Origin of the sequence: Nostoc sp. 'Peltigera membranacea cyanobiont' 210A, from assembly GCF_002246015.1 — a bacterium.
Classification (GTDB): Bacteria; Cyanobacteriota; Cyanobacteriia; order Cyanobacteriales; family Nostocaceae; genus Nostoc.
The window spans coordinates 317,173-359,482 of the sequence record NZ_NOLJ01000007.1 but is presented as its reverse complement, the minus strand read 5'-3'; the positions used below and the strand labels follow the sequence as shown (position 1 = coordinate 359,482).

Annotated in this window: 36 protein-coding genes; 24 read left to right on the top strand and 12 right to left on the bottom strand. The window is 41.9% G+C overall.

Going from position 1 to position 42,310, the window contains the following annotated elements:
- Window positions 1–60: 60 nt before the first annotated feature.
- Window positions 61–780 (bottom strand): response regulator, encoded by a 720-nt coding sequence (locus CDG76_RS23605; RefSeq protein ID WP_094351335.1) that lies wholly within the window; start codon window positions 778–780, stop codon window positions 61–63.
- Between the two features lie 592 nt (window positions 781–1,372).
- Here CDG76_RS23605 and CDG76_RS23600 point away from each other — a divergent pair.
- The 4 genes from CDG76_RS23600 (at window position 1,373) to CDG76_RS23585 (ending at window position 7,776) form a co-directional block, all read left to right on the top strand.
- Window positions 1,373–2,485: an IS630 family transposase gene (locus CDG76_RS23600; protein WP_094347467.1), complete on the top strand. Its 1,113-nt coding sequence runs from the start codon at window positions 1,373–1,375 to the stop codon at window positions 2,483–2,485.
- 213 nt (window positions 2,486–2,698) lie between these two features.
- On the top strand, window positions 2,699–3,793 hold the full coding sequence (locus CDG76_RS23595; protein WP_094351334.1) for a hybrid sensor histidine kinase/response regulator: 1,095 nt from the start codon (window positions 2,699–2,701) through the stop codon (window positions 3,791–3,793).
- A 442-nt stretch (window positions 3,794–4,235) separates the two neighbouring features.
- Entirely contained in the window at window positions 4,236–6,590 is a 2,355-nt protein-coding gene (locus CDG76_RS23590) for an NACHT domain-containing protein (protein ID WP_094351333.1), read from the top strand.
- A gap of 145 nt (window positions 6,591–6,735) precedes the next feature.
- A complete protein-coding gene (locus CDG76_RS23585) occupies window positions 6,736–7,776 on the top strand; it encodes a chemotaxis protein CheB (protein ID WP_094351332.1) in 1,041 nt (346 codons plus the stop codon).
- Between the two features lie 53 nt (window positions 7,777–7,829).
- Here CDG76_RS23585 and cruF read toward each other — a convergent pair whose 3' ends face one another.
- From cruF to CDG76_RS23565, 3 genes are all read right to left on the bottom strand, one after another.
- Window positions 7,830–8,750: a gamma-carotene 1'-hydroxylase CruF gene (gene cruF / locus CDG76_RS23580; protein ID WP_094351331.1), complete on the bottom strand. Its 921-nt coding sequence runs from the start codon at window positions 8,748–8,750 to the stop codon at window positions 7,830–7,832.
- Window positions 8,751–9,293: 543 nt separating this feature from the next.
- On the bottom strand, window positions 9,294–13,526 hold the full coding sequence (locus CDG76_RS23575; RefSeq protein WP_094351330.1) for a chemotaxis protein CheB: 4,233 nt from the start codon (window positions 13,524–13,526) through the stop codon (window positions 9,294–9,296).
- Window positions 13,527–14,050: 524 nt separating this feature from the next.
- The gene (locus CDG76_RS23565) at window positions 14,051–14,491 is read right to left on the bottom strand and encodes a response regulator (protein WP_094351328.1); all 441 of its coding nucleotides are present in this window, start codon (window positions 14,489–14,491) and stop codon (window positions 14,051–14,053) included.
- Between the two features lie 828 nt (window positions 14,492–15,319).
- On the opposite strand from CDG76_RS23565, the gene CDG76_RS23560 reads away from it, so the two are divergent.
- Entirely contained in the window at window positions 15,320–15,595 is a 276-nt protein-coding gene (locus CDG76_RS23560; RefSeq protein WP_094351327.1) for a hypothetical protein, read from the top strand.
- Window positions 15,596–15,692: 97 nt separating this feature from the next.
- Here the strand turns inward: CDG76_RS23560 and CDG76_RS23555 are convergent, their stop codons facing one another.
- Complete coding sequence (locus CDG76_RS23555; protein ID WP_094351326.1) at window positions 15,693–15,875, bottom strand: CsbD family protein; 183 nt, start codon at window positions 15,873–15,875, stop codon at window positions 15,693–15,695.
- Window positions 15,876–16,842: 967 nt separating this feature from the next.
- On the opposite strand from CDG76_RS23555, the gene CDG76_RS23550 reads away from it, so the two are divergent.
- From CDG76_RS23550 to CDG76_RS23505, 9 genes are all read left to right on the top strand, one after another.
- Window positions 16,843–17,076 carry a hypothetical protein gene (locus CDG76_RS23550; RefSeq protein WP_094351325.1) on the top strand — a complete coding sequence of 78 codons (234 nt, stop codon included), beginning with the start codon at window positions 16,843–16,845 and terminating at the stop codon, window positions 17,074–17,076.
- Window positions 17,077–17,078: 2 nt separating this feature from the next.
- Window positions 17,079–18,758, top strand: coding sequence for a tetratricopeptide repeat protein (locus CDG76_RS23545; RefSeq protein WP_094351324.1), 1,680 nt, complete (start codon window positions 17,079–17,081; stop codon window positions 18,756–18,758).
- Between the two features lie 1,052 nt (window positions 18,759–19,810).
- Window positions 19,811–20,143 carry an RNA recognition motif domain-containing protein gene (locus tag CDG76_RS23535; protein ID WP_094351322.1) on the top strand — a complete coding sequence of 111 codons (333 nt, stop codon included), beginning with the start codon at window positions 19,811–19,813 and terminating at the stop codon, window positions 20,141–20,143.
- Window positions 20,144–20,259: 116 nt separating this feature from the next.
- Window positions 20,260–20,448 (top strand): 30S ribosomal protein S21, encoded by a 189-nt coding sequence (gene rpsU, locus CDG76_RS23530; RefSeq protein WP_012407716.1) that lies wholly within the window; start codon window positions 20,260–20,262, stop codon window positions 20,446–20,448.
- A gap of 256 nt (window positions 20,449–20,704) precedes the next feature.
- Window positions 20,705–22,465 carry a serine/threonine protein kinase gene (locus tag CDG76_RS23525; protein WP_190240957.1) on the top strand — a complete coding sequence of 587 codons (1,761 nt, stop codon included), beginning with the start codon at window positions 20,705–20,707 and terminating at the stop codon, window positions 22,463–22,465.
- Window positions 22,466–22,582: 117 nt separating this feature from the next.
- On the top strand, window positions 22,583–22,831 hold the full coding sequence (locus CDG76_RS23520; RefSeq protein ID WP_094351321.1) for a prevent-host-death family protein: 249 nt from the start codon (window positions 22,583–22,585) through the stop codon (window positions 22,829–22,831).
- Window positions 22,828–23,145, top strand: a complete 318-nt coding sequence (locus CDG76_RS23515) for a type II toxin-antitoxin system RelE/ParE family toxin (RefSeq protein ID WP_094351320.1) — start codon at window positions 22,828–22,830, stop codon at window positions 23,143–23,145. Before CDG76_RS23520 ends, CDG76_RS23515 begins: the two co-directional genes overlap by 4 nt.
- Window positions 23,146–23,563: 418 nt before the next feature.
- On the top strand, window positions 23,564–24,127 hold the full coding sequence (locus CDG76_RS23510) for a pentapeptide repeat-containing protein (RefSeq protein ID WP_094351319.1): 564 nt from the start codon (window positions 23,564–23,566) through the stop codon (window positions 24,125–24,127).
- Between the two features lie 177 nt (window positions 24,128–24,304).
- Window positions 24,305–25,489, top strand: a complete 1,185-nt coding sequence (locus CDG76_RS23505) for a M20 family metallopeptidase (RefSeq protein WP_094351318.1) — start codon at window positions 24,305–24,307, stop codon at window positions 25,487–25,489.
- A gap of 81 nt (window positions 25,490–25,570) precedes the next feature.
- On the opposite strand, the gene CDG76_RS23500 is transcribed toward CDG76_RS23505, so the two are convergent.
- From CDG76_RS23500 to CDG76_RS23490, 4 genes are all read right to left on the bottom strand, one after another.
- Complete coding sequence (locus CDG76_RS23500) at window positions 25,571–26,623, bottom strand: hemerythrin domain-containing protein (RefSeq protein WP_094351317.1); 1,053 nt, start codon at window positions 26,621–26,623, stop codon at window positions 25,571–25,573.
- Window positions 26,624–26,656: 33 nt separating this feature from the next.
- The gene (locus CDG76_RS37605; RefSeq protein WP_190240956.1) at window positions 26,657–26,794 is read right to left on the bottom strand and encodes a hypothetical protein; all 138 of its coding nucleotides are present in this window, start codon (window positions 26,792–26,794) and stop codon (window positions 26,657–26,659) included.
- A 94-nt stretch (window positions 26,795–26,888) separates the two neighbouring features.
- Complete coding sequence (locus CDG76_RS23495) at window positions 26,889–28,352, bottom strand: ABC transporter substrate-binding protein (protein WP_094351316.1); 1,464 nt, start codon at window positions 28,350–28,352, stop codon at window positions 26,889–26,891.
- A gap of 72 nt (window positions 28,353–28,424) precedes the next feature.
- On the bottom strand, window positions 28,425–29,795 hold the full coding sequence (locus CDG76_RS23490) for a serine/threonine-protein kinase (protein ID WP_094351315.1): 1,371 nt from the start codon (window positions 29,793–29,795) through the stop codon (window positions 28,425–28,427).
- Window positions 29,796–30,407: 612 nt separating this feature from the next.
- On the opposite strand from CDG76_RS23490, the gene typA reads away from it, so the two are divergent.
- The 3 genes from typA to CDG76_RS23475 all read left to right on the top strand — a co-directional run bounded on the left by typA (window position 30,408) and on the right by CDG76_RS23475 (window position 34,056).
- Window positions 30,408–32,198: a translational GTPase TypA gene (gene typA, locus CDG76_RS23485; RefSeq protein WP_094351314.1), complete on the top strand. Its 1,791-nt coding sequence runs from the start codon at window positions 30,408–30,410 to the stop codon at window positions 32,196–32,198.
- A 273-nt stretch (window positions 32,199–32,471) separates the two neighbouring features.
- A complete protein-coding gene (locus tag CDG76_RS23480; protein WP_094351313.1) occupies window positions 32,472–32,846 on the top strand; it encodes a hypothetical protein in 375 nt (124 codons plus the stop codon).
- A gap of 10 nt (window positions 32,847–32,856) precedes the next feature.
- The gene (locus CDG76_RS23475; RefSeq protein WP_094351312.1) at window positions 32,857–34,056 is read left to right on the top strand and encodes a caspase family protein; all 1,200 of its coding nucleotides are present in this window, start codon (window positions 32,857–32,859) and stop codon (window positions 34,054–34,056) included.
- 303 nt (window positions 34,057–34,359) lie between these two features.
- Here the strand turns inward: CDG76_RS23475 and CDG76_RS23470 are convergent, their stop codons facing one another.
- Window positions 34,360–34,803, bottom strand: coding sequence for a DUF29 domain-containing protein (locus CDG76_RS23470; protein WP_094351311.1), 444 nt, complete (start codon window positions 34,801–34,803; stop codon window positions 34,360–34,362).
- A gap of 123 nt (window positions 34,804–34,926) precedes the next feature.
- Here CDG76_RS23470 and CDG76_RS23465 point away from each other — a divergent pair, with 123 nt between their 5' ends.
- Window positions 34,927–35,514 carry a Uma2 family endonuclease gene (locus CDG76_RS23465; protein WP_094351310.1) on the top strand — a complete coding sequence of 196 codons (588 nt, stop codon included), beginning with the start codon at window positions 34,927–34,929 and terminating at the stop codon, window positions 35,512–35,514.
- 186 nt (window positions 35,515–35,700) lie between these two features.
- On the opposite strand, the gene CDG76_RS23460 is transcribed toward CDG76_RS23465, so the two are convergent.
- Window positions 35,701–36,036 (bottom strand): DUF5615 family PIN-like protein, encoded by a 336-nt coding sequence (locus CDG76_RS23460; protein WP_094351309.1) that lies wholly within the window; start codon window positions 36,034–36,036, stop codon window positions 35,701–35,703.
- Window positions 36,029–36,340: a DUF433 domain-containing protein gene (locus CDG76_RS23455; RefSeq protein ID WP_094351308.1), complete on the bottom strand. Its 312-nt coding sequence runs from the start codon at window positions 36,338–36,340 to the stop codon at window positions 36,029–36,031. The genes CDG76_RS23460 and CDG76_RS23455 overlap by 8 nt, the downstream gene beginning before the upstream one ends.
- Window positions 36,341–36,443: 103 nt before the next feature.
- Between CDG76_RS23455 and CDG76_RS23450 the strand changes: the two genes are divergently transcribed.
- From CDG76_RS23450 to CDG76_RS23425, 6 genes are all read left to right on the top strand, one after another.
- Window positions 36,444–37,604: a DUF58 domain-containing protein gene (locus CDG76_RS23450; RefSeq protein WP_094351307.1), complete on the top strand. Its 1,161-nt coding sequence runs from the start codon at window positions 36,444–36,446 to the stop codon at window positions 37,602–37,604.
- Window positions 37,605–37,810: 206 nt separating this feature from the next.
- A complete protein-coding gene (locus tag CDG76_RS23445) occupies window positions 37,811–38,176 on the top strand; it encodes a ferredoxin thioredoxin reductase catalytic beta subunit (RefSeq protein ID WP_094351306.1) in 366 nt (121 codons plus the stop codon).
- Window positions 38,173–38,565 carry a DUF309 domain-containing protein gene (locus tag CDG76_RS23440; RefSeq protein WP_094351305.1) on the top strand — a complete coding sequence of 131 codons (393 nt, stop codon included), beginning with the start codon at window positions 38,173–38,175 and terminating at the stop codon, window positions 38,563–38,565. The genes CDG76_RS23445 and CDG76_RS23440 overlap by 4 nt, the downstream gene beginning before the upstream one ends.
- Window positions 38,566–39,511: 946 nt before the next feature.
- Window positions 39,512–40,009, top strand: coding sequence for an LptA/OstA family protein (locus CDG76_RS23435; RefSeq protein WP_094351304.1), 498 nt, complete (start codon window positions 39,512–39,514; stop codon window positions 40,007–40,009).
- A 30-nt stretch (window positions 40,010–40,039) separates the two neighbouring features.
- Complete coding sequence (gene lptB / locus CDG76_RS23430) at window positions 40,040–40,768, top strand: LPS export ABC transporter ATP-binding protein (RefSeq protein ID WP_094351303.1); 729 nt, start codon at window positions 40,040–40,042, stop codon at window positions 40,766–40,768.
- A 227-nt stretch (window positions 40,769–40,995) separates the two neighbouring features.
- Window positions 40,996–42,111 carry an LptF/LptG family permease gene (locus CDG76_RS23425; RefSeq protein WP_094351302.1) on the top strand — a complete coding sequence of 372 codons (1,116 nt, stop codon included), beginning with the start codon at window positions 40,996–40,998 and terminating at the stop codon, window positions 42,109–42,111.
- The last annotated feature ends 199 nt before the right edge of the window (window positions 42,112–42,310 follow it).

Genomic DNA, 42,310 nt, shown 5'->3' with positions numbered 1-42,310 from the left:
GATTTTTATTTATTTGTTAAGTGTTCTTGTGTAAGCAGTTGATAATGGTTATTTACTTGCTTACGGTACTAATCCCGCGCGCAACGCACGGACAGCAGCTTGTGTCCGGTCAGCGACACAGAGTTTATTGAGAATACCTCGAACATGAGTTTTGACAGTACCGACTGTTAAATAGAGCCTTTTAGCAATTTCTGCATTGTCACAGCCAGCAACAATCAACTCTAAAACATCCATCTCTCTGTGAGTTAAAGGATAACTGACTATACTTTTCTCTGTATCTGCGTCAATACCTTCAATCAAAACTCTTTTTCCAGATGCGCCTCTGCTGCCATCGGGGAAATCTTGACGTATTTGTTGTAGTACAAGGTCTGCGATCGCTGGATCGATCCATGAGCTACCTGCATAAGTTGTTTGCACAGCCTCTATTAGTTTCTCTGTTTCTATATCCTTCATGCAATAAGAATCTGCACCTGCTGCAAATGCTGCTAAAACTGCTTGTTCGCTATTTTGCATCGTTAAAATTAGCAGCTTTGTTGTGTAGTCCTCATTCTCTGCCTGATGTTGCCTAAATGTGCGTGTTAGCTCAATACCATCCATGTCAGGCAAACCAATGTCAATAGTAGCAACATCCGGCTTGAGAGTTTTCAGAAGCTTGATGCCGTCGGCTGCATTGGCTGCTTCACCAACAATGTTAAACTCTGGCTGAGTTTGTAAGGCAGACCGCAAGCCGATTCTTGTCAGGTTGTGATCTTCAATCACAAGGATCTTGATTTCACTCATAGTTACTTAACTTTACTGTTATTTATCTAAAGTACAGATTAAAATAATCTCGTTCTTCTATTCGGGATCTTATACAAAAAGCAATGCGTTTGGTATTATTCCCTGAACTTCATCTACCATTAGACATAAATAACCTTATCTCGTAAGCTTTTCTAAGGCAAGAGTTTCGATATGACAATATAATTCAATCAAAAAATATTTTTATACATTAACCTAACGCTCGATGTTTTATGCTAAACAATTTTTCATGAAAAATTTGGTAGCAAGCAAAAGTAGGTGATTAACGCGGTGTGCAACTTTCTCTCAGACCTAACCCCCAACCCCTTCCCTACTAGCGTTGGGGAGCAAGAATCAAAGCCTCTCAGGAGTGGGGGAGAGGAATGGTAGTGGGGTTCTAAGGATAAGTTGCACATCGCGTTGATTATTAAGTAGTTACCCTTACTTTGAGCGGTATTATGTACAGAAAAAGGACTAAATAACTCTCTCTAGCACCCAAACACTCATATTAATTGGATTGTTCAGGTGACTAAGCTGTTCCACATTTAAATTGCATAAATGGTAAAATAGATATATCCGTGTCTATAGCGTTATCATGCCTGCTAAAGGGTTTCTAGCTCAATCTCAAAAAGACAATTTACAAAAAGCTTTAAAAGATAGCGATCGCTCTCAATTTATACAGAGAATATTGATGTTACTTCTGATGAATGATGGAAAAACTTATCAGGAGATAAGTGAATTTTTAGGCTGTTCATGTAGAAGTGTAGCATATTGGTGTGTTCATGGTGATCCAGACAATTTAGAAAGTCTAAAAGATGGCAGGAGAAAAGGAAATTACCAGAAAGCAACAAATGAATATATTGAATTATTAATGGAAGTTATTGACAAAGAACCAAGTGAATTAGGCTATGAATTTGGACGATGGACAACAGCAAGATTAGCTACATATTTAGACAAAAGAACTGATATTAAGTTAAGCGGAGAACAAGTCAGGAGAATATTAAAGCAAAAAAAGTATGCTTACCTTTGGGCAAAATACAGTCTAGAGGATAAGCAAGATCCGATAAAAAGAGAGGTCTTTAAAGAAAAACTGCTTGGATATCTAGAAGCTTCAAAGTCTTGCCCTGAAAGGTTACAAGTCTGGTTTTGGGATGAGAGTGGTTTTAGTCTCAGGGTAATTAGACGTAAAAATTGGAGCAAAAAAGGTTCGAGTAAAAAAGTAACAGGTCAGAGGAGTCGCGGGCGTGTAAATATAATGGGAGGAGTAAGATATCACGACAGCAAGAGAATGTGTTATTTCATTGAGAAAGGGAATGGTGAAATTTTTTATGCGCAGTTAAAAAAATTAAATGAATTTGTGAAAAAAGAATGGGTTTTAGCAGGAAATCTAGAATCTAATTTTTCCGAGAATGGCCCAGTAATTTTAATTATTCTGGATAACGCTAGTTACCATAAAAAGAAAGTAATTATAGAGGCAATTGAGAAAGAGTTGCCAAACATTCAACTATATTTTCTGCCGGCATATAGCCCAGATATGAATTTAGTAGAATTGGTATGGCATTCAGCTAAAGAATATGTAGCCCACAGGTTATTTAAATCAGTCGATGAACTAAAAAATTTACTTGATAAGCTGTTAAATCAAGGAGAATTAATTATTAAATGGGGAAGAAAAATTAAGAATAAGGGTAATATTACTATTGCAACTTAAATGTGGAATAGCTTAATATACTTGTAAAAATAATATTTTATTAAGTAAATAGCACATTAAATAAATAAAAAATCAGTTAAATTACGTAGAAAGCAGGTATTGAACTGAGGAAACTCTAAAAGAAAATGTTAATCGTTAATAATCTCAGCGCTGGTGAAGTAAGCTATTACTAGATTTGCTAGGGATAGCCAAGCACTTCTTTTTTATTTAGCCATGCCTTTACCTAAAACTGTCAAAAAAGATAAAATTCTCGTTGTCGATGATGTTTTTGATAATCTACTGGTCTTAGAAGCAGTCCTAGAAGATGAGGACTATGAAATTAGCTTGGTAGAAGATAGTAAGATTGCTCTGGCTATGGTTGAAGAGTCACCGCCAGACATAATTCTCTTAGATGTGATGATGCCGGAGCTAGATGGCTATGAATTTACTCGGCGCATCCGACAGAATCAGGCGTTACCATTTATCCCGATTCTGCTGCTTACGGCTCACTATAAGTCTAGCGTTGTTGAAGGACTTGACGCTGGTGCAGATGACTTCATTCGCAAACCATTCGATCCCGATGAACTACATGCAAGGGTGCGATCGCTCCTGCGCCTCAAGCATAGTATCGACGAACGAGATCAGATGGCGAACCTGCGTGCAGATTTTGTCTCGCGTTTTACTCACGATTTACGCATACCCCTAGTAGCCTCCAACCGCGTATTAAAATTATTGCTGGAAGGCAGATTTTGCGATGTTTCGCCACAATTGCAAGAAATAATTGATACCATGATTGGCAGCAATCAAGACCTGCTGGAAATGGTAAATACCTTGTTAGAAGTTTATCGTCATGAAGCGGGCTGTAAAACCTTAAAAATTTCTCCCTGCAATATTCAGGAATTAGTTAATGAAGTTTCCCAAGAATTAACTCCTTTAGCTGAAGAAAAAGGATTAGCTGTAAACATCGATCGAGGTGAAACTGCAAGCACCATTATGGGCGATCGCTTAGAACTGCGGCGAGTTTTGACAAATCTCATCGGCAATGCCATCAAATTTACAGACAAAGGCTCTGTAAATATTCACTGCTATCTGACTCCGGTAGCTGTGAATATTGATATCCAAGATACAGGGCCAGGAATTTCTAAACCAGATCAGGCAATATTATTCGAGCGATTTCGTCAAGGGAAACACCAACGTTCTGGTAGTGGCTTGGGACTATATCTTTCTCGCTGTATTATCGAAGCACATCAAGGCACAATCGATGTGAAATCTGAACCAGGACAGGGTAGTACATTTACTATACGTCTACCTGTGACTGGCGAAAACTAAAAGTAGGCAGACAAAATAATTATTACTATTGTACATACATCGTTGGCACTACCACGCATAAATACAAATTCGACGTTATGGATGGAAGAAACAAGTCAAATCCTCTTCCCTCCTGCCTTCTGCCTTGTTTCTTAAAAGTGGTACAATAATTGTGATTATTCAATCGTACATAAACTTTGGACTTGCCGCAGGACAAAGCTACTAGATATAGAAAAACTTTCCATAACACCAAATACAAAGTTATAAAATATACTTTAAAAAGTTAATTTATACTGCTAATAATCCAAATACATGATTTTGGCTGAAGATGGTTGAAATAAATCATCAACATTTAAAAATAGCCAAAATAGTTCACTTAGTTTCTAAGTAGTTCCGAAACTGTATGTTGCAATAATGTCTAATGTCAACTTGAAGAATTTTTATTTGATGTGTGTAAGCTTCTATGGTCAAGCGATCGCTCGAAGCATCAGTTACCGGGATTGAACAAGCCAAAAAAGCGTTCGCTCATAAAGGGTGGACACAAGACAATTTAGCTTTTGAAGTCAACTTAAAGACTCGCCAACCAATTTGGCGGTTTTTTACTGGGCGTTCGGTTGACCGTCATATCTTTATAGAAATTTGTTCTGTGTTGTCATTGAATTGGCGGGAGATTGCGGCTAATCCTCCAGAAAAATTTTCTGAATCAAAAGAACTTGGTGCTGCTGAATTTTTAGATATTGATGCTCTAGTACAATTTGTGCGATCGCAACGCTTCGACAAAATTCAAGACCAGTGCGGCACTTTGCAGTTATTAGATGTTAGTCGCCCCGTTAGAATCGACGACATTTACATAGATGTCAACATTTTGGAGGAGATTGCCAGCCTTCAGTGGTTAGACTTTGCTGACTTGCAAAAGTTTACATCACAAGAATTCGATCGCTTTGGTTTAGGTGAAGTATCCCAAACACAAATCGCGGGGATCGCGGCAGTTCAAACTTATTCAAAGCTGCGGGTGTTGGGTAAACCGGGAGCAGGTAAAACCACTTTTTTACAACATCTGGCGATTCAATGCAACCGAGGGAGATTTGCTGCAAATCGGGTTGCCATTTTTGTCACCTTAAGAGATTTTGCCGACGAATCTAAAGAAGCAGGAGAGTTCAATTTACTGAACTATATTTGCAAAGAATTCCTCACCTGTGGAATTTCAGATCCATCTGTGCTGGAAACTTTATTGTTAGAGGGCAGAGTGTTGCTGTTGCTGGATGGATTAGATGAAGTGCTTCATCAAGAAAGGAAGGGTGTCGCCAATGAGATTCGCAGATTCTCTGAAAAGTATCAAAAGAATATATTTGTCGTCACCTGCCGCACGGCGGCTAAAGCTTTCAACCTTAGACGCTTTACAGATGTTGAAATTGCCCCATTTAGTCAAGACCAAATTGTTGCTTTTGCTCAGAAATGGTTTACAGCACTTACAAAAACGAACATCCAGAATAAACAAGAACAGGCAATTGATTTTATTAAGAAACTAGATTTACCCGAAAACTTACAATTCCGTAGACTTGCCACCTCCCCCTTGTTTTTACATCTCGTCTGCGGCGTTTTTCATCAACAGAATAAATTTCCAAACCAAAAAATTGCGTTTTATAAGCAATGTTTAGACCTTCTCCTGGGCAAATGGGATGAAACTAAAGCAATTGAACGGGATGAAGTGTACGAAGGTTTCTTATTATCACAAAATTTGAAGTTGCTGAGTCAGGTTGCTAGCGCGACATTTGACCAGGGTAATTACTTTTTTGAACAACGCATTGTTGAACAATACATTAGCGATTATATCTGTGATTTACCGAATGCTTCGACGGAACCAGAGGAATTGCAATTAGATAGTGAAGGGGTACTTCAGGCGATAGAATTACAACATGGATTACTAGCAGAACGAGTGCGGGGAATTTTCTCCTTCTCTTATTTGACGTTTCAAGAATACCTAACTGCTCGAAAAATCGTTGCCAGTTATAATTTACAAGCATTAGAACGACCGTTAGAACGTCTGGTGAGTCATATTACTGAACCCAGGTGGCGCGAAATCTTTTTGTTAACCGCTGCCATGCTGCGGAGTGCAGATTTCTTAGTACTGTTGATGAAGCAAGAAGTTGATGCGCTAGTTGCTCAAGATCCATATTTGCAAAAATTTCTAACTTGGGCAAGTCAGCCCCTTCCCTACGGGACGCTGCGCGAATGGGGAAGTCAAAAGTCAAAAGTCAAAAGTCAAAAGTCTTTTGCTGCTCCTGAGTCTGCTGCAATTTGGGCGTTTTATTTTGCCCTGGCTAGGACTCCTCACCTTACTGCGTACTTTGCCCTGGTCTGCATCTTCGATCAGGGTATTTTTTTGGATGCGGCATTAGATAACCTAGTAATGGAATGCAAATCTAATTTTGCCGATGCCCATGCCTGCGATGATGCTTTGAGTTATGCTTTAGCGATCGCTCAAGATGCTGGCTTACATCAAGCTTTACAACAACTTCAAGACCTACTGCCCGATCCAGAACAAAGTAGAGAAAGCATTCAGACATGGTGGCAAACAAGTTATCCTGCTTGGATGGAACAGTTAAAAACTGCGATCGCCAAGCATCGAAACATTGAGCATCACTGGCACTTCAGCCCACAGCAACAGCAAGTATTGCAACAATATTACAATGCCAATCAGTTGCTTATCGATTGCCTTAATAGCAACTGTGAGATCACAGACGTTGTGCGCCAGGAGATTGAAGCCGGTTTATTGCCGATAGAAGAACTCTCCAAGCGAGAATGGCAGGGATTGTGATCGGGCAAGGGAGCAGGGAGCAGGGAGCAGGGGGAGGGAAAGTGGTCACTGAGCGACGCTGAAGTGTCGTTTTGAAAGAGTGAAATTGGATAATTTATTTTTTGGAGTTTCCTAAAACGCTTTTATTCACTAAGAAAAGGAATCTATGCTTGGACACGACATTATTGTTATTGGTACTTCGGCAGGCGGACTCAAAGCGCTGGGCGCAATCTTAGGCGCTCTGCCTGCTGAGATTGATGCTGTCTTCTTTATTGTTCAGCACCTTGCAGCAGATAAGCCCAGCATTCTCCCCCAAATTCTTGCAGATGTAGGCTCTCTCCCAGCATCTCACGCGGTAGATGGAGAGTCAATTCAAACCGGGCGCATCTATGTCGCACCGCCCGATTATCACCTGTTGGTCAATCAAGGCTCGATGCGTGTCGTGCGCGGCCCTCAAGAAAACCGCTTTCGCCCCGCGATCGATGCGTTATTTCGTTCAGCCGCCCGCGCTTATGGTACAAGGGTGGTAGGTGTGGTACTCACTGGCTATCTTGATGATGGCACGGTGGGGTTGCAGGCAATCAAGAAACGGGGCGGAGTAGCGATCGTTCAAGACCCAAACGAAGCAGAATACCCCAGCATGGCCAAGAGCGCCTTGCGGTATGTGAATGTCGATTACTGCCTGCCGCTTGCAGAAATCCCAGACCTACTAGTGGAGTTATCAAAGGAACCCGCCGCCCAGGAGGAGGCATATCCCGTGACCCAAGAGATCGAAATTGAATCCAAGATTGCTGAACAGCAGATGAATACCCAGGAGTTTTTAAAGAATGTAGAAGCGATCGGGACTAGAACGACTTACACCTGCCCTGAATGCAACGGCAGCATTTGGCAAATTGGCAAAGAACAGCCCCTACGGTTTCGCTGTCACATAGGGCATTCCTTTACAGCTAATGTGTTTCTGGCAGAGCAAACTCAGAATCTCGAAAATGCGCTGTGGTCGGCTGTGCGGGTAATGGAAGAAAAGATTACATTCTCCCGTCAAATGGCAGAACAGATGAGAAACTCCAATTTAACTAGTGCCGCAACAAAATTTGAGGATCATGCAATGAATTTGGATAAAGAGGTGTCCTTAGTTCGAGGCATAATTCTCAACGGCTTTGCCACGAAACGAACTATTGCTGCAATAGAGGAAGAGCGCGCTGAGTAGCTGTAGGTTTAACCTTTTTTAATCACTATCGCTAGATAAAAATCCAAAACCTTTCATTTCGCTGCAATGACTCTAGCTACAGAGATTTCTGGTGCTTCCATGAGAACTTGGACAGGTGTAGATGAGCCTTTCAACCACAGCAGCACTGCGGGAGTGACACCCAGCAACAAGCCTAGCAACACGGGTACAAAGAATCCAGCTGTTAAGCTCATGACTGTAGCGAAACCAAAGTTACTTAAATAAACTGCTAAAGGTATATTAAGTTGCGTTGGCAAAGCCCACCGCAGGTATCGCTCCCGGTTAATTGGATTGTTTCTCCACAACAGTGCAGTCACACTCATAAATATTGAGCTAGTACCCAGCCACCCCGCAAAGTTTTGGTAAGGCATTCCAAAGAATGGGCCTGGTTGTTGCCAATACCAAAAGGGTAGAGAAGTTTGACTCATTGCAGGATCAAGAACAAAATCCCAGGAGGTTAGTAATAAAGCACCCAAAGCGATCGCACTTATATGACGCCACAAGTTGGGTTTTTTGTCCACTTCTAAACCTGCACGTGCCAGCAGGTAAGAAACAAATCCCAAATAAAACCACGACAAGGGAATTGTAAATGGGACTAAACCCGCAATCTTATAACCTAAACCGCTTAGGTAACTATAATGGCCAAATGGAAAACCAGTACTGGTTCCTAGTAATTCACTTCCTAGAGAAATAAATACTGATGGCAACAGAAATGCCAAGGCGCTACCTAAACCTAAAGTCCGCATGGCATACAAGAAAACACCTGCTGCACCTAAAATCATATAAACTACACCGCCTCCCGCCATACTCCATTGCATGACAGTTTGTCCAACCTCAGATAAGTCGAAAATTACTTGGGCATTAGGTACAACCAGTAATATCCCTACCAATCCAAATATCATTGACACGATATGACCAATAAGGCTTATGCGTTCAGCAATAACAAGTTGTCTCATGATAATTCCTTTTTACTCGCTGCTAATGAAGCGCTATTCATCCTAGCCATTGTTTAAAAATCTTCTAGCATTTATCGAACAGAATTCAGGAGTCAGGAGTCAGGAGCCAGAATAATTGTCAAATCAAGCATAAAATAACTTCTTGATTTTATTAAACTTATTAAGTTTAGGTATCAAAGTCTTCTTAATTCTGATTTCTGGATTCTGGATTCTGAATTCTTCCATTTATAATCAGCTAAAATGAGCATTAATGATATTGAAGTCTTGCTCTAATTGTTTGTCCAAATTGGATTTTTGGATAAATTCATCTTAGGAGTAACTATAAGTTTTGAAGTATTATTTGACCTCTCCCCCAACCCCTCTCCGACACGGAGAGGGGAGCAAAAGCTGAATTTTTCGCTACTCCTCCCTTTCCGTTTCGGAGAGGGAGGCTGGGAGGGAGAGGTTCGTCAAACTCACGTTAAAATTAGTTGCTCTGTACCTCAATTACGAATTACGTTAGCGCAGCGTTAGCGACGCAGGAGCGTCATTACGAATTACGAATTACGAATTATCTGTCCCTCGTCCACTCAAATCTGCAATCATCAATACCAATTGAGTAAGGTCAATCGGTTTAGCTAGATGCGTTTGGAAACCAGCATCAATTGCTCTTTGCCGCTCTTGTTCGGTGGCATAGGCAGTGATTGCTGCTGCTGGAATTTGTCCCCCAGCTTCAGCTTCAAGCTCTCTCACCTGACGAATCAGGGAGTAACCATCCTCCCCTGGCATCCCAATATCTGCAAGAAGCACATCATATTTGCCAGGAGATTCAGTTAAAGCAGCGATCGCTTCCCTTGCCGATGTCACAATTACTACTTCAGCCCCGAAATTTTCTAACATCGACTTGATTAAGTCGCGGCTATCCGCTTGATCGTCTACAGCTAAGATGCATAATCCTTCAAGGCTCAAGGATGGATTTTTACCATTTAATGTGTGCTGAGTCTCTGACAAAATGATTGGCTCTAAATCAGTTGGCGGTGTAATCTCCAACGGCATTGAGCGCAGAGGCAGCCTGACAAGGATCGTGGTTCCTAGTCCCTCACCTGGACTTTGCGCTTGAACTGTTCCACCGTGAAGTTCTATCAGATGACGGACGATTGACAAGCCTAATCCAAGTCCCTGAGTTGTTTTGCTACTGCTGGAATCTCCTTGGCGGAAGCGATCGAAAATATAGGGCAGCAAGTCTGCCGAGATGCCAATTCCTGTGTCGCTGACTCGAATCTCGGCGTGACTATATACAGCTTCGAGCATAATTCCCACTCGTCCATCGGCTGGAGTGAACTTAATGGCATTAGTTAGTAAATTCCACAGAACTTGCTGTAAACGGTCAAAATCTCCGACAACTGTCGCCGAGTTCAACTGTGAAATAATTTGAATGCCTTTCGCCTCTGCGGACAATTGGACAGACTCAATGGCGGCATCCACTACTGAAACTAGATCGATTAGACGAGTGTTTAAATGAAGCTTTCCACTCGTAATCCGTGATACATCCAGCATATCATCGATTAACTGAGCTTGCACCTTAGCACTCCGCTCCACTACTTCCCAGGCACGAGTGACTGCTGAAGAATCTAAATCGCGGTTACGGAAAAGTTGCGCCCAGCCCAGTATAATATTGAGCGGGTTACGAAGTTCATGGGAGAGGTTCGACAGGAATTCATCTTTGGCTCGGTTGGCAGTTTCCGCCTGTTGACGGGCTGACTGCTCCTGTGCTAGAAGCTTAGATCGCTCTAACTCAAACTGTTTGGCATCGCTGATATCTTCAATCGCCAGCAAAATCATTTGAGCCTCTCCCTGTTGAATAATTTTCCAACCATTCAGCAGCATAGTTTTCTGCCCAATCTGCTCAAAACGATGCTCTATCTCCAAGTTTTGAATATTGGTATCGTTGGCGAGAATGTCTTCTAAGAGCGATCGCAGTCCGGGCAGGTTCCATTGACCGTTCCCTAGTTCAAAAATCAGAGATTGGGCTGTCTCTGATGGTGAAACCTGAAATGTTTGATAAAACGAGCGATTGGCTTTGTTCACCCGGAAATCAGAATCAAGGACGATTAACGGCACTTGTACCGTCTCCACAATCGCTTCAGCGTAATTCCGGGCTTGTTCTAACGTTACTGCACTGCGTTTAAGAACATCAATATCTATTAACACCAACACTACACCGTCAATCTTGTTTTCTGTAGTGCGATAAGGACGGATGCGGAGGTTGTACCAATGTCCCCCCAGAGTTTGGACTTCTAATTCTTTGATGCTGAGTGTGTCAAGAACCTCCAAAATTAGAGTTTCTAACTCAGGAACATCGAGATTTGCTCTGATGTCGCTCAAAGGTCGTCCAGCATCGGCGGGAATCAAATTGAAAAGCCGCTGCGCCATTGGCGTAAAACGTCGAATGCGTAAGTCCAAAGTCAATATCAAAATGGGAATATTAATACTGGCAAGCAAATTCGTGAGATCGTTGTTAACTTGGTGTAATTCCAGATTTCGAGAGCGAAGTTCTTCATTAGTAGTGTTGAGTTCTTCGTTGGTTGCTTGAATCTCTTCTTTGGCAGTTTCTAGCTCCTCATTGGTGCTTTGCAACTCTTCATTGCTGGAGAGAATTTCTTCATTGGCAACTTTCAGGTCTTGATTGATATGCTCCTGCTCTTGGATCACCGCTTGTAGATACTCTTGAGTTGCAGCCCGCTCTTTGATGGCGGTTGCAAGTTCCTGCCTGAGCAGAACAATCTCCTGCGCTAAGTCTGACTGCCCTTCGCTCTCAGGATTTACTGTGCTGAGGTTGTTAATTGTGAGTGGGGCTGATTCAAATAAAACCAGAAAGTAGAGTTCTTCGCCAGTCCCAGGCTTGAATGGAATCACCTCAAGATTGATGATTTTTGAAAGATCGCCCTCTTCAATTTGTAACCCTTCTCTTCTAACTAGAATTTTTTGCCGTTGTGCCTGATAAATTGTCGCCCGTAGCTCGATGAGCAAGCCCTCGCGCACCATTTTGAATAAGTTAAGACTCGGTTTCCCCGGTACAAGTTTGAGATAGAGATCGATTTCTCCCCGAAATTGCAGCACTTCCATCTTGTCGTTAATTACTACACCCACTGGGGCATAGCGATTCAAGATTAGTTGGTCAGTTTTTTTCTCTAAGTCCAACTCATCCAATGGATTCTCATTGGTCGGCTTTGATTCGTCCACTTTTACTATCGGATAATTGCTGGTAATGAAGGAAAAAGTTGGACGAATTGCAGTTAGCTTTTTGCTATATATTTTATACTTTTTGTCAATTAGAGTAAACAAGTCCGAATATTTACCTGTGCTTTCTGAAGTTCCTAGCAGCAAGAAGCCAGTCGGATTGAGACTGTAATGAAAGATGGGCAATATCCGTTTTTGCAACGTTTCGCCCAAGTAAATCAGTACATTCCGGCAGCTAATTAAATCTAAGTTAGAAAAAGGGGGATCGCTGCCCAAGTCTTGCCGGGCAAACACACACAGTTCGCGGACAGCTTTGCTAATTTGATATCCACCGCCCTCAAGGGCATTAAAAAATCTGCGGCGGCTCTCTGGTGAGACTTCCACCATTTGATTCTCTGCATAAATACCCGTTCTCGCTTTGTCAATCGCGATCTCGCTGATGTCTGTGGCAAAAATTTGGATCGGCGGCGAGGTTACTTTATTTGATAAAAACTCCAGCAAGGAGATAGCGATGGAATACACTTCTTCACCCGTCGAACACCCAGCTACCCAAATCCGAATCGGCAACTCTGCTGGTTTGTTTTCGATGATGGTAGGAAAGACTCGCTCTTTCAACAGTTCAAATGCTTCGGGATCGCGGAAAAAATGGGTTACATGGATCAGAATTTCTTCATAGAGCGCCTTGACTTCACTCGGATTCTCTTGCAAATACTGGGCATAATCCTCCAAGCTTTGTAGTTTATACAACAGCATTCGCCGCTGGATTCGGCGATCGAGGGTGTTGGGCTTGTAGTGGCTGAAGTCAACGCCAGTTTGCGATCGCAGTAACACAAATATAGTCGCCAGGGCATCTCCCTGTTCGGGCAACTTCTCAACCGCGATCGGTGGCAATGAGTTAGAAATAAAAGGATTGCGACTGAAGTTTACCAGTTCCTCGGCGATTTTTTGCGGCGGTAGTACAAAATCGACATTCCCGGTGGCAACAGCAGTATTGGGCATACTATCGAATTTTGCCGTATCTTCACACTGAGCAAAAGTCACGCCTCCAGCTGCCTTGATTGCCTTCAGTCCCAGTGAACCGTCTCCATCCGCTCCAGATAGAACAACTGCGATCGCTTTGTGCCCTCGATCTGCTGCCAATGAAGTAAAGAACGCATCAGCAGGCATATATTTCCCCTGAACTTTCTCTCGCGGCGTGAGTTGCAACACCCCACCAGACAACATCATCTTAGTGTTAGGCGGAATGATGTAGACCTTGTTAGGTTCTACAGTCATGCCATTTTGCACTTCAATAACAGGCATTTGAGTTGTTCTTGCCAGAATCTCGCTTAATAGACTCTTGTGGTTAGGGTCTAAGTGTTGAATCAGCACAAATGCCATCCCTGTATCAGTAAGCAAATGCCTGAGTACCTCCGTAAATGCCTCTAATCCACCCGCAGAGGCGGCAATACCAACGACGGGAAATAAAGCATCTTTATTGTCTTGTTGCTCTACGTCGAACACTTCATTAGCGGTAGATTCACATACAGGTTGTTCAGAGCGTTGATCGGATGTCATAGGATAAAGTTTAACACTGCAATGGTTTGGCAACTAAGGTTTATATTTTAGATTCAGTTTACTTACTTGCCCTATATTTAATAATAGTTTGAGTATAAATAAAATAAATTAAGGCTACTTTGAATGGTGCGCGTTCGCGTTAGCGTCTCTGAAAGAGAAGCCTCTCGCACAGAAGCGCGATAGGCAGGGAGTAGGGAATCAGCCTTTTCGAGTTATACCGATTTTTTTCACGCAATCAAACAGGAGTCCTATATTCCCAAAATATAAACTATAAACCATTTAAGTTTTCTAAATCAAAGTCACTGCCAAGAAGTAAGAAGCTAGAATAAATCCAATACCAATAATTCCGCTACTCAAAAGCAAAATTAATTGAGTTAAGTCATTGATATGATAAATCCTGAGATTAATTCTATCGTTTATCAAGTTAATTATTAGCATTTGAAACATATTTATCCCTATCCATAAATGACCCATAGTATTAATTCTCAAAACTTAAATTACTATATCTAAGACATTAATTAAAGCTAGTTAGCATGAGAATGGGGATTATTAGCAATTGCTGAAATGCCAAGTACAGCAACAAAATCATCAACAACTACGGGTTTAGCAAAGCATAGACTAAACCCAGCTAAAAGAGCGTGTTGATACATATCTTCTGTTACAGTGCTTGTCAGAGCGATCGCTGGCACTACTTTCCCTCGCTCTCCCGTGAGTGTTCTAACTTGGTGAATCAGAGCATAGCCATCCTCCTTTGGCGAGGAAATATCACTTAAGAGGATATCAGGTTGCCATTGCACAAATATTTCCAGAGCTTCTTCTCCTAAAAATGCTGCTTGCACCTCCACACCATAGGATTGCAACATCGGCGTCAACGAATTGCAGAAATTGACATCATTATCTACAAGGAGTACTCGTAGCCCTTGAAGAAATGAAGAATTAGTAGGAAATCTATTTTTTAGATCCATCACAGTTCCAAGATTGAGGTTTTCTTGAGCTTTGGAATTTTCTTAAGTAGTACATCTATTGTGCTTGCTTGAAGTTCAATAAACCTCTCATCATTAAGCACAAAAACTCAGAGCAAATGCATTTAAATTACTCTTGATTGCAACCAAGGTTAAAAACAACGAAAAATCAGCATTTATCATTTAGTTTAGTTTCTTAAGGGACTTCCAAATAAAAAATACTCAACTACTTATTGTGGAGTGGGCGTCTCGCCCGCGCCTAGCCAAAGGCTGGCTGGAAGCCCATCCCACAAGATTGAATATATTTATTTGTTGGAAATCCCCAAACTCAAAGCGATGTGTATAAAAGGCTATACCTACGCTAAAGCTGTGTCAATAAATAGCTATTATGCAACTATTTTTGAGCTTATTGACATGATGTAGCCGCCCTGCACAAAAATGGTGAGCGGGTTATTACCTTTGAAAATCTCTACTCTCTTACCAGCTTTGATTACAGCAATTAGTATACTAAAGACACTAAATTTTATTGCAGCATCAATTATTTATTTGACCTATTAATAGACAAATTTTATTACCAGTATTGAGTATAACATCTTATTGTTAAAGGTTATGTTTGAATAGATGTTTTAATAACGTATATTTTATCTAATATGTATATTTTCAGGAACAAATTTTATGATATAAAAAATAAATAAGTTATTTTAATGAACAGAGAAAAAATTACACTATGATGGGTGTAGAAATGTCCCCAATAAGAAAAAGCGGGCAGCTATGTTGAACCGATCGCTGAATGGTCAATGCTGATAAAAGGAAAAAATTAGCAGCTTGCCCGTGACATTTAATAAGCATGAAACTTTTTGCACATCGGTGTACATCATCTTTGGTGGTAATGCGGCATATTTGTACGTAATCAAGACTAAAGACATTTCAACCCATATTGCACCAACGATTGACTTGTGTGGCGATCGCTTCCGTAGTTTTGGACTAAAAACGGTCAAATATATTACTGATATTATGGCGATCGCTATTGTCAAAATGCCTGAAAATCTTAGGCAAAAAACAGAGTTAATAAAGGGAGAAGGTTCAGTAAATAATTATTTAACTTAAACCTTCTTCCTAAATAAAGTTTCACCTATTACATTACCGTCAAAATCTAGTTACTTGAGCAACTTGTTACAGCGAGGAAAACCTCGATCGCGCTGTACTATTCTAAAGTCTTTTTAACTTCATCTTTGATATTTTCAGCCGTGTGACGGACTTGGGATTCAGCTTGTTTAGCTTTACCTTCAGCTTTATCTTTAGGATCGCCAGTTACTTCGCCAACGGCCTCTTGTACTTTACCTTCGACGTTTTTAGCAAAAGCTTTTGCTCTATCTTCGATACTCATATTATTTGTTCCTAAAATATGTTACGTAGTCATTAGTTATTGCTTGCTTGAAAAGCGCTGCAATATCTATAGATTACTTCTAGAAAACTTTTAATTCTTCTATCTGACGATGTTTTTATGACAAATATTTGTATCCATTGTACATAACTATTTAAAGGTTAAATTCATCTTGAGAATTCAACTAATATCCAAAAGAGGTAAAGGGATCATTCTATTGTTCTATCTTCAGACAAAATCATTTATCATTTCAGGTAGACAGCCATGATAATAAACAGCAACTTGGCTTATTACCACTGTATATGGTAAATACAGCGCTCTTTATCTAAGTGGAGTACACTACCTACCATTGATGTCAACTTAAGCCGAAAACTATATCGGACAGGCGTTTTGCAAATCCCTCACGCCCTCATCCCCTAACCCCTTCTCCCAAGGGAGAAGGGGAATTGAATGTCTAGCTCCCCTCTCACGGATGGGAGAGGGGCTGGGGGTGAGGGCAAAACAGTAACCCAACAAAGTCCTGCAAATGTTGGGTTTCGTTCCTCAAGTCAAACTACGTAGTTTAAGGTTTTTGGGGCTAACCCAAGCTTATTGGGTTATATATTAGTCACATCTTTCTTAATAGTCATTTATTAACTTGCAATTCGCTGTATATTGCTTCTGCAACTCTGACTACTTAAAGCTTGTATTAGAAAGAACTGACACTAAGAATAGTTTAAATCTTAGTAAATACTTTAGGAGCAGTAGCTTGCAGAATAAAGATTTTGTCACAAAATTTAGCAGAAATCAACATAATTGTTCAGGTTTTAACTGAAGAATAGTTTAGCTAGTGCAAGAAGGCATAGAGAAGTCTCAGCAGCGACTTTGAAATAACTAATAAAAGTTGTAACTAATTTCTGCTCAAAGACAGCAGGAACAATTATCCACGTTTATTTCTAGCTTATTACTTGTAGTATTTATAAAGATATTTATGCAATCAAATTCTAGTACTCAACCAACTCCCAACTCGCAATATATAGATTCTAAGATGCCAACAGATTCATCTGTTAATATTTTCATTGGATATTCTATCTTGGTTCCAATGATTGTGTTTGTAGGGTTTAATATCTATAAGAAACACCGGACTGCTGTTTTCCGCCGACAAGTTACTTCTTTAGAAAAACTGTGGCATTTGAATATTAAAAAAGAGCTTGAAGAAAAATAATCATGAAGTACTTATTTCTAATTTGGGTGCTTATATTCTCTTTAGTCGCTCCTAGTGCGGCGATGGCTGACAACAAACCGCTTCTCGACGAGAGCCTCCACCAACACGTCTACACTGAAGTAAAACAGCCATACAACTTAATATCTGGACTTGGCACAATCCACCATCCAGTTTCTACTTCTAATCCCCAAGCCCAAGAGTTTTTCGATCAGGGATTAAATTTAATTTACGCTTTTAATCATGATGAGGCAGTGCGTTCTTTTCAATATGCTGCCAAACTCGATCCGCATTTAGCGATCGCATATTGGGGTGTTGCTTTAGCCTTGGGCCCCAACATTAACTCGGCAATAGATCCCAACCGAGAATTAGCTGCTTACCAAGCAGTACAGCAAGCTTTGGCACTTTCTACCCAAGCTTCTACCCAAGAACGAGACTACATTACCGTCTTAGCAAAACGTTACTCTCAAGATGCCGATGCTGATTTGTATCAACTAGCAGTAGACTACGCCAAAGCAATGGCAACCCTAGTCAACCGCTATCCTGATGATTTGGATGCGGCGACACTTTACGCTGAAAGCCTGATGGATCTGCATCCTTGGCAGCACTGGACTAAAGATGGTAAGCCACAGCCAGATACAGAAGAAATTGTGGCTGTTTTAGAATCAGTTCTCAAACGTAACCCGAATCATGCAGGAGCTAATCATTACTATATCCATGCAGTGGAAGCCTCACCTTCTCCAGAACGGGCCCTTGTCAGTGCTAAACGACTCGGAACTCTAGCGCCAGCGGCGGGACACTTGGTACACATGCCAAGTCATATTTATTTTCGTGTGGGAGATTATGAAGGGGCAATGCAAGCAAACCAGCAGGCGATCGCTCAAGATGATATTTACATCAAAAAATATCAAGTCCAGGGTACTTACCCCATGATGTACTACAACCACAATGTAGATTTCTTCATGGTGGCTAGCAGTATGGCCGGAAAATATAAAGATGCTCTCCAAGCCGCAGAAAAGTTAGTCGCAAATGCTACTGCTATTGACCCGTATGCACCAATGCTAGAGGGATTTCTCGGCAGCAAAATGCTGATTCAGACACGCTTTAGTGATTGGGATGCCATCTTAAAAACTCTTGCTCCCGAAGCTAAATTGCCCACTACCTCAGCACTTTGGCATTTTGCTCGCGGCATGGCAAGCGCAGCCACAGGTAAACTTGAAGATGCAGCAAGTGAAAGTCGGGCAGTACTGGCTGCCAAACAGGGAATTTCCACCGCGGCAACCATTGGATTCAGTCCCGCCAGTCGCATTTTAGACATTGCCTCAAAAGTTCTAGACGCCAAAATTGCTAGAGAAAAGCGTGATTATGAATCTGCCATTTTATTGCTAGAAAAAGCGGTGGCAGCAGAAGATGCCCTCGATTACGTGGAACCACCAGACTGGTATTTTCCGACGCGGGAATCTTTGGGTGCTGTGCTTTTGGCTAAGGGTGACTATAGAGAAGCTGAGAAAGTCTTTCGTGCCGATTTAAAAAAATATCCCCATAATGGACGTTCTCTATTTGGCTTGCAGGCAAGTTTACAGGCATTAGGCAAAGACGAGGCCGCTCAACTTGTCAAAGCTGAATTGGAGACAGCTTGGAAAGGTGATGTTCGGCAACTTAAGATTGCAACTTTGGTTAATTAGCGCTCTTCCATCACTCTCATCAAACAATAATCGAAGCAGAAAACTGAAACTATCACCCAATCAAGGTTTGAGGCTTTATTTTCTAATATAAATTCAAAAATCTAGCTAAAACCTGAAAACCGAAGTCTCGTAAGCCTTGCAGCGATTGCTTTTCCCAAGACTGATGGAAGAGCGTTAGGGAACTCCAAGAAATAAATTATCCAATATTGTGGGGTGGGCATCTTGCCCGCCATATAAACTGGGCGCGGGCGAGACGCCATACGTGTCAACTTAACGCTAAACCCGCTTGGTGACAACGTTTTGCCCTCACCCCCAGCCCCTCTCCCATCAGTGAGAGGGGAGCTAGACATTCAATTCCCCTTCTCCCTTGGGAGAAGGGGTTAGGGGATGAGGGCGTGAGGCATTTGCAAAACGCCTGTCCAATAATAGTTTTCGGCTTAAGTTGACACCAATGGCGAGACGCCCACCCCACAAGAGTTAATTGGATATTTTTTTATTTGGAAATCCCTTAGCCGAACATGATGTTACGCCACTTATTTCCCTTTTCCGAAAGGAGAGGCTAGCGCCAAAAAAAAAGACTCGCGATGCTTGCCTCTGTAAGCATCGCAGTTGGTTTGATGGCGGGTTTTCCAAAAGAGTACAAGTCACAATAGTTTTATATTTGTTGCCTGACTCTGCCTTTCGTATTAAAATTTTGAAGTAATGCTTCATGGTGAATGCAGTCAAACGTTCAATTCGGATATTAAAGATGCGCCCCTGTATGTCTGATTTTCTATATCACCCTACAGAATTTATCTTATTCCATTTCCAACCCCTTTTTGCGGTGGATTGTACTTAGGGTATGTGGGGGCGGGCGATCGCTTAGGTGCGATCGCATCACTGGTTAACTATCTACTGGGTGCAAAGAGTTGGCTCGTATGTCATCCTAGATTTATGAGAGTTAATTCAGTGATGTCTTTGGTTTTAGTATTGAAAGGCTTTTTCCTTTTAGTATTTACAGACTTCTGAGAGAAATTAAAATCTCTACACAGTGATGATTTTGGAGAGAATCGATGTCAATTTATGTAGGTAACCTCTCTTATGATGTTACACAAGAAGATTTAAGTGGTATTTTTGCAGAATATGGTACTGTAAAGCGCGTTCAAGTACCTACTGACCGTGAAACAGGTCGTCCGCGCGGCTTTGCTTTTGTGGAAATGGGAACTGAAGCCGAAGAAACTGCTGCCATTGAAGCTCTTGACGGTGCTGAGTGGATGGGTCGTGACCTGAAAGTGAATAAGGCTAAACCCAAGGAAGACAGAGGTGATAGAGGTTCCTTTGGTGGTGGTAACAGAGGAGGATACGGCAACCGCGGCGGTGGCGGTGGCGGTGGCGGACGATACTAACCTTGGAAACAAAAACTCACCAAGAGTCTTAAGGTCAGACAAACAAGAGTCTGTCTTTTTTTTGTAATGTTACCGCCTGCATAGCCATTGATGAAGTCAACTTAGTAGGAGAAATAATGACCCAAGTAATTGTAGGTGACAATGAACACATTGAATCAGCCTTACGACGATTTAAACGAGAAGTTTCCAAGGCGGGAATTTTCCCAGACATGAGAAAGCATCGTCATTTTGAAACACCCTTAGAAAAACGCAAGCGCAAAGAAGTTGCCAAGCACAGACAAAGTAAGAGAAGTTTTCGTAACTAAGGGCTGAGATACAGCAGAATTCAGGAGTCAGAATTCAGAATTCAGAATTCAGAATTCAGAATTCAGAAGTCAGAAGTCAAACAGGCTTTATACCTTGCTTTGAGACTTAGCTTGTGTACTTCACCTTCCTGAAAATCCGCTGTAAATATGAATAAATTCCCTCATAGATTCTATGAGGGTTTTTCTTTTGTCTATTTTAAAATCAGGAAACCTAAAGAAACGCTAAAATCAAGTCAGCCTTTGTATTGTAGCGGTTGTGTCCCACATCACTCAGAGTGCGGTTCACTGCATAAATCCTGATTGTCAACGTCCTTATCCTCAGCCTTGGGGAAACAAATTTTGCAACAGCTGTGGCGCACCGCTAGAGTTGTTAGACCGCTATGTTCCACTTCAGCCCTTGGGATCGGGAGGATTTGCTCAAATCTACACAGTTTGGGATGAAACAACTCAAACAGAGAAAGTATTAAAAGTATTGGTAGAAGATTCGCCCAAGGCACTGGAATTATTTACCCAAGAGGCGGCGGTTTTATCTAATTTGCACCATCCAGGTGTCCCCAGAGTTGATGCCGAAGGGTATTTTCAGGTACAACTGTTTAATCCCAAACCGCACCAACTGCCTTGTCTGGTAATGGAAAAAATCAATGGGCGGACTTTAGAGGAGATATTAAAAAAGTTTCCCCAAGGGTGTCCAGAGAATTTGGTTTTAAATTGGTTTGCCCAAGCTGTGCAGATTTTACAAGAATTACACAAACGTCAGATTCTTCACCGGGATATCAAACCTTCTAATTTAATGCTGGGTACATCTTCGCCATCTGTAACCCCGTCTCCAGGGCAAGCAGAGGGCGATCGCTTGGTGTTAATTGATTTTGGCGGAGCGAAACAATTTAGCGCCTCTAAGCTGCGTTCTAAGTCTAGTTCCACACGATTATTTTCTTCTGGCTACAGTCCGCCAGAACAAGTGACTGGAGGTATTGTTGGGCCAAGTGCCGATTTTTATGCTCTTGGTCGAACGGTGATCGAACTACTAACAGGCAAATACCCGCTAGAGTTGGAAGATCAGCAAACGGGTAAATTGCGCTGGCGAACTGTGGTGAATGTCAACCCGCAACTAGCAGATTTGCTGGATGAGATGGTACAGGAGGATGTGCGATCGCGTCCCGCAAATGCAGCTATAATTCAAAAACGTTTGGCGAAGATTTCTCAACCATTACCGCCACCAGGGTTATTTGCCCAACTGCGAGACAATATTAAGCAAGGCTCAACGCATGTTTCCCAGAGATTTACACTGATAACACAAGCTATTGAACAAGTTTTAGCTAACTTTAGCCTAGCTGTTACCAAAACCGTTATTTTTATAGCTCAGACAATCTTCAAAATTTTCCGAGCTTGTTTGGCGACGATTTGGGCGATGATCTTGAGTACTATCGGCGCTTATTTTGGTGCGATCGCAGGTTTTATTTTGGCCTATCGTACCAGCTTGGGGCCTCAGATTGTGGAATTGATTGGAAGTCAGCTAAATCAATTAGTACCAAATACTCAACCCGTCTTCGGGGCAGATATTTTGGTATTCGTCGCCGCAGGCTGGGGAACCGCATGGGGACTGACAGTATCTGGGTGTTTTGGTCAACGGCGGCGGTTTTTAGTGGCTTCCCTGATGGGCATAATTAGCTATGGCTTCGGCTGGTTAATTTTGCAATTAATCACCCCAAAAGATAGCGGCGAGGGCTTAGTGGCAGTGATTTTAGTGGCAGTTTGCCTACTCACCTTGAGTTTAAGATTTCGCAGCCATCATGTAGTGTACGCTGTGTTCGCGGCCTTTGGCAGTGCGATCGCCTATGCAGTTTTGATTCTTTTAAAGTTAGCACCTCCAATTTTCCAATTTTCCAGTCAACCAGCTTGGTCAGAGTTATACTTGCCTCTGACTTTTTTTGGCACTGTAGGCTTCTTTATCAGCTTCTGGTTAGGAGTGAGTTATTACCTAATTGTCCCTGGATTGCGCCTTTTGGGATGGCGATGAAGTTAAAAGTCAAAAAAAGCGATCGCGTTTTGGGGAAACTTTAAAGGCGATCGCGTTGTTCGAGGAAAAGTGCGATTGGTATACTGAGAACAAATTCTAGAAAAGGCGATCGCCATCATGACGATACGCGAACTCTTATTACACGAACTAGCAAACGCGTCTGATGAACTCTTGCTACCAGTGCTGCAATTTTTGCAATTCCTCAAAGCGCATCCTATTCAATCCGCTGATCTTGAACTTGACACCCTGGAAACCATCATCAGTCTTCGGCAGGGATTAGCCGAATTTGATCGCGGTGAAGGACTTCCTGCCACCCAAGCGTTAGAAGAACTGCGTCATCAACTCCAGATTCCCCCTCGCCCATGACTTATCAGGTTTTGATCCAGCCAACCGCGTTTCAAGACATAGAAAACACTTACCGTTGGATGTGTGGCAACTTTGATGCTGAAACTGCTAATCAATGGTACTACGACCTGCAAGATGAGATTGCCTCCCTACAACTGTTTCCCAAACGATGCCCAATAGCACCGGAAGCACAAGGGATTGGGCGAGAAATTCGTCAACTCTTCGTCGGCAAACGTAGACAATATCGAGTGTTGTTTGTGGTTGAGGAGGATGTTGTGGCTATTATTCATATTCGCCACAGTCGGCAAGCGCGTATTGAACCTGATGCAGAGTAGGCGATCGCGCTACGCAACACAAGATATCAGCAGCATTTTGGATGGTGACGGATAAGGGGCGATCGCACTTTGGGGAAGTTTTCCTAAATTGAGAATTGCTGATATTGGGATAAATCCCTCCTGTCCTCTGCCTTTGTTGTCAATCAAGTGCCTAAAAACAAGATCCCCCTAGTCGTATTTTTATCGAGCTAGGGGGATCACATATTTGGTAGTCTATAATTGGTTCGGTATAGTTCCTTACGATTTGATTCTATAGCCTATATTTCCGTTTGAGTAGTCTTACTACTAGAATTTATGGTATTTTTACAGCTTCTTAATCAATGCTTCATCCCTGTACTTCCTTAGAGAAGCAGTATATGTAAGGATGACAGTACGTAATGTTCGTAACTTGTCATTTTTGTAAATATCAGTAAAAAATATGAAACTTAAGATTGTTGCCACCGTCTCCCTGTTAGCTTGTTTAGGGTTTGCAGAGCAGGCTCTTGCGTTAAATCAGCTAGACTTGGATCAGTTGAAGGCAACAAGTGCCTGTCCTCGGTGTAATTTGAGTGGTGCTGACCTAAGTAAGCTGAATCTAACTGGAGCAAATTTGCGAGGGGCTGACTTGAGCGCCGCTACATTATCTCAAGCTAATCTCACGAATGCCGATCTCACCGGTGCAAATTTAGAAGGTGCGATTCTGAATTCGGCGAATCTCAATGGTGCTTCTTTAACAGGAGCAAATTTAAAATCAGCGTCCCTGGAAAATGCCGATCTGTCTTTTGCTGGCTTCATCAGTGCCAATTTAGAAGCAGCAAACTTAAAAGATGCCAAATTGCAATTTACTAATTTTCGGGGTGCTAACTACCGATTAACAACTTTAAATAATGGTGTTGTCACCTCCGACAAACCTTATGGCTGGTCGTTAGAGCGTCAAAATCCCAGAGAATGTAACGAGTACAAACCCGAAAATACTCTAGGCACAACCTGCTATTCAAAATAAATTGGGGACTGGGGACTGGGAACTGGGGACTGGGCAATAATCAATAGTTTTTAGTTTTTCTTCCTCTGCTTCCCCTGCTCCCCATGCTTCCCCTGCTACTCTGCTTGTATAGCAAAAGCATTTTGTTTGTTAACAGTTCTTTATCATGGGAAAAAAGCCTATAGATTTATTAAATCGATGCTTACCCATATAAAAGACTTAGCAGCAAAACTAGCGCCCCGCTTAATTGAAATTCGCCGCCACATCCACTCTCACCCAGAACTCAGCGGTCAAGAGTACCAAACAGCAGCCTTTGTAGCTGGTGTTTTGTCTTCCAGTGGACTGCACGTACAAGAGGGAGTTGGCAAAACGGGTGTCATTGGAGAACTCCAAGGCACTAGCCAAAATGGCCCTTTATTGGCAATTCGCACTGATATGGATGCCTTGCCAATTCAAGAAGGCACAAATTTGGAATATGCCTCTCGTGCAGATGGGATTATGCACGCTTGCGGTCACGATGTCCATACCACTGTGGGGTTAGGAACAGCGATGGTGCTGTCCCAAATGGCAGAGGAGTTGGGTGGGAAAGTGCGGTTTTTATTTCAGCCAGCCGAGGAAATTGCTCAAGGGGCAAGCTGGATGGTGAAAGATGGAGCGATGGAAAATGTCTCGGCTGTATTAGGGGTTCATGTTTTCCCTTCTATACCCGCAGGATCTATTGGTGTGCGTTACGGGGCATTGACAGCCGCCGCTGATGATTTAGAGATTCTGATTATGGGAGAATCTGGACACGGGGCGCGTCCCCATGAGGCGATTGATGCGATTTGGATTGCTTGCCAAGTGATTACTGCACTGCAACAAGCCATCAGCCGGACGCAGAATCCTTTGCGCCCTGTAGTATTGAGTATCGGGAAAATTAATGGTGGTAGAGCGCCGAATATAATTGCGGATAAAGTGCAGTTATTGGGAACCGTGCGATCGCTCCATCCTGAAACCCGTGCCCATCTCCCAAACTGGATTGAAAACATTGTATCTAATGTTTGCCATACTTACGGAGCAAAGTATCAAGTTAATTATCGCCAAGGTGTACCCAGCGTCCAAAATGATTACGCCCTGACGCAATTGTTACAATCAGCCGCAGAAGAAGCTTGGAGTTGCGATCGCGTTCAAGTTTTACCCGAACCATCCCTTGGATCTGAAGATTTTTCTATTTATTTGGAACATGTCCCTGGTTCTATGTTTCGCTTGGGTGTCGGCTACAAAGAAAGAATCATTAACCACCCATTACACCATCCCCAATTTGAAGTTGATGAATCTGCAATTATCACTGGGGTTGTAACTATGGCATACACAGCTTATAAATACTGTCAGCAAAATTTGTAAACAAAAACTCCCAGCAAATAAACGCTGGGAGTTTTTGTTTAACTAACTTTTTTTAGCGGATATAAAAAGCTCGAAAGCATTCTACACATTCGATTCGCTAACAACGCCCAATTTCTCTTGAATTCGGGTTTTAGCGGCTTTGAATTCAGTAGCCAGCTGCTCGGTTTGCTCAGTAGTCAAGTTGTTGCGAATGGCAGCAAACATTGTGCTTTCTTCTTGACGAATATGATCGCCGAGAGCAGCCAATAGCTCTTTGACTTTCTCTTTGAATTGTGGTGAAGATGGGCTAAGAGCCTTAATTTCTTCTAACGCCTGCTTGGCATGAGCTTGTTCATCAAACAATTCTTGGGTGTTATCTTGACCGTAGAAAGGACGTACTCTTGGGTAGACTACTTCCTCTTCAGCTTCAGCGTGGGCACTTAAATCCTTGTAAATTTGACCGAAGTACTCTTGGATCTTCTGAGGATCTTCGCTTTGTAGTAGTTCGGTGAACAGGGTATTAACCTTGTTGTGATCGAGGCGGATGACATCTTGGATATTTAGATCCTTTTTGTCGCTGTTTTGGGTGACAGCACTACCTACCACACCACTGACTGCGGCCAAAGCGTCTTGAACACGTGCCCAAATTCCTTGATCTGCATCTTGTCCAGTGAGTTCACGGACACCCAAAATTTCCAGAATACCTTTGAGTTGCTCTTGGTGAGCGCGGTTCTCAAAGTTAATGGTATTCAAAGGTGCGATCGCTAGCAACACATCAGCGCCAACTTTTTGAGCAGCTTTGTGAACTATCAAGCCACTCATTACTAATTGATGTTTCAGCAATTCGTGCTGAGATACTTTTTCATACAGGCTCAACTCAGAACCTTTGAACAATTCACGAGCTTTTTCAATGAATTGTGTAACATTTTGTTTGGGTTCAGCTTGAATGCCATACTGACCAATTACGGTTTCTAAAACACCAAGGTTTTTTTGATCGTCATTTATGAAATTTCGGATGCGATCGGCAATTTCAGCATCAAGCCCTTGCGTCAAAAGCGATTGTTCATTTTCGATGACCAACTGTTGGAGAGCTTTAAGACTTGCAAGTTTTACGGCAATAGCATTGCGTTTCGTATCATCTAAAGTCGTTACCATCTGTGTTCTCCGTCGGCAAAGTGTTCATAATTCTTACTGATATAACCTTGACACAGAGTTTAGGGAGATTCCATCTTTCTTTTGAGCGATCGCTCTCACAACTATGGGTAGAGAAACAAAACTTTTACTTAGAGAAAAATTAAAGCGATCGCTTCTATTTTTGATTGCCATCAAAATCAAGCAATTCAGTATTACATTAAAATTGAAGAGATTACCTATTTGAAAGCAATCTATATCTTTAGAATGAAAATTAACATCAAAAAAACTACTTCTTATTCAAGAGGGCAAAATCGTAACCAGTCCCACTAGAGCAAGACTCACAACGCTCGATTTTGACTAGCATTGCTTCTCCTTGACGTTCCCCAGAGGGCGAAAACTGAATCATTCCGGTTGCTCCAGATGTTGAAAAATTGGGATTAGACAATACCCTTTGTAATCCTTCGCGGGTAGTGTCTTCTTTTAAGCCAGCAATAATTGCTTGGAGTGCATCATAAGCTCCCGCCGTTCTCTGATTTACTTGAGCATTCCAAAGCTGAAAGGCATTTTTTGCAAATGGGTTATCTTTATTAGCATCACGATGCCAATACACAGGTAATACCATTCCTTCGAGATCCTTGCCATTTTGTAAAGTTGTAGCACTGTACATAGTTTCAGAAGCAAACAGCGGCTTTCTACCTTTAACCTCTTGTGCTACCTTGGTGGCAAAATATATATTTCTAATTGAAGGGATTAGTAAAAAGCCACTTGCATTTTCTGTTTCGATGGCTTTATCCACAAAAGCTTTAGGGTCAAAATTCTTATCAGCTAAATTACAAGGCGTACTAATAACGTTGCTGCCATATTTTTTGATAGCTTGAGTGTACTGTTCTACAAGTATCTGATTTGATGAAGAGCTTGAATTATCTCTTGAACTACGAACATCGCCACAAATAGCAACATTTCTTGCTTGTCGAGCAATGTAGCGAGAATGAGTATCTACTAAATTATCATATAACGGATTTACATGAAATAAGTAGTTAGTTGTGGAACTATTAGACTGACTATTTATTGTATTATTATCTAATTTTTCGGGATTTTCTGCTTGATTTGGTAGCTCGACGGGTAAGACTAAAACCAAACCTTTCTCTTTATATATTTCAGCCTTACGCCTCACACCCACGGCAGCTACAAGACTTTTATCTTGAGCTAATTCATTATCTAGCCGTGCAGAATCTTCTCTATTATCAGCACTTGCAATTACAATTTGCAATTTTTTCCCATTAATTCCTCCTTGGTTATTAACTTCATTTTGAGCTTGAGCGACACCGCGTAAAATCTCTTCTGCTAAACTAGGATCAAAGCTAATTGGTGCGACGATCGCAACTTTTACAGCTTCTGAATTATCTCGTGCTATTTTGGCATTGTTTAAATAAATTAAAGTTTCTGGGTCATTGCGATTATTTTTCAGAGAATCAGTAAACTTTTTAACGGCAGTACTGAAATCTTTCTCAGCAAAAGCTTTAACTCCATCTGTTTTTTCAGGGGATGTTTGCACTTTCACCAAAATCCTTGTACCCAAATTCATTAATGACGACTTATTTGTAAATGAAGATGAAGTTTGTGTCGGGTCTGATGATGTTGTTATGATAGTAGAAGAGACTTTGCTAATTAACCATAAAATAGCTGCTACCATTACCCCAGCTATACCAAGAGAAATAAGCAGTCTCAAGTTTTCTTTTTTATTTGTCATGAATAATTACCAAGATTTTACAAAATTTATCTGTAATAAAGAGATTTATGACGATTGAGCAAAAACAAAAAATTAAAGATATTTAGCAATCACTTTGTTGATTATTTCAGAGATACCCACAATAATAACTGTCAATAAACCTGCCAAAATAACTAGCAATCCTACGAGTAGCAGCCCATTTAAACCAGCTTTGAGAAGATTATTGGTTAGGAGATTTCTGAAAGTAAAGACAACCAGTAAATTTGCGATGATAGCAATAAGAATTAAATAAGCTTTTTCTAGAAGTGGGCGAGATTGAATAAAGACTAATCCTCCTAAAATGAGCAACCACAATCCAGAGCTAATCCAAGTCGTTCCGAGAAAACTTATAAGTGCGATCGCTAAAAATGAACTACCCGATCCAGCTATTATTGCTCCAGACAATAATTTGCTGTTAGAGAATTGTGGTAAATATCGAGTTGATTGATGTTGATTTTGTGGTTGCGATCTCGATCGCATAGTAGGTGGAATAACTGTAGGAGATGATGTATACCTTAGCGGTGGCAACTTCTTAAAATCTTGTAAGAGAGCCTGTGCAGATTGATAACGCTGTTCGTGATTTTCTTGCAGTGACTTATTAAGAATCATCTCTAATTCTTGACTTATGGGTTGCGTTAAATGCTGCCGCCAATTAGAAGTCCAACCATAGCCTTGTTTCATCCACAAACTCGAAGGAGAGATATTAGTCAGCAGATGAAAGCAAGTTATTCCTAAACTGTAGATATCACTGGAAGGAAAAACTTTACCTGCTTGCATTTGCTCAATTGGGGCATAACCTAATGAACCAATAATTGTCCCCACTGCGGTGTTTGTAGGTTCCGTCTTTTGCTTTGCCACCCCAAAATCAATTAGTACTAATTTTCCATCATTTTGACGGCGAATAATATTTTCTGGCTTAAGATCGCGGTGAATTACTTGTTGTTGATGTATGTCTACCAGTACAGATAATAAATCTTTTAAAAAATCTCGAATCTTGGTTTCATCAAAAACTCCCTGCTGTTTTAATTCTTGCAACAGATTTTGCCCTTCGATAAACTGCTGCACTAAATACAGATATTCAGCTTCCTTAAAATATGCATACAAATTGGGAATTTGGAGATGTTCTCCTAGTTCTTTGAGACGTTTGGCCTCTCGTTCAAACAACTCAGTCGCTTTTTTATGTGCCTGACTACCCTGACTGCCATAAAATTGACTTAAAACCAGCTGCTTAACAACACATCGTTCATTGAGCTTGTCTATATCTTCTGCGATATATGTGCGTGCAAACCCTCCTCTCCCTAATGGTGCGATGATTCGGTAACGATTTCTCAATAGCGATACCAACTCTGTGCCACAACTGAGGCAGAAATTTGCCCCGCCAGGATTTTGAGGATTCTCGCAATTAGGATTTAGGCAGCAGACCATATAATTATCGCTGTCATTTTATTAGTTTTTAGAATATACCTTAAATTCTCTAGAGGCATTACATTGTAAAGTCTCTACATAGACAATGGCGTAGGTGTAGCCCATCGTAGACATCGCTTCTTGCTCTGCTAAACAATTTATCTAGCTCTACATTGTGAAAATTCTATGTAAGTTGAATATTTTTGTAGAGATACCCACCCCATTCTAGTCAAGAAAAACCAGGCTTGGCGATCGCTTCTCTTCCATCCCAAACACGAAATAAGCTGACTTTTAGCAGCCAGGAACTTCATCTCTCTGGGACAAAGATCGCACTTTTCACCAAAGTATTTCAATGACTAAATTCCTCTATGCGAATCAACCCTAATTCTCAAAAGCAGTACTGCCCTTCAGATAACACCTGTTTGTCACAGACGCTTTTTTTATGCCACCAATGCCGTAATTACCACACATATCCATTGTGAGGTTTACAAAACTCCCCGCAATTGTGACGATTACGCTAGAATTATTAAAGGTTCTTTACAGAGTTTGCCGATCGTTCTCAATTCTGTTAAAACAGCCTAGCATTCAAATGTAAATCTTATAAACACCCTCTAGAGTTCACCAAAAGCTTCTATGACGCTCCCAATTCGCAACGTCGCCATTATCGCCCACGTTGACCACGGCAAAACCACCCTGGTTGACGCACTCCTCAAACAATCCGGCATTTTCCGCGAAGGCGAAGACGTTCCGGATTGCGTTATGGACTCCAACGCCCTAGAACGGGAACGGGGTATTACTATCCTGTCCAAAAATACGGCAGTTCGCTACAAAGAAACGCTAATTAATATTGTTGATACTCCTGGACACGCTGACTTTGGTGGCGAAGTTGAACGCGTACTCGGCATGGTTGACGGATGTCTTCTGATTGTTGATGCCAATGAAGGCCCCATGCCCCAAACACGCTTTGTCCTGAAAAAAGCTTTAGAAAAAGGGCTACGCCCCATTGTTATCATCAACAAAATCGACCGTGGTCAAACTGATCCCCACGTTGCTGTTGATAAAGTATTGGATCTGTTCTTGGAATTAGGGGCAGATGAAGACCAGTGTGATTTTACCTATCTGTTTGCCTCCGGTATGGCAGGTTTCGCCAAAGAAAGCTTGGAAGCAGAATCGGTAGATATGCAACCCCTGTTTAACGCGATTCTGCAACACGTTCCACCACCAGTAGGCGACAGCACTAAGCCTCTGCAATTGCAAGTCACAACCCTAGATTATTCTGAATATCTGGGACGGATTGTGATTGGCAGAATTCACAACGGTACTATCCGCTCAGGACAGCAAGCGGCTTTGGTAACAGAAGATGGTACCATTGTCAAGGGTAAAATTACCAAGTTGATGGGCTTTGATGGACTGAAGCGCGTAGACATGGAAGAAGCAACCGCAGGTTATATTGTCGCGGTGGCTGGTTTCGCTGATGCTTATATTGGGGAAACGATTACTGACCCCAATGAACCGCAAGCTTTACCACTAATTAAAGTGGATGAACCAACCTTGCAAATGGCCTTCTGGGTGAATGATTCGCCCTTTGCTGGTCAAGAAGGCAAGTTGGTAACATCAAGACAAATACGCGATCGCCTATTCCGCGAACTCGAAACCAACGTTGCTTTACGTGTCGAAGAAACCGATTCTCCCGATAAATTCCTCGTTTCCGGTCGTGGAGAACTCCACCTGGGTATCTTAATTGAAACCATGCGCCGGGAAGGCTTCGAGTTTCAGGTATCTCAGCCACAGGTAATTTACCGCGAAATCAACGGTCAACCTTGCGAACCTTTTGAACTTTTGGTATTAGACATTCCTGCTGATGGTGTAGGTAGCTGTATTGAACGCCTGGGACAACGCAAAGGCGAAATGCAAGATATGCAACCTGGTAGTGGCGATCGCACCCAGTTAGAGTTTGTCATTCCCGCCCGTGGTTTGATTGGTTTCCGGGGTGAGTTCATGCGGATGACTCGTGGCGAAGGCATCATGAACCACAGCTTCTTAGATTACCGTCAAATCAGTGGCGACATTGAAGCTCGTAACAAAGGTGTTTTAATCTCCTTTGAAGAGGGTGTTTCTACTTTCTACGCCATGAGAAACGCCGAAGATAGAGGAGCATTCTTTATTACTCCCGGCACAAAGGTTTACAGAGGCATGATTGTGGGAGAACACAATCGTTCCCAAGATTTGGAACTAAATATCTGTAAGACCAAGCAGTTAACTAACCACCGGGCTGCTGGTGGCGATGAATTGGTTCAGTTGCAAGCACCAATAGACATGAGCCTAGAGCGTGCTTTGGAATACATCGGCCCCGATGAATTGGTGGAAGTTACACCCCAATCGATTCGTCTGCGGAAAATGTCGAAGAAGTTGGCGAAACGGTAAGTAAAGCAATAACTTAATTGATTTAGAAAGCCCACATCAGTGGGCTTTTTATTTTGTTGGTTACACCTGTCCATACCTTTTTTAGGCTGCTCAACTCCTCGAAACTCTCTAGTGTTGTTTGTCGTACTTATATCCAAAAAGACAAATTTTTTTTCTATGAAGCTTTATACAAATGTTCGTTATGTTCATTAGAGAATAAGGTTTTTACTGGTATAAATAAATATAATTGTCAGTCTTTATAAAAAAAACTAACTAAACTTTTATTAGTACAGCATGACAGCAAATAGCATTAAATTTACGATCGCCTTCAACGACCCTGACTTGGACGCGGAAGAAAAGGACGAACAGGTTCAACGACTAATTACTGAACTCAAGCAAATTGACGAGGTAGATGCAGTTGGTCGTGTTCTTGATCCCAGCCCACCAGAAGGCAACAAAGCATTAGGCGGTTTTCTAGTGGGTTTGTTAATGGCTGAGGTCAATGCAGCCAATGCGAAAAAGTTAGTGGGATTTCTGGGCGATCGCCTTGGTGGTAAACCTATTGAATTGTCGGTGGAAGCCAACGGCAAGAAGCTGACGGTGAAAGCCCACAGTCGGGAAGAACTGGAAGCCGCCATCAAAGCAGCCCAAGATTTTATTGCAGCATAGACAGGAAAAGATGGCAAAGGTAGCATTGCTGATTGGAGTCAGTGAGTATGAGCCAGGACTAAATCCTTTACCTGCGGCTGTCAAAGATATTGAGGCGTTGCAACGGGTTTTGAAAGATTCGGAAATGGGCGGATTTGATGACGTGAAAGCGCTTCCTAATCCTGACCGACAAACAATGGAATCTGAGATTGAAACCTTGTTTTCTGGTCGAGCCAAAGACGATCTTGTGTTGCTATTTTTCTCTGGACATGGCATCAAAGATGATGGTGGCAAGCTGTATTTTGCAACTCCGATAACTCGCAAGAATTCCAAAGGGGAGTTGATTCGGTCAACAGCTGTACCTGCCAACTTTGTTCAAGAAATTATGAACAATAGCCGTGCTAAACGGCAGGTGATTATCTTAGACTGTTGCTTTAGTGGAGCGTTCGATCCTGCCTTACAAGCCAAAGATGATGGATTAGTTGACTTGCAAACACAACTTGGATCTGAAGGGCGAGTGGTACTCACTTCCTCTAGTTCAACTCAGTATTCCTTTGAGCAGCAGCAATCAGACTTATCGATTTACACCAGATATCTAGTCGAGGGGATTGAAACAGGAGCAGGCGATCGCGATGAGGATGGCTTTGTTTCGGTACTGGAATTGCATGAGTATGCTGTCAGCAAGGTGCAGGAAACTGCCCCCAATATGACCCCGAAGATTATTGTTCTTAAAGATAAGGGGTTTGAAATTTTTCTCTCCAAAGCAAGAGTTACTGATCCTAAGCTGAAATATCGGAAAGCCGCTTCACGTTATGCAAATGCCGGAACGATTCGTCCATCTGGTCGCGCTGTTCTGAATACACTAAGGCAGCAGTTAGGCTTGACCTCTGAAGAAGCTGCTGAAATTGAAACTGAGGTATTACGCCCTTATCAGGAGCGATTAGATAATTTACAAACCTATCGAGAAGCTTTAATTGCAGAAGTAGAGCATGAATATCCTTTAAGTGAGGAAGCCTGTAAAGAAATGAATATGCTGCAAGAGCTTTTAGGGTTAAAAGACGATAATATTTTGCCGATTAAGCAACAAATCGAGGCACACTTTGTCGGCACTCAGGTATGTCAAGCTTGCAAAGGATCGAGAGAAGTTCGCAAACGTGTAAGAACTCCATTTGGTTCTTTTACTGAAGTTTCTATTTGTCCTAATTGTAAAGACTCGGAGAATTTAGCCTAGATTTTATCAGTTAATTAAGTCATGAAAACTTCATTAAAATAAGCAGATTAGATAAAGATGTAAGTCTTGGCACTTGCCGTACATTTAGTCAAATCCTTATCTTGAGGAGATAAGCCTGCTTGAGAATCCATTACAACGTTTTGAACCGTCATGCGCGTACCAGCAAAGGGCGACCTCCAGCAACTTGAGGTGTCCTCACAATTAGGGTTCCAATATCAACTATTGCTACCATGTTTTTTCCACTCTAACTGAATCAATGAATCTTCCACGTCTATTCACAAAAATTAGATAAGACTGATATATTTAAGGTAAATAATTTTCATCTAATAATTGAACAAGAGTGTAAGGACACTTTTCTAAAAAAATAGTTAAATCGGTTTTAATTTTCACAAAATCAACCGCACTTTGATAAATATTCTCTAAATCATCCTGTAACTTGTTTATTAAATTCGTCGTTAAATGATTATTTAAATCATATCTAAAGGTTTGAATTTCTCCAATCCAATGACGATGGTTTCTCTCATATTCAACCTGCCAATATTGGAGTAATAATATATGAATAATAATTTGCCTTAAAAGACCTTTGGCTTTAGCTAAATCTCTTTTCCCCAAACTGATTAATTCCTCAATTAAGTTTTCTAAATCAAGTTGGTTAAACTGTTTTTGTTTTAATAATTCAATAGTTTCTTCTAACCATAAATTCTCATCGGTTTCATAGAGTTGCTTTAACTTGGTAGTAATTGCCATATTTTTACCTTCTACCTACATTCCATAATTTAATCATATACAATTATAAATTTATAGATGCAAACCACCAAAATACAGATAAATTGTTAAGTTGTGTATACAATTCCTAAGTGACTCTACATTATGAAAAATATTGGGTTGACGCAAGGAGAAATTACAGTTCCAGAAAGCACGACTTTAGAAAAGTTCTTAAAACTTCCATACATTGAAGAGTCACCAGCTTGGGAATATATTAACGGAGAGGCAATCCAGAAACCTATGGGAGGGGCTAAACACAGCTTATTGCAAAAACGTTTAGTTGCAGTAATTGATGCGTTGGGCAGTAACTACGAAGCCTTTCCTGAATTACGCTGTACCTGCGGCAATCGTTCAGTAGTTCCTGATGTGGTTGTGATCTCTACCAATCAAATACCACTGGATGAGAGCGGTGATATTATTAGCAACGGGATTGATTTTGCACCCCCTTGGGCCCTCGAAATTCTTTCGCCTGCTCAAAGTCAAACGAAAGTAACTGGCAATATCTTACACTGTTTGAGAAATGGCAGTCAGCTAGGATGGTTGATTGATCCAAGTGAACGCTGTATTTTAGTTTATCAGCCTAATTCTTTACCAGATTTGTTAGCAGGACAAGATATATTACCAGTGTTAGAAGATTTAAATTTGACGCTCTCTGTTAATGAAGTCTTTGCTTGTTTACAGCGTAAAAATTGACATTATTCCTAGAGCTTCTCATGTGAGAGATAAATATGCGTAAATTTCCTGTATAAGAAACACTGATCCCTCAAGTTATTACTGGGGTGTAATGCTGTCCAATCAGGATACTTAAACTCACTAAGTCACTGAGCAGCCGAATATCCACTCTAGTTTATCTGCGCTATGCTTGGTACTACTTTCATTTCACAAAAACTCGACACGTCCCAACATCTCTTCAGGTTTCATCACCTCATACATCAAAACCAACGTTTCAATGATTTCACCAATTGAACGAGTTCCTTTCTTGCAGTAGGTAATACCAGGATGATCAAGCCTAGAACTTGCAATAATCAAAAAATCTGCATCTTGGGTGAACAGTACTCGATGTGTTTCTTGAATAAACGCTAACTGGACTTCATCGGTTTGGGTGCGTAATTCCACATCATTGGTTGTTGTGACATCAATTCCATAACGACGTAAGCCAAGGGCAATTGCAGGATCGACATTTTCATCCAGATGAAAGCGAATTCGCTCACTCATTCCTCAACTGTCTGAGTTTCTCTTGAAGACGCGACGGATGATTTTGCTTCAGTACCTCAACTAACTCATTCTCTTCTGCTGTACGGCCATCAATCTCGTCTCGGCGATCAAAGTAATAAGCCATTGCTGCATAAACAGATGCCAGTGACAGGTCATACTTCCCAGCAATCTCTACTAAGGAATATCCTAGCTTTAAATGCATCACTGCCACATCTTCTACAGCAATGCGAGTATTGACAATGCAGGGCTTCCCACTCCGCACATCAGAAGAGATTTCAATATGCTCCCGACTGACTAACTGCATCAATCAATCTTCCACCTCTATTCCATATTTTAATAATACAGATTTTTTTGCCGAACCCCTGAGACACTGTGAATTTGGGGTGGTATTGGGTTAAAAAAGAAACATGAAAATCATCAAACCCATCACCAATTGGTTAGAAACCCGTGCCAGTGCCCCTGCTTATGGCGGTTGGGTGCTAGCATTAACCGCGATTTGTTTTTTTGGTGCAGGTATCAATACGATGGCTGGTTGGCTGTACGCCATTAGCGGCATTAGTTTTGCCCTTTTGGGTGTAGCAGCCATCTTACCGCCGCGATCGCTCACAGGTCTATCCATCTCCCGCCGTCCCATGCAACCAGTGTCAGCGGGGGACGATCTAACGGTGGAATTAGAAATCTGCAATCAGACACAGCAGCCTGTAAACTTATTGCAAGTTGAAGATATGCTGCCCTTCGTTTTAGGAAAACCAGTACAAAAGGCAATCGAAACAATTCCTAGCCAAGGTAGTTACCGTTGGGTATATTACCACCTGACTCAGCGCCGCGGTGTTTATCGCTGGCACACAGTCAAACTTGGTTCTGGTGCGCCTTTGGGATTGTTCTGGTGTCGTCGTCAGCGTGATTGTGCTGCCACAGCGATCGTTTATCCTACAGTGTTACCTCTGGCTACCTGCCCTTTGGTAGATGAAATGGGGCAAGAAGAGAGCAAAAGAGGCGATCCTCGTGGTAGACCATTGCAGACAGCGACAACAGGGTTGGTGCGATCGCTCCGTCCTTATCGTGTAGGAGATCCTACTCGTCTGATTCACTGGCGGACTAGTGCCCGCTATGGGGAATTAAGGGTGCGGGAGTTAGAAATGGTAACAGGTGGACAAGAAATAGTTATTGCCCTTGACAGTGCTAGCACGTGGGAAGAAGAAAACTTTGAACAAGCAGTAATTGCCGCAGCATCGCTGTACTTTTATGCACAGCAACAGCAATTAGAGGTGCAACTCTGGACAGCATCAACAAATTTAATTAAAGGCGATCGCTTTGTTCTAGAAACCTTAGCAGCAACCGCAGCCTTAGAAGATGCCAGTTCAGTAGTTCCTAAAAGCTATCCCTTGATTTGGCTGACTCAGAATCCTCTGAGCCTTGCTACTCTTCCTCAAGGCAGTCGCTGGGTTTTGTGGCCAAATATCTCCTCAGCAGCAGAACCAGAGGTAATTAATTGGGAACATCTTGGTATAGTTTTGCAAAGCGATCGCCCACTGCAACCCCAACTACAAAAAACATTACATTCATAAATCAATTCAAATTTTATAATTTCAAAGACTGCTGACAAGTTCAGCTTCTGCGATTTCTGAGATTTTCTCCGATCCCAGGACACCGGATATATCAGCCTTTGAGCAAAGGTAAGACAATTTGAGCAGGTCAGGTTGGGGAAATACACCCAGTAATCCCTTAGTGAGGCTGAGGTACAATGCAAAGAAATATTTAAATTATGAGCGACATGATCACATCAGAACATAACACAAAATCCAGCGATAAAAGCCTAGAGGCAATGCGGCATTTTTCCGAACAATACGCCAAGCGTACTGGAACATACTTCTGTTCTGAACCTTCTGTCACCGCAGTCGTGATTGAAGGACTAGCCAAACATAAAGACGATCTAGGTGCGCCTTTATGTCCTTGTCGCCATTACGAAGATAAAGAAGCTGAGATTCACGCCACATATTGGAACTGTCCTTGTGTACCAATGAGAGAACGCAAAGAGTGCCATTGCATGTTATTTCTCACCCCTGACAACGAGTTTGCTGGAGACAAACAAGAAATCTCTCTGGAAACAATCAAAGAAGTACGAGACAGCATGGGATGAGCGAAATCATCCCCCAAGAGTTTTGGCAAGGCGTAGAACAGTTCAATTCTGGACAGTTCTACGCTTGTCATGACACTTTAGAGGCTTTGTGGATTGAAGCTAGCGAACCAGAAAAAAGCTTTTATCAAGGCATTCTGCAAATTGCTGTGGCACTATATCATTTGGAAAATCGGAACTGGCGAGGTGCCGTAATTTTATTGGGAGAAGGCGGCAATCGCCTACGCCGTTACCCATCTAGTTACGGCGGCGTTGACGTAGATGAGCTATTGAGTCAGAGCGCAGCTTTGTTGACGAATTTACAACAAATAGGGCCAGATAAGATTACAACTGGTGATTTGGGTGAAAATCAAGTTTTATCTTTGCCTAAAATTGTGCTGTCTACTGATTAGACATCTGGTAAATTAATTATGCGTTGCCCGAAATCCTCGGTAAGCACAATTCATGTAGATGCAAAACGGCTTAAGGCAGGCTATTGTGCCTATGGCGTTGCTGATTCCATGTATGAAAATGATTTTGCATAATACCAAAATCCTTGTAGAGACGAAGTAGTGCTACGTCTCTACATCCAGATTCATACTTCAATTCAGCAACGCCGTGCCGGGAGCAACGCGAAAAAGTGAGATCCTCGTGAAAAGAGCAGGGGAGGCAGGGGGAGCAGGGGGAGCGAAGAGAAAACTTTAGTATTTTTTATGACCGTTATAGCTCTAAATACACTTATTTCTTTCTCTTCCCCTGCCTCCCCTGCATCCCCTGCTCCCCCTGCTCACAAAATCGCATTGCTCCCCGCCGTGCCTACGTTATTTTCACTTAGATATCAATTTCCTGAAACCTTGAGGTTGGGGGTAGCGTCACTATTTCAGCCAGTAGTTATCGGAAATCACTCTAGATTGTATATTTCATATCTGGATAAAGTACTTGAGTTGACACTCCTCGCGCCTATTGGTACGAGGATTCTTGGTTCGGCGAGTCCACTTAGTCTAGACTCCTTGCGGTATCTAGACCATAGGTGGTTCTCTCCCCAAGCGTTAACTTTTGGTCTGCCCGACCATAGTTGCTCATAGTGCAAAATTTGTTTGAAGCTTAATGCTGTTCGTCTAGTACCTGTAAATCTTTTACCTACTTCCAGGTGATACTAGAACTACGAAGTAGAACCAGCAAGATTTACTAGTCAAGGTGCAGCGTCTGCGCATTAGGCAGCAATTGGGTTTTTAAAGTGGTTAATTACCCTTCCACAAACTCCATTGTACCAAACAAAGCCGTCCTTATCGGACGGGGTTTTAGACCCAAATTTTCGATAATTAGAATGCAAGCTGAAATCCTAAATCCCCAATTGCTATGATGCCCTGCTATCAATTGCCCATATCCCAGATGCGTCGCTTTGGATTAGCTTTAATGCTGCCAGCTGCACTCTTGGGCGCTTTTGCTTTCCCTACCCAAGTGCAAACCGCTACTGCGCAAACATCTCAGGCAAATCGCCCCCTGACTATCCGCGCTGATGTGCAAGAATATGACGCTAAAAATCAAGTAATTACCGCTCGCGGTAATGTGCAAATGTTGTATCCGGCTCGCCAGCTTCAGGCAACATCTGCCCAAGCACAGTATTTTAGTAAAGAACGCCGAATTGATTTCAGTGGTAACGTCTATATTTTGCAACAGGGCGGTAACAGTATTCGGGCGGAGAAAGTAACCTATTTAATTGATGAAGGGCGATTTGTGGCTTTACCCCAATCCAACCGTCAGGTAGAGTCCATCTACATGATCGAGGAATCAAATAATAGTGGACAAACTGCGACACCTGCCCCACAAACACCACCTTTGAAGCCTTCTAATTAGCATTTACCACCAAGAAAGGGTGCTTCCAGCGTGAAAATTGTTTTAGAGAATATTCACAAATCTTACGGCAAGCGAGTAATTGTCAATCGTGTCAATCTTTCTGTTGCTCAGGGCGAAATCGTTGGTTTACTAGGCCCCAATGGGGCTGGTAAAACGACGACTTTTTACATTGCCACAGGTTTAGAAAAACCCAATCAAGGAAAAGTTTGGCTGGGTAATGTAGATGTGACGGGAATGCCAATGCATCAAAGGGCACGACTGGGTATTGGTTATCTAGCACAAGAAGCAAGTGTTTTTCGCCAACTCTCGGTAGAGGATAATATTCTGTTAGTGCTAGAGCAAACTCATGTGCCACGATGGGAGTGGTCAATCCGACTTAGAACTTTACTGCGGGAGTTTCGGTTGGAAAAATTAGCTAAAAGTAAAGGAATTCAACTTTCTGGTGGTGAGCGACGACGGACGGAATTAGCAAGGTCTTTAGCTGCTGGACGAGAAGGTCCCAAATTTTTGCTTTTGGATGAACCTTTTGCGGGAGTCGATCCGATCGCAGTCTCAGAAATTCAGCAAATCGTAGCACAACTGCGCGATCGCGGCATGGGAATATTAATTACAGATCATAATGTCCGCGAAACCCTCGCTATCACCGATCGCGCCTACATCATGCGTGAGGGACAAATCCTCGCTTTTGGTGCTGCTGACGAACTTTACAGCAATCCCCTGGTGCGACAATATTATTTAGGGGATAATTTTCAAGTCTAAATTAACAATTATTTAGTTAATAATTTCAAAGGATATTTTGATTTTTGATTCTTCAGCATGAATTTATTAGTTTATTTTTAGCTATTAAGTATTTAATTTTGATCTTAAATACACTAGAGATGCTTTGCTTTGCCAGGGTTGCCAATATCTAAATTTTCAAGTTGCTTATGATATCAAAGAAGCTCCCGTCTTTTAATAGTCTTTATTCGCTGCTGCCTTTTACGATCATGGATCGCTACCTTGCCAGCGAATTGTTAGCGCCGTTTTTCTTTGGTGTCGGAGCTTTTTCATCAATTGGCGTCACCATTGATGCTGTATTCGATCTCGTCAGAAAAATTGTCGAATCTGGGCTACCTATAGACATTGCTATTCAAGTTTTTTTGTTAAAATTTCCCAATTTTATCGTTTTAGCTTTCCCCATGTCTACGCTGCTGGCTACTTTGATGACCTACAGTCGTCTTTCTAGCGAGAGCGAATTAATTGCTTTGCGTGGTTGTGGCGTCAGTGTCTATCGCATGGTGCTAACTGCTGTGATGTTAAGTCTTGTAGTCACAGGAATGACATTTGTGTTTAACGAAGAAATTGCACCAGCAGCCAATTATCAAGCGGCGATGACTTTAGAGAAAGCGCTGAAATCAGACAAGCCCACTTTTAAACAACAAAATATTTTCTATCCTGAATACCAGGATGTTGTCCAGCCGGATGGCTCTAAGAATCGGATATTGACACGCTTGTTTTACGCCGACCAATTTGATGGTAAGCGGATGAAAGGGTTGACAATTATAGATCGCTCAACAAAAAATCTGAATCAAATTGTGGTGTCAGAATCTGCTCAGTGGAATCCTTCTCAAAATGTCTGGGATTTTTACAACGGTACAATCTATTTTGTTGCTGCCGATCGCTCTTATCGCAATATCGTCAAATTTGAACAACAACAACTGCAACTACCGCGCACGCCATTAAGTCTGGCAGAAAAAAGCCGGGATTATGGTGAAATGAATATTTCTGAAGCACTACAGCAACTAGAAGTGGAAAATCTTGGTGGCGATCGCCAAAAAATTCGTAAACTTGAAGTGCGGATTCAACAAAAAATCTCTTTGCCCTTTGTATGCGTAGTTTTTGGCTTGGTAGGTGCAGCGATGGGAAGCATACCGCAACGGACGGGGAGAGGTACAAGCTTTGGGATTAGTGTACTAGTTATATTTTCGTACTACTTAATTTTCTTTATAAGTGGGGCTATGGGACAAGCAGGTGTCCTTTCTCCCTTTATGGGGGCTTGGTTGCCCAACTTTCTTTTTTTGGGAATAGGTTTATTCTTATTGATGCGAGTTGCCAGACGCTAAATTGAGGTGGATGCGGCAGTACACAAACAATATTAAACATCTGGTGAAATTAAATATGCGTTATCCATAACCCCTGTAGAAACATTGCAGTGGTACATCTCTACATTCTTTTTCACCAGATGTCTATTAGGGAACTCCAAAAAATAAATTATCCAATTTTTGGAATCACAACGACTTTTCCTCCCCCTGCTCCCTGCCC

What these genes read in the sequence shown, in the direction of transcription:
- CDG76_RS23605 (WP_094351335.1), bottom strand. Translation starts at nt 780, where the DNA reads ATGAGTGAAATCAAGATCCTTGTGATTGAAGATCACAACCTGACAAGA.
- CDG76_RS23600 (WP_094347467.1), top strand. Translation starts at nt 1,373, where the DNA reads ATGCCTGCTAAAGGGTTTCTAGCTCAATCTCAAAAAGACAATTTACAA.
- CDG76_RS23595 (WP_094351334.1), top strand. Translation starts at nt 2,699, where the DNA reads ATGCCTTTACCTAAAACTGTCAAAAAAGATAAAATTCTCGTTGTCGAT.
- CDG76_RS23590 (WP_094351333.1), top strand. Translation starts at nt 4,236, where the DNA reads ATGGTCAAGCGATCGCTCGAAGCATCAGTTACCGGGATTGAACAAGCC.
- CDG76_RS23585 (WP_094351332.1), top strand. Translation starts at nt 6,736, where the DNA reads ATGCTTGGACACGACATTATTGTTATTGGTACTTCGGCAGGCGGACTC.
- cruF (WP_094351331.1), bottom strand. Translation starts at nt 8,750, where the DNA reads ATGAGACAACTTGTTATTGCTGAACGCATAAGCCTTATTGGTCATATC.
- CDG76_RS23575 (WP_094351330.1), bottom strand. Translation starts at nt 13,526, where the DNA reads ATGACATCCGATCAACGCTCTGAACAACCTGTATGTGAATCTACCGCT.
- CDG76_RS23565 (WP_094351328.1), bottom strand. Translation starts at nt 14,491, where the DNA reads ATGGATCTAAAAAATAGATTTCCTACTAATTCTTCATTTCTTCAAGGG.
- CDG76_RS23555 (WP_094351326.1), bottom strand. Translation starts at nt 15,875, where the DNA reads ATGAGTATCGAAGATAGAGCAAAAGCTTTTGCTAAAAACGTCGAAGGT.
- CDG76_RS23550 (WP_094351325.1), top strand. Translation starts at nt 16,843, where the DNA reads ATGCAATCAAATTCTAGTACTCAACCAACTCCCAACTCGCAATATATA.
- CDG76_RS23545 (WP_094351324.1), top strand. Translation starts at nt 17,079, where the DNA reads ATGAAGTACTTATTTCTAATTTGGGTGCTTATATTCTCTTTAGTCGCT.
- CDG76_RS23535 (WP_094351322.1), top strand. Translation starts at nt 19,811, where the DNA reads ATGTCAATTTATGTAGGTAACCTCTCTTATGATGTTACACAAGAAGAT.
- rpsU (WP_012407716.1), top strand. Translation starts at nt 20,260, where the DNA reads ATGACCCAAGTAATTGTAGGTGACAATGAACACATTGAATCAGCCTTA.
- CDG76_RS23520 (WP_094351321.1), top strand. Translation starts at nt 22,583, where the DNA reads ATGACGATACGCGAACTCTTATTACACGAACTAGCAAACGCGTCTGAT.
- CDG76_RS23515 (WP_094351320.1), top strand. Translation starts at nt 22,828, where the DNA reads ATGACTTATCAGGTTTTGATCCAGCCAACCGCGTTTCAAGACATAGAA.
- CDG76_RS23510 (WP_094351319.1), top strand. Translation starts at nt 23,564, where the DNA reads ATGAAACTTAAGATTGTTGCCACCGTCTCCCTGTTAGCTTGTTTAGGG.
- CDG76_RS23505 (WP_094351318.1), top strand. Translation starts at nt 24,305, where the DNA reads ATGCTTACCCATATAAAAGACTTAGCAGCAAAACTAGCGCCCCGCTTA.
- CDG76_RS23500 (WP_094351317.1), bottom strand. Translation starts at nt 26,623, where the DNA reads ATGGTAACGACTTTAGATGATACGAAACGCAATGCTATTGCCGTAAAA.
- CDG76_RS37605 (WP_190240956.1), bottom strand. Translation starts at nt 26,794, where the DNA reads ATGGCAATCAAAAATAGAAGCGATCGCTTTAATTTTTCTCTAAGTAAA.
- CDG76_RS23495 (WP_094351316.1), bottom strand. Translation starts at nt 28,352, where the DNA reads ATGACAAATAAAAAAGAAAACTTGAGACTGCTTATTTCTCTTGGTATA.
- CDG76_RS23490 (WP_094351315.1), bottom strand. Translation starts at nt 29,795, where the DNA reads ATGGTCTGCTGCCTAAATCCTAATTGCGAGAATCCTCAAAATCCTGGC.
- typA (WP_094351314.1), top strand. Translation starts at nt 30,408, where the DNA reads ATGACGCTCCCAATTCGCAACGTCGCCATTATCGCCCACGTTGACCAC.
- CDG76_RS23480 (WP_094351313.1), top strand. Translation starts at nt 32,472, where the DNA reads ATGACAGCAAATAGCATTAAATTTACGATCGCCTTCAACGACCCTGAC.
- CDG76_RS23475 (WP_094351312.1), top strand. Translation starts at nt 32,857, where the DNA reads ATGGCAAAGGTAGCATTGCTGATTGGAGTCAGTGAGTATGAGCCAGGA.
- CDG76_RS23470 (WP_094351311.1), bottom strand. Translation starts at nt 34,803, where the DNA reads ATGGCAATTACTACCAAGTTAAAGCAACTCTATGAAACCGATGAGAAT.
- CDG76_RS23465 (WP_094351310.1), top strand. Translation starts at nt 34,927, where the DNA reads ATGAAAAATATTGGGTTGACGCAAGGAGAAATTACAGTTCCAGAAAGC.
- CDG76_RS23460 (WP_094351309.1), bottom strand. Translation starts at nt 36,036, where the DNA reads ATGAGTGAGCGAATTCGCTTTCATCTGGATGAAAATGTCGATCCTGCA.
- CDG76_RS23455 (WP_094351308.1), bottom strand. Translation starts at nt 36,340, where the DNA reads ATGCAGTTAGTCAGTCGGGAGCATATTGAAATCTCTTCTGATGTGCGG.
- CDG76_RS23450 (WP_094351307.1), top strand. Translation starts at nt 36,444, where the DNA reads ATGAAAATCATCAAACCCATCACCAATTGGTTAGAAACCCGTGCCAGT.
- CDG76_RS23445 (WP_094351306.1), top strand. Translation starts at nt 37,811, where the DNA reads ATGATCACATCAGAACATAACACAAAATCCAGCGATAAAAGCCTAGAG.
- CDG76_RS23440 (WP_094351305.1), top strand. Translation starts at nt 38,173, where the DNA reads ATGAGCGAAATCATCCCCCAAGAGTTTTGGCAAGGCGTAGAACAGTTC.
- CDG76_RS23435 (WP_094351304.1), top strand. Translation starts at nt 39,512, where the DNA reads ATGATGCCCTGCTATCAATTGCCCATATCCCAGATGCGTCGCTTTGGA.
- CDG76_RS23425 (WP_094351302.1), top strand. Translation starts at nt 40,996, where the DNA reads ATGGATCGCTACCTTGCCAGCGAATTGTTAGCGCCGTTTTTCTTTGGT.